Annotated in this window: 42 protein-coding genes, 1 tRNA gene and 1 pseudogene; 35 read left to right on the plus strand and 9 right to left on the minus strand. The window is 71.3% G+C overall.

What is annotated here, in order from left to right; all coding sequences use genetic code 11:
• From VH969_RS17020 to VH969_RS17030, 3 genes and pseudogenes are all read left to right on the plus strand, one after another.
• Positions 1-350: pseudogene (locus VH969_RS17020) on the plus strand (nucleoside triphosphate pyrophosphohydrolase); the annotation flags it as partial.
• 75 nt (positions 351-425) lie between these two features.
• Entirely contained in the window at positions 426-3,641 is a 3,216-nt protein-coding gene (locus VH969_RS17025; protein WP_331975236.1) for a S41 family peptidase, read from the plus strand.
• Between the two features lie 102 nt (positions 3,642-3,743).
• On the plus strand, positions 3,744-4,577 hold the full coding sequence (locus tag VH969_RS17030) for a class I SAM-dependent methyltransferase (RefSeq protein WP_331975238.1): 834 nt from the start codon (positions 3,744-3,746) through the stop codon (positions 4,575-4,577).
• Here the strand turns inward: VH969_RS17030 and efeB are convergent.
• The 3 genes from efeB to efeU are packed head-to-tail and all read right to left on the minus strand — an operon-like array spanning position 4,561 to position 7,831.
• Positions 4,561-5,826, minus strand: a complete 1,266-nt coding sequence (gene efeB / locus VH969_RS17035) for an iron uptake transporter deferrochelatase/peroxidase subunit (RefSeq protein WP_331975240.1) — start codon at positions 5,824-5,826, stop codon at positions 4,561-4,563. The two genes, VH969_RS17030 and efeB, sit on opposite strands and share 17 nt — an antisense overlap.
• A complete protein-coding gene (gene efeO, locus VH969_RS17040) occupies positions 5,823-6,962 on the minus strand; it encodes an iron uptake system protein EfeO (RefSeq protein WP_414638541.1) in 1,140 nt (379 codons plus the stop codon). Before efeO ends, efeB begins: the two co-directional genes overlap by 4 nt.
• Positions 6,962-7,831, minus strand: coding sequence for an iron uptake transporter permease EfeU (gene efeU / locus VH969_RS17045; RefSeq protein ID WP_331975242.1), 870 nt, complete (start codon positions 7,829-7,831; stop codon positions 6,962-6,964). Before efeU ends, efeO begins: the two co-directional genes overlap by 1 nt.
• A gap of 229 nt (positions 7,832-8,060) precedes the next feature.
• Between efeU and VH969_RS17050 the strand changes: the two genes are divergently transcribed.
• Positions 8,061-8,918 carry a lytic transglycosylase domain-containing protein gene (locus VH969_RS17050; RefSeq protein ID WP_331975244.1) on the plus strand — a complete coding sequence of 286 codons (858 nt, stop codon included), beginning with the start codon at positions 8,061-8,063 and terminating at the stop codon, positions 8,916-8,918.
• Here the strand turns inward: VH969_RS17050 and VH969_RS17055 are convergent.
• Positions 8,915-9,301, minus strand: a complete 387-nt coding sequence (locus VH969_RS17055; protein WP_331975313.1) for a tetratricopeptide repeat protein — start codon at positions 9,299-9,301, stop codon at positions 8,915-8,917. The genes VH969_RS17050 and VH969_RS17055 overlap by 4 nt on opposite strands.
• Before the next feature lie 134 nt (positions 9,302-9,435).
• On the opposite strand from VH969_RS17055, the gene eno reads away from it, so the two are divergent.
• The 12 genes from eno (at position 9,436) to VH969_RS17115 (ending at position 22,953) form a co-directional block, all read left to right on the plus strand.
• Complete coding sequence (gene eno, locus VH969_RS17060) at positions 9,436-10,722, plus strand: phosphopyruvate hydratase (RefSeq protein ID WP_331975246.1); 1,287 nt, start codon at positions 9,436-9,438, stop codon at positions 10,720-10,722.
• Positions 10,723-10,883: 161 nt separating this feature from the next.
• On the plus strand, positions 10,884-11,285 hold the full coding sequence (locus VH969_RS17065) for an FtsB family cell division protein (RefSeq protein WP_331975248.1): 402 nt from the start codon (positions 10,884-10,886) through the stop codon (positions 11,283-11,285).
• A complete protein-coding gene (locus VH969_RS17070) occupies positions 11,282-11,770 on the plus strand; it encodes a DUF501 domain-containing protein (protein ID WP_331975250.1) in 489 nt (162 codons plus the stop codon). The genes VH969_RS17065 and VH969_RS17070 overlap by 4 nt, the downstream gene beginning before the upstream one ends.
• A 202-nt stretch (positions 11,771-11,972) precedes the next feature.
• Complete coding sequence (locus tag VH969_RS17075; RefSeq protein WP_331975252.1) at positions 11,973-13,214, plus strand: lytic transglycosylase domain-containing protein; 1,242 nt, start codon at positions 11,973-11,975, stop codon at positions 13,212-13,214.
• 34 nt (positions 13,215-13,248) lie between these two features.
• Entirely contained in the window at positions 13,249-14,202 is a 954-nt protein-coding gene (locus VH969_RS17080) for a Ppx/GppA phosphatase family protein (RefSeq protein WP_331975254.1), read from the plus strand.
• 190 nt (positions 14,203-14,392) lie between these two features.
• Positions 14,393-16,036, plus strand: coding sequence for a peptide ABC transporter substrate-binding protein (locus VH969_RS17085; RefSeq protein ID WP_331975256.1), 1,644 nt, complete (start codon positions 14,393-14,395; stop codon positions 16,034-16,036).
• Positions 16,037-16,203: 167 nt separating this feature from the next.
• Positions 16,204-17,130, plus strand: coding sequence for an ABC transporter permease (locus VH969_RS17090; RefSeq protein ID WP_331975258.1), 927 nt, complete (start codon positions 16,204-16,206; stop codon positions 17,128-17,130).
• On the plus strand, positions 17,123-18,091 hold the full coding sequence (locus VH969_RS17095; protein ID WP_331975260.1) for an ABC transporter permease: 969 nt from the start codon (positions 17,123-17,125) through the stop codon (positions 18,089-18,091). The genes VH969_RS17090 and VH969_RS17095 overlap by 8 nt, the downstream gene beginning before the upstream one ends.
• Before the next feature lie 5 nt (positions 18,092-18,096).
• Positions 18,097-19,116, plus strand: a complete 1,020-nt coding sequence (locus VH969_RS17100) for an ABC transporter ATP-binding protein (protein WP_331975263.1) — start codon at positions 18,097-18,099, stop codon at positions 19,114-19,116.
• Positions 19,109-20,122 (plus strand): ABC transporter ATP-binding protein, encoded by a 1,014-nt coding sequence (locus VH969_RS17105; protein ID WP_331975265.1) that lies wholly within the window; start codon positions 19,109-19,111, stop codon positions 20,120-20,122. Before VH969_RS17100 ends, VH969_RS17105 begins: the two co-directional genes overlap by 8 nt.
• A gap of 107 nt (positions 20,123-20,229) precedes the next feature.
• Complete coding sequence (locus VH969_RS17110; protein ID WP_331975315.1) at positions 20,230-21,873, plus strand: S8 family peptidase; 1,644 nt, start codon at positions 20,230-20,232, stop codon at positions 21,871-21,873.
• A gap of 270 nt (positions 21,874-22,143) precedes the next feature.
• The gene (locus tag VH969_RS17115; protein ID WP_331975267.1) at positions 22,144-22,953 is read left to right on the plus strand and encodes a hypothetical protein; all 810 of its coding nucleotides are present in this window, start codon (positions 22,144-22,146) and stop codon (positions 22,951-22,953) included.
• Positions 22,954-22,956: 3 nt separating this feature from the next.
• Here VH969_RS17115 and VH969_RS17120 read toward each other — a convergent pair whose 3' ends face one another.
• Positions 22,957-24,429 carry a S10 family peptidase gene (locus tag VH969_RS17120; protein WP_331975269.1) on the minus strand — a complete coding sequence of 491 codons (1,473 nt, stop codon included), beginning with the start codon at positions 24,427-24,429 and terminating at the stop codon, positions 22,957-22,959.
• A 51-nt stretch (positions 24,430-24,480) separates the two neighbouring features.
• On the opposite strand from VH969_RS17120, the gene VH969_RS17125 reads away from it, so the two are divergent.
• The 10 genes from VH969_RS17125 to VH969_RS17170 all read left to right on the plus strand — a co-directional run bounded on the left by VH969_RS17125 (position 24,481) and on the right by VH969_RS17170 (position 32,498).
• Positions 24,481-25,203 carry a uracil-DNA glycosylase gene (locus tag VH969_RS17125; protein WP_331975271.1) on the plus strand — a complete coding sequence of 241 codons (723 nt, stop codon included), beginning with the start codon at positions 24,481-24,483 and terminating at the stop codon, positions 25,201-25,203.
• A 132-nt stretch (positions 25,204-25,335) separates the two neighbouring features.
• Complete coding sequence (locus VH969_RS17130) at positions 25,336-26,055, plus strand: DUF4129 domain-containing protein (protein ID WP_331975273.1); 720 nt, start codon at positions 25,336-25,338, stop codon at positions 26,053-26,055.
• A gap of 10 nt (positions 26,056-26,065) precedes the next feature.
• Positions 26,066-26,539, plus strand: a complete 474-nt coding sequence (locus VH969_RS17135; protein WP_331975275.1) for a hypothetical protein — start codon at positions 26,066-26,068, stop codon at positions 26,537-26,539.
• Entirely contained in the window at positions 26,536-27,540 is a 1,005-nt protein-coding gene (locus tag VH969_RS17140) for an AAA family ATPase (protein ID WP_331975277.1), read from the plus strand. The genes VH969_RS17135 and VH969_RS17140 overlap by 4 nt, the downstream gene beginning before the upstream one ends.
• Positions 27,537-28,946 carry a DUF58 domain-containing protein gene (locus tag VH969_RS17145; protein ID WP_331975279.1) on the plus strand — a complete coding sequence of 470 codons (1,410 nt, stop codon included), beginning with the start codon at positions 27,537-27,539 and terminating at the stop codon, positions 28,944-28,946. The genes VH969_RS17140 and VH969_RS17145 overlap by 4 nt, the downstream gene beginning before the upstream one ends.
• Positions 28,943-29,485 carry a hypothetical protein gene (locus VH969_RS17150; RefSeq protein WP_331975281.1) on the plus strand — a complete coding sequence of 181 codons (543 nt, stop codon included), beginning with the start codon at positions 28,943-28,945 and terminating at the stop codon, positions 29,483-29,485. The genes VH969_RS17145 and VH969_RS17150 overlap by 4 nt, the downstream gene beginning before the upstream one ends.
• 64 nt (positions 29,486-29,549) lie before the next feature.
• Entirely contained in the window at positions 29,550-30,878 is a 1,329-nt protein-coding gene (locus VH969_RS17155) for an NAD(P)/FAD-dependent oxidoreductase (protein ID WP_331975283.1), read from the plus strand.
• 155 nt (positions 30,879-31,033) lie between these two features.
• Positions 31,034-31,107 (plus strand) — tRNA-Leu (locus tag VH969_RS17160).
• A gap of 139 nt (positions 31,108-31,246) precedes the next feature.
• Entirely contained in the window at positions 31,247-32,053 is an 807-nt protein-coding gene (locus VH969_RS17165; RefSeq protein ID WP_331975285.1) for an alpha/beta fold hydrolase, read from the plus strand.
• Positions 32,054-32,087: 34 nt separating this feature from the next.
• Positions 32,088-32,498 (plus strand): PPOX class F420-dependent oxidoreductase, encoded by a 411-nt coding sequence (locus VH969_RS17170; RefSeq protein ID WP_331975287.1) that lies wholly within the window; start codon positions 32,088-32,090, stop codon positions 32,496-32,498.
• Here VH969_RS17170 and VH969_RS17175 read toward each other — a convergent pair.
• The 3 genes from VH969_RS17175 to VH969_RS17185 all read right to left on the minus strand — a co-directional run bounded on the left by VH969_RS17175 (position 32,495) and on the right by VH969_RS17185 (position 36,072).
• Positions 32,495-33,658, minus strand: coding sequence for a coiled-coil domain-containing protein (locus VH969_RS17175; RefSeq protein WP_331975289.1), 1,164 nt, complete (start codon positions 33,656-33,658; stop codon positions 32,495-32,497). The genes VH969_RS17170 and VH969_RS17175 overlap by 4 nt on opposite strands.
• A 69-nt stretch (positions 33,659-33,727) precedes the next feature.
• Entirely contained in the window at positions 33,728-34,081 is a 354-nt protein-coding gene (locus tag VH969_RS17180) for a VOC family protein (RefSeq protein ID WP_331975291.1), read from the minus strand.
• Positions 34,078-36,072: an SDR family oxidoreductase gene (locus tag VH969_RS17185; protein WP_331975293.1), complete on the minus strand. Its 1,995-nt coding sequence runs from the start codon at positions 36,070-36,072 to the stop codon at positions 34,078-34,080. The genes VH969_RS17180 and VH969_RS17185 overlap by 4 nt, the downstream gene beginning before the upstream one ends.
• 146 nt (positions 36,073-36,218) lie before the next feature.
• Here VH969_RS17185 and VH969_RS17190 point away from each other — a divergent pair, with 146 nt between their 5' ends.
• Complete coding sequence (locus VH969_RS17190) at positions 36,219-37,157, plus strand: phosphotransferase (RefSeq protein WP_331975295.1); 939 nt, start codon at positions 36,219-36,221, stop codon at positions 37,155-37,157.
• Here VH969_RS17190 and VH969_RS17195 read toward each other — a convergent pair.
• A complete protein-coding gene (locus VH969_RS17195) occupies positions 37,150-38,241 on the minus strand; it encodes a polysaccharide deacetylase family protein (RefSeq protein WP_331975297.1) in 1,092 nt (363 codons plus the stop codon). The two genes, VH969_RS17190 and VH969_RS17195, sit on opposite strands and share 8 nt — an antisense overlap.
• Before the next feature lie 296 nt (positions 38,242-38,537).
• On the opposite strand from VH969_RS17195, the gene VH969_RS17200 reads away from it, so the two are divergent.
• From VH969_RS17200 to VH969_RS17235, 8 genes are all read left to right on the plus strand, one after another.
• A complete protein-coding gene (locus VH969_RS17200) occupies positions 38,538-39,341 on the plus strand; it encodes a Bax inhibitor-1/YccA family protein (RefSeq protein WP_331975299.1) in 804 nt (267 codons plus the stop codon).
• Between the two features lie 335 nt (positions 39,342-39,676).
• A complete protein-coding gene (locus VH969_RS17205; RefSeq protein WP_331975317.1) occupies positions 39,677-40,087 on the plus strand; it encodes an NADH-quinone oxidoreductase subunit A in 411 nt (136 codons plus the stop codon).
• Positions 40,088-40,102: 15 nt separating this feature from the next.
• A complete protein-coding gene (locus VH969_RS17210; protein WP_331975301.1) occupies positions 40,103-40,651 on the plus strand; it encodes a NuoB/complex I 20 kDa subunit family protein in 549 nt (182 codons plus the stop codon).
• Positions 40,652-40,656: 5 nt separating this feature from the next.
• The gene (locus VH969_RS17215; RefSeq protein WP_331975303.1) at positions 40,657-41,463 is read left to right on the plus strand and encodes an NADH-quinone oxidoreductase subunit C; all 807 of its coding nucleotides are present in this window, start codon (positions 40,657-40,659) and stop codon (positions 41,461-41,463) included.
• A gap of 139 nt (positions 41,464-41,602) precedes the next feature.
• The gene (locus VH969_RS17220) at positions 41,603-42,967 is read left to right on the plus strand and encodes an NADH-quinone oxidoreductase subunit D (protein WP_331975305.1); all 1,365 of its coding nucleotides are present in this window, start codon (positions 41,603-41,605) and stop codon (positions 42,965-42,967) included.
• Between the two features lie 11 nt (positions 42,968-42,978).
• Positions 42,979-43,851 carry an NADH-quinone oxidoreductase subunit NuoE gene (nuoE, locus tag VH969_RS17225; RefSeq protein ID WP_331975319.1) on the plus strand — a complete coding sequence of 291 codons (873 nt, stop codon included), beginning with the start codon at positions 42,979-42,981 and terminating at the stop codon, positions 43,849-43,851.
• Positions 43,852-43,999: 148 nt separating this feature from the next.
• Positions 44,000-45,307 carry an NADH-quinone oxidoreductase subunit NuoF gene (gene nuoF, locus VH969_RS17230; protein WP_331975307.1) on the plus strand — a complete coding sequence of 436 codons (1,308 nt, stop codon included), beginning with the start codon at positions 44,000-44,002 and terminating at the stop codon, positions 45,305-45,307.
• A gap of 2 nt (positions 45,308-45,309) precedes the next feature.
• A partial coding sequence (locus VH969_RS17235; protein ID WP_331975309.1) for an NADH-quinone oxidoreductase subunit G occupies positions 45,310-46,927 on the plus strand: 1,618 nt, incomplete at its 3' end.

Genomic DNA, 46,927 nt, shown 5'->3' on the forward strand with positions numbered 1-46,927 from the left:
AGGAGAAGCGCCGGGAGTCCAGTGTGGACGGCGTGGCGATGGGCCAGCCGGCCCTGGCCCTGGCGGCGAAGCTGGCCCAGCGCACGGCGCGCGCGGGCCTCCCGGGTGATCTCCTCCCGAAGGCGTCGGACACGGGTTCGAGGCTGTTCGACGTGGCAGCCCTGGCGAAGCTCGCCGGCGCCGAGCCCGAGGGCGAACTTCGCGCGGTGGCGAGGAAGTTCGCCGAGGACGTGCGAACGGCCGAGCGGGCGGCCAGAGCCGAGGGCATCGACCCGACGGCGATGGACGCGCAGACCTGGCGCCGCTTCTGGCCGGCGAGGCTGCCGCAGGCCCACGAGACATCGCACTAGACCTTCCTCCGGTCGTGCGCCGACGCGGGCGAAATCGAGACACGGAACGTCGGCGGGCGCGGCTAACGTGGCTGCGTGACCGACTCCTACTTGCGCTACCCCCACCTCCATGACGACCTGGTGACCTTCGTCGCCGAGGACGATGTGTGGCTGGCTCCGCTGGACGGGGGCCGGGCCTGGCGGGTCTCCGCCGACCAGGCCGCCGTCAGCTCGCCGCGCTTCTCGCCCGACGGGGCGTGGCTCGCCTGGACCAGCTGGCGCGACGTGGAGCCGGAGGTGCACCTCGCGCCGGCCGAGGGCGGTCCCAGCCGGCGGCTCACCTACTGGGGCGACGTCAACACCGACGTCCTCGGCTGGTCGCGGGACGCCAGCGCGGTCGTCGCCAGCAGTACGGTCGGCCAGCACTCGATCCGGCAGACCTGGGCCTACGAGATCGCGGCCGGCGACGGCCGGGCCACCAGGCTTCCGTTCGGACCCGTCGGCGGGCTCGCGTACGGCCCGGACGGCGCGGCGCTGCTGCTGGGCGCGACGTCCCGGGAGCCCGCGTGGTGGAAGCGATACCGCGGTGGCACGGCCGGCAAGCTCTGGCTCGACGCGAACGGCGACGGCGAGTTCGAACGCTTCCAGGCGGACCTGCCCGGCAACCTCTCGTCCCCGATGTGGGTCGGCGGCCGGCTCGCGTTCCTGTCCGACCACGAGGGCGTCGGCGACCTCTACTCGTGCCTGCCCGATGGCTCGGACCTGCGCCGCCACGCGGTCGGCGCGCCCGGTGGGTTCTACGCCCGCAACGCCACCACCGACGGCACCCGGGTGATCTTCCACCGGGCCGGCCGGCTGTGGCTGGTCGACGACCTGGACGCGACGGCAGAGCCGCGCGAGCTCGACATCCGGCTGCGCGGGCCGCGTGCGGCCCGCGCGCCCTACCCGGTACGCGCCCGCGACGAGCTGTCCGACGTGGGGCCGGACCACACCGGGCGGGGCAGCGCGGTCGAGATCCGCGGCACCGTTCACTGGCTGACCCACCGCGACGGCCCGGTCCGCGCGCTGGCCGCCGAGCCCGGCGTGCGCGCCCGGCAGCCGCGCACGCTCGGCGACCAGGTCGTGTGGGTCACCGATGCCGACGGCGAGGACGCGCTGGAGATCGCGCCGGTCGACGGGCTCGCCGCCGGGTCCACGCCACGCCGGATCGGCACCGGGCGGCTCGGCCGCGTCCTCGAGGTCGCCGCCGCGCCCGACGGCCGGCGCATCGCCGTCGTCACCCACGACGGCCGGGTGCTGCTCGTCGACGCGGACACCGGCGAGCTGCGCGAGGTCGCCGGCACCGACGACAACGGCGACCCGGCCGACCTCGCGTTCTCACCCGACTCCGGCTGGCTCGCCTGGTCGCACCCGGGCCCGGTCCCGTTGCGGCACATCCGGATGGCGAGCACGACCGACCTGTCCGTAGTGGACGTCACGCCGATCCGCTTCGTCGACTACGCCCCGGTGTTCACAGTGGACGGCAAGCACCTGGCTTTCCTGTCGCAGCGCAGCTTCGACCCGGTCTACGACGTGCACGTGTTCGACATGTCGTTCACCAACGGCTCGCGCCCGCACCTGGTGCCGCTGGCCGCGACCACGCCCTCGCCGTTCTCCCCGCAGCTGCGCGGGCGGCCGGTCGAGGACGACGAGAAGGACAAGCACGACCACGAGCACGACGACGACGGCCCGCCCCGCACGGCCCTCGACATCGAGGGCCTGGCCGACCGGGTGGTCCCCGTTCCGGTGCCGGCCGCGCGGTACTCGGCCCTGCGCGCGGTCAAGGGCGGCCTGGTCTGGCTGCACGACCCGCTGTCCGGCGTGCTCGGCGAGGACGGTGACCTCGTCGACGAGGACGAGCACCGCCCGTCGCTCGAGCGGTACGACCTCGTCAAGCGCAAGCTCGAGGTCCTCGTCGACGGCGTCGACGACGTGTGGGCCACCGGCGACGGCGAGCGGCTCGTGCTGCGGGACGGCGGCACCCTGCGGGTGCTGCTGGCGGACCGCAAGTCCGACGGCGACTCGGACTCCGCCGACGACGTGAAGGTCGACCTCTCCCGCGTGCGCGTGCAGGTCGACCCGGGCGCGGAGTGGCGCCAGTCGTTCGACGAGGCGTGGCGGCTGATGCGCGACCACTTCTGGCGCGCGGACATGGGCGGCGTCGACTGGGCCGGCGTGCGCGAGAAGTACCGGCCGCTGGTCGACACGGTCGGCTCGCACGACGAGCTGGTCGACCTGCTGTGGGAGGTGCAGGGCGAGCTCGGCACCTCGCACGCGTACGTGTCCCCGCCCGGCGGCGACTACGAGTCTGCGCGGCGGATCGGCCTGCTCGGCGCCGACCTCGCGCCCGACGGCGACGGCGTCTGGCGGGTGACGCGGATCCTGCCGGGCGAGTCGTCCGACCCGCGGGCGCGCTCGCCGCTGCGCGCGCCGGGCGTCGCGGTCCGGGCCGGCGACGCGATCCTCGCGGTCGACGGCCGGCCGGTGCCGGCGGAGTCCGGGCCCGGGCCGCTGCTCGCCGGCACCGCGGACAAGCCGGTCGAGCTGCGCATCGGCCCGGCGGGCGGCGGGGCGGCCCGCAGCGTCGTCGTGGTGCCGCTGCTGGACGACATGCTGCTGCGCTACCACGACTGGGTGGCCGGGCGGCGCGCGTACGTGCACGAGGCGAGCGGCGGGCGGCTCGGCTACCTGCACGTGCCGGACATGGTGGCCAACGGCTGGGCCCAGCTGCACCGTGACCTGCGCCTGGAGGTGCAGCGCGAGGGGCTGGTCGTCGACGTCCGGGAGAACCGCGGCGGGCACCTGTCGCAGCTGGTGGTGGAGAAGATCGGGCGCACGATCATCGGCTGGCAGGTGAGCCGCAACGGCCACCGCGCGGAGAGCTACCCGAACGACGCGCCACGCGGGCCGGTCGTGGCGGTGGCGAACGAGTTCTCCGGCTCGGACGGCGACATCGTGAACGCGGCGATCAAGACGCTCGGCATCGGCCCGGTCGTCGGCGTGCGCACGTGGGGCGGCGTGATCGGCATCGACATGCGCTACCACCTGGTCGACGGCACGCTCGTCACGCAGCCGCGGTACGCGACGTGGATGCGCGGTTCGGACTGGGGCATGGAGAACCACGGCGTCGACCCGGACGTCGAGGTCGTCATGACCCCGCAGGACTACGCCGCCGGCAACGACCCGCAACTGGACACCGCGATCCGCCTCGCGATCGAGGCCCTGGCCGAGCGCCCGGCCGCGACCCCGCCCGAGCTCCCGCCGCTGCCGTAGGACCTCAGCGGCGGTGAAGCTGGGCGGTGCGGTCGGGCAGTGTTCGCCCAGCGACGGTTGCCGGGTGGACAAGAACTACCCCGTCTGGCTCCATTGGGAGCCGTGACGACCTTCGACGCCGAGACCGAGCGCATGATCGCCGCCAATCGGGCCAACTGGGACGCCCGCGCGCCCATCCACGTGGCCAGCGCGTTCTACGGGCTCGACGGCAGCCGGGCCGCGGAGAGCTGGTTCGCCGACTACGAGTGGGCCGACCTCGGCGACCTGCGCGGCAAGGACCTGCTGCACCTGCAGTGCCACCTCGGCACGGAGACCGTCGCCTTCGCGGCCAGGGGCGCGAACGTCACCGGGCTCGACTTCTCCGGTGAGTCGATCGAGCACGCCCGCCGCCTCGCCGAGCTGCGCGGCGTCGCGATCGACTACGTCCAGGCCGACGTCCACGACGCGGCGCGGGCACTCGGCAAGCGGTTCGACATCGTCTACACCGGCAAGGGATCCCTCTGCTACCTGCCGGACCTCGACCGCTGGGCCGCCGTCGTCAAGGAGCTGCTCGAGCCCGGCGGCGCGCTCTACGTCGTCGAGTTCCACCCGCTGCTCTACGCCCTCGGCGTCGTCCCCATCGGCGAGCACGAGGACCTCACGCTGCGAGCCGACTACCTCGCCGGCCGCGGGCCCGAGGAGCGCGACGCCACCCGCACCTACACCGACGGCCCGCCGCTGACGCGGGCGACCGTGTCCTACGAGTGGCGCCACGGCATCGGCGAGGTCGTCACCGCGCTGACCGGCGCCGGCCTGCGCATCGACCGCCTCCGCGAGGACGGGCGGCTGCCGTGGCCGCGCTGGCCGAGCATGCGCCCGGGCGCCGACGGCTGGTTCGCCCTGCCCCCGGACGCGCCGCGGATCCCGCTGTTCTACGCGGTCAGGGCGATCCGGTGAACAGCCCCGAGCCCCAGTAGCCGCCGCTGCCGACACCCGGCGGGACCGCGTAGAGCCCCGAACCGGTGTGCTCGACGTACTCCATCATCTCGTCCTGTGTGGACAGCGCGCGCTGCATGGGGACGAACTGCTTGTGCGCGTCGCGCATGAAGGCGACGAAGAACAGGCCGGCGTCGAGGTGGCCGAGCCCGTCCGAGCCGTCGATGAAGTTGTAGCCGCGGCGCAGGATCCGCACCCCGCCGAGCGCCTCCTTCGACGCGAGCCGGATGTGCGCGGTCGCCGGGATCTGCGGCAGCCCGCCCTCGCCGGCGACGTCGAAGTCCGGCTTGTCGAACTCCTTGACCTGGCCCAGTGGCGCGCCCTCGCCCTTGTCCCGCCCGATGATCTGCTCCTGCTCGAGCAGCGTCGTGCGGTCCCAGATCTCGATGTGCATCCGGATCCGCCGCGCGACGAGGTAGGTGCCGCCGGCGAGCCAGGCCTGGTCCTCGCCGTCCTGCACCCACACGTGCTTCTCGAGCTCGGCGGCCTCCTCGGCCTTCAGGTTGCGCGTGCCGTCCTTGAACCCGAACAGGTTGCGGGGCGTGGCCTGCGAGGTCGACGTCGACGACGTGCGCCCGAAGCCCAGCTGCGACCAGCGCACCACGACCTTGCCGAACCCGATGCGCACGAGGTTGCGGATCGCGTGCACGGCCACCTGCGGGTCGTTCGCGCACGCCTGCAGGCAGATGTCGCCGCCCGACCGGGCCGGGTCGAGGTCGTCGCCGGCGAAGTGCGGCAGCTCCTTCAGCGCGGCCGGCCGCTTGTCCGCCAGCCCGAACCGGTCGTCGAACAGGGACAGGCCGAACCCGATCGTCAGCGTCAGCGCGGACGCCGGGAGGTCGAGCGCCTCCCCGGTGTCCTTCGGCGCCGCCTCCGGCACGCCGCCGACCGCGCCGTGCTCGAACGCCTCGAGCCCGCGGGTCATCCGCTCCGCCGCCACCGTCCACTCGCGCAGCAGGTCCTGCAGCTCCTCGCGCGAGGACGTCGTGACGTCCAGTGCGACGAAGTGCATCCGGTCCTGCGCGGGTGTCACGATGCCCGCCTGGTGGGCGCCGTGGAACGGCACCGCCGCGGCGGTCTCCGCGTTCGCGACCGGCTCGGGGGACAACGTCCGCTCGCCCACGACCCCGGCCGCCGCGCCGACGCCGAGCGCAGCGGCCCCCGCGCCGGCGACCCCGAACAGCCGGCGCCGGGACAGCCGTTCGGTCACTGGCCCGCCACCACCTCGGACACCTGGCTGACCGGCTCGCCGAGCGCGTCGACCGCCTCGGACATCTCCCTGATGTCGGCCTTGGTCAGCTGGGTGTAGAGCTTGTAGCCGTCCCCGGCCTGGTGTTTCGCCAGCACCTTGTCGACCGCCGCGAACCGCTCGTCCAACGTGGTCAGCAGCGACGCGTCGCGCTCCTGGATCACCGGGCGCAGGGCCGCCACGGCCGCCTGCGAACCGTCCACATTGGAGCGGAAGTCCCACAGGTCGGTGTGCGAGTAGCGGTCCTCCTCGCCGGTGATCTTGCCGGTGGCGACCTCGTCCAGCAGCTCCTTCGCGCCGTTGGCGAGCTGCAGCGGGGTCAGCTCGAGGGTCTCCGCCCGGCTCACCAGGTCCTTGACGTCGGCGAGCAGCTGGTCCGCGATCGCGGCGGAGTCGGGCCGCAGGCCGGTGACCCACAGGTCCTTCTCCAGCCGGTGGAAGCCGGTGAACTTCTCGCCCGGCGCGACGCCGTCCTCCCGGCTGTCGATCTTCGGGTCGATGTCGCCGAAGCTCTCCGCCACGGGCTCGATGCGCTCCCAGTAGACGCGAGCCACGGGGTAGAGCGCCTTGGCCTGGTCGACCTTCTTGCTCTTGACCGCGTTGACGAACTCCGCGGTCTTGGTCTCCAGCGCGCCGGTCTGCGAGTTCACCCACCGCTGGTAGCTCTTGGTCGCGTCGGCCAGCTTCGTGTCGGTGCCGACCTGCTTGTCGGCCTGGCCGGTGACCTTGAACGCGTCCCGGATGCCCTCGCCCTGCATGCCCGGCTTGCACGCGGTCTGGTACTCGCCGGCCTCGTGGACCTCGACGATCAGCCGCCGTGTCAGGCCGGGCGTGACGTTCTCGACCTCGCCCATGATCCGGTCGCCCTCGGCGTAGAGGTAGAACTCGGTCACGCGGTCGCCCTTGTTGGTCACCTCGAAGGTGATCGTCCCGGCGTCGGCCTGGGTGCGCGCGACCTTGCACGCGTCGTCGCTGGCCTCGACGGCGATCGCGCCGCCCTTGTCCTGCTCCTGCGGCGTCTTCGTGCCGCAGGCGGCCAGCACGGCGACGGTCGCGAGGCCGATCCCGGCGACGGCGACCCGGGCGGGTGTCGAGATCACGAGTTCTCCTTGGGGGAAACGGGGCCGGCCGGCACGGGCGCCGGCCGGGGTGGCGCCGCGGACTCCCTGCGCGGCATGAGGAAGAGCGTCAGCACGACGGCCACGTAGGCGACCCAGACGACCGCCTGCAGGACCGTCGTCTGCGCCGAGTAGTTGAGCAGGCCCTTCGCCAGCGCGCCGTACCACGAGTCCTCCGGCATGGGCCCGGACAGGTCGAAGGCCAGCGTGTTCAGTCCGGGCAGGACACCTGCCTCCTGCAGGTCGTGCAGCCCGTAGGCGAGGATGCCCGCCGCCACGAACACCAGCAGCACGCCGGTGACCTTGAAGAACCTGCCGAGGTTGAACCTGAGGGCACCGCGGTAGATCAGCCAGCCGAGGACGATCGCCACGACGATGCCGACGATGAACCCGATCAGCGGCTCGGTGACACCCGACTCGGCGGTGCGGACGTTGGCGTAGAAGAACGCCATCGTCTCCAGGCCCTCACGGCCGACCGCGAGCAGCGCCATGACGACCACCGCCACCGCGCCGAGCTCGACCGCGTGCGACAGCTTGCCGCGCAGCTCGCCGGCGATCGAGCGGGCGGTGGCTCGCATCCAGAAGATCATCCAGGTCACGAACGCGACGGCGATGATCGACAGCGAGCCGCCCGCGATCTCCTGGTGCTCGAACCGCATCTCGCCGATCGTGTACGCGATGATCGTGCCGATCGCGACGCAGAGCGCGAGCGCCGCGCCCACCCCCAGCCAGACCCATTTCAGGTAGTCCCGCCTGCCGGTCTTGACCAGGAACGCGACGAGGATGCTGACGACCAGGGCGGCCTCGAGGCCCTCCCTGAGTCCGATCAGCGCGCTGCTGAACAGCACGACGGCCTCCGCATGTTGGTATGGCTAACCTTGCTAGAGATTAGGTAAGCCTCACCTGCAAAGTCCAGCCGGGGTGTTCGACTCGATCGATCTGCGAGAAAATCCATCCGATCGTAGGGAGATCTGTCCGGTTCACCCAGAGTGAACACCGGCCCGCCGGACCGGCCGTCCGGGCGGTTTCCACCCGACCCCGCCGCGAGCCGGTGTGGCGATCCGTAGCCTGGGTCGTGTGGCCGTACCTCCGACACACTCACCGACCACACTGTCCGAGTCCCCGCCGAGCCCGCCCGGCGGCCGCGGGTGGCGCCGGCTGGCCGGCCCGATCCTGCTGGTCGCGGCCATCGTCGCCGGTTCGATCGCGGTCGGCGTCGGGATGAACCGGCCGGCCGAGGAGGAGCAGCCGGACGCGGCGCCCGAGTTCGTCGTGCCGGAGCTCGCCGTCCGGCCGGGCAGCGCGGTGCCGAGCGAGGCGGCGATCGCGCCCGGCACGTCCCGGTCCGCGACCCGGCCCACGACCGCCGCGGTGCGGGACTGGGCGGACACGCTCGCGGACGAGACCCAGGTGCCGTCGCGGAGCCTGGTCGCCTACGCCGAGGCGGAGCTAGCGGTCCGGGCGAACCGGCCCGCGTGCGGGCTGAGCTGGGCGACGCTCGCCGGTGTCGGCCGGGTCGAGTCCCACCACGGCGAGTTCAACGGCTCGGACGTGGGCGAGGACGGCCGGTCGACGCCGCCGATCCTCGGTGTTCCGCTGGACGGTTCGCCGGGCGTGCGGGCGATCAAGGACACCGACGGCGGCAAGCTCGACGGCGACCCGAAGTGGGACCGTGCGGTCGGCGCGATGCAGTTCCTGCCGGAGACGTGGCGGCGGTGGGGCATGCGGGCGAGCCGTGACGGAAAGGCCCCGGACCCGCAGAACATCGACGACGCCGCCCTGACCGCGGCCCACTACCTGTGCTCGCGCGGCCGGGACCTGTCCACCGCGGCCGGCTGGTGGCAGGCGATCATGTCGTACAACAGCTCGGTCAGCTACGGCCAGAAGGTCTTCAGCGGCGCCGACGCCTACGCGAAGGCCGCGGCGAAGCTCTAACGGCTCTCCTCGACGGCGATGCGGGCGCTGACCTCGCCGAGCGCCTCCTGGTACTCCGGCGCCGGGTGCATGGCGACCGCGAGCCGCAGCTGCGTCTGCGCCTCGGTCAGCCTGCTCTGCCGCTGCAACGCCTTGCCCAGCGCGAAGCGCGCGTAGTGGTCGGTGGGGTCCAGCTCGAGCACCCGCTGGAACGCCTGCTCGGCGCGGCGCAGCTGGGCGGAGCCGAGGTAGGCGCGGCCGGCGAGCAGGTGCACGGACGACGAGTCCGGCTCTGCCTCCAGCACGGGCGCGAGCGCCGCGAGGGCATCAAGAGGCCGGCGTTGCGCCACCAACGACTCCGCGCGGCGGAACGCCTCGAACGTGCCCTGGCCGTCCTCAGTCATGGTCACCGACAACGCTACCCGGACCCGGCCTGTTCCAGAAAGCATCACACCGCGAGCCTCCACCGGGTGACGAAACCGCCCCGCTACGCTCGAAGCTGCTCGTTTGTACCCGTCGCCGGTTGAGGAGCATGCACGTGGCGGTTATCGATCAGGTTGGCGCGCGCGAAATCCTGGACTCGCGCGGTAACCCCACCGTCGAGGTGGAGGTCGCCCTGGACGACGGCACGCTCGCCCGCGCGGCGGTGCCGTCCGGCGCGTCGACGGGCGAGCACGAGGCGGTCGAGCTCCGCGACAAGGACGTGAACCGCTACAACGGCAAGGGCGTGGAGAAGGCCGTCAACGCCGTGATCGACGAGATCGGCCCGGAGCTCACCGGCACCGACGCCGTCGACCAGCGCATCGTGGACCAGAAGCTCGTCGACCTCGACGGCACCCCGGACAAGTCCCGGCTCGGCGCGAACGCCGTCCTCGGGGTCTCGCTCGCGGTGGCCAAGGCGGCGGCCGAGTCGAGCGGGCTGGAGCTGTTCCGCTACGTCGGCGGGCCGAACGCGCACGTGCTGCCGGTGCCGATGCTCAACATCCTCAACGGCGGCGCGCACGCCGACACCGACGTCGACATCCAGGAGTTCATGATCGCGCCGATCGGCGCGGAGTCCTACCGCGAGGCGCTGCGCTGGGGCGTCGAGGTCTACCACTCGCTCAAGTCCGTGCTGAAGGGCCGCGGCCTGGCCACGGGGCTGGGCGACGAGGGCGGCTTCGCGCCGAGCCTGGCGAGCAACCGCGACGCGCTCGACCTGATCGCCACCGCGGTCGAGAAGGCCGGCTTCGCGCTCGGCTCGCAGATCGCGCTCGCCCTGGATGTCGCCGCGACCGAGTTCTACACCGACGGCGCCTACGCGTTCGAGGGCAGCAAGCGCAGCGCCGAGCAGATGCTCGCGTACTACGCCGAGCTGCTCGACCACTACCCGCTCGTGTCGATCGAGGACCCGCTGGCCGAGGACGACTGGGACGGCTGGGTGCGGCTGACCGACGAGATCGGCGAGAAGGTGCAGCTGGTCGGCGACGACCTGTTCGTCACCAACCCGGACCGGCTCGAGGAGGGCATAGCCCGCCGCGCCGCGAACGCGCTGCTGGTCAAGGTCAACCAGATCGGCACCCTGTCGGAGACGCTCGACGCGGTCTCGCTGGCCACGTCCTACGGCTACCGCAGCATGATGAGCCACCGGTCCGGCGAGACCGAGGACACGACGATCGCCGACCTCGCCGTGGCCACCGGCGTCGGCCAGATCAAGTCCGGCGCGCCGGCCCGCGGCGAGCGCACGGCGAAGTACAACCAGCTGCTGCGCATCGAGGAGACCCTGGGCGACGCCGCCCGCTACGCCGGCGACCTCGCCTTCCCCCGGTTCAACCCGGACGCCTGAGGATGGCCGGGCGCGAGTCCGACCGGTCGCGGCGGCGCGGTGACACCCTTGGGGACGTCCGTGCACGCCGCACCGGACGCCGCCCGCAGAGCTCCCGGCGCGACCGTCCGGCCGACCGCCGTCCGGCCCGACCGGTCACCGCCGACCAGGAGCGCGAAACGGTGCCCAGCCGGACCGTCCGCGCCGCGGCGGCGGTCGGCCTCTCGACCACCCGGCGCGCGGCCGTGCTCGCGATCGTCGTGTGCGCCCTCGCGCTGTCCATCGCCGTGCCGCTGCGGACCTACCTCTCGCAGCGCGACGAGGTGCAGATCCAGGAGCAGCGGCAGGCGGACCTGCGCGCGCAGGTCGAGGCGCTCGAGAAGCGCAGGGCACAGCTGGAGGACCCCGCGCAGGTCGAGGCCGAGGCGCGGCGGCGGCTGCGCTACGTGATGCCCGGGGAGACGCCGTACATGGTCGAGCTGCCCGGCGACGCGCCCGCACAGGGCGGCGACGGCAGCGACCGGAAGCAGCCGCTCGACCGGTCCTGGTACCTGACGTTGTGGAACGCGGTGTCCGGCGAGTGAACCTGACCCCTGTCACCGACGAGGACCGGGCGATCGTGGCCGAGCAGCTCGGCCGCCCGCCGCGGGCGATCCGCGCGGTCGCCGCGCGGTGTCCGAGCGGGCACCCGGCCGTCGTGCAGACCAGTCCCCGGCTCGAGGACGGCACGCCGTTCCCCACGCTGTACTACCTGACCTGCCCGCGGCTGACGTCGCTCGTCAGCACGCTCGAGGCGAGCGGGCTGATGCGCGAGATGACCGAGCGGCTCGGCACCGACCCGGACCTCGCCGCCGCGTACCTCGCCGCGCACCGCGCCTATCTCGCCGAACGAGACTCGCTCGAGCCGCTGGGCACGGATGTCAGCGCCGGTGGCATGCCCGGGCGCGTGAAATGCCTGCACGTCCACGTCGCCCACGCACTCGCGGTCGGCCCGGGGGTGAACCCGTTCGGGGACGAGACATTGCTCCGTTTGGCGGACAACTGGCCCAGCGGCGGCTGCGAAGCCTAGACACGGGATGTTCCCGCCAGGGCAACCTCCCAGGCGGTGGGATACGTCCGTCAGGCGTAGAACGATCGTCTTGACTCGTTGCTGACGTCTTTATTGTCAGCATGCTTCGTGAAATGGTGGCAGGCGGCGAACAGAGAGCGACATACAGCGATTGAGTACTAGGGTCGGGTGTCGCTCGAGTCGGCGAAGGGGATCGGTAGCGGTGAGCACGGCGGAGAACAGATCGACCGGCAAGGACGCGCGCCGGGCGAGAAGGCGTCGCCGGAACGTCGCGACGGCGACCGGGACGGCGCTGCTCGTCGCGGCCGCGGTCGCGGGCGAACCGGCGACTGTCGGTGCCGTCGTCGCCGGCAGTGCCGGCGGTGGCCTGTACGGCCTGACCGACCCCGACTCGGTCGGCGCGAACGGCGAGGCCAACCAGGACTCCCGTGTCGGCAACGAGGTGCTCGACAACGCCGGCGACATCGACAAGCTGCGCCAGCTCAGCTCCGGCGACCTGCCGAGCGGTCCGCTGATGATTCCCGGCGCCCTGTTCCAGGCGTACCAGAACGCGGCGCAGATACTCGCCACCGAGATCCCCTCCTGCCGGATCCACTGGTCGCTGCTCGCCAGCATCGGCCGCATCGAGTCGAACCACGCCCGCGGCGGCCAGGTCGACGCGAAGGGCAACACGGTTCCCCACATCCTCGGCCCGGTCCTCAACGGCGGTGGCTTCGCGGCCATCCGCGACACCGACGGTGGCGACCTGGACGACGACCCGCGGTGGGACCGCGCGGTCGGCAACATGCAGTTCATCCCGTCGACGTGGCAGCGCTACGCGGCGGACGGCAACCACGACGGCGTCTCGAGCCCGCACAACATCTACGACGCGAGCCTGGCCGCCGGCCGGTACCTGTGTTCGGGCGGCCTGGACCTGTCGAAGCCGAAGGACCAGGCGGTCGCGGTCTTCCGGTACAACCACTCCGACAGCTACGTCACGACCGTGCTGATCTGGGCGGACGCCTACAAGAACGGGACCCATCCGCTGCCGACGACCCCGGTCAACCCGGCCGAGCTGGCCGCCTTGCGGCCGCCGCTGGCGCCGGGGCACGGCACCGGCGGTTCCGGTGCCGGTGCGCACAAGCCCAAGCCGAAGCCCGGCACGGCCACGTCGTCGGCCAGCAAGCCGCCCTCGAGCAGCTCGGTACCGCCGTCGTCCAGCTCGTCCAGCTCTTCGAGCTCCTCCAGCGCGACCAGCACCCCGCCGTCGTGCGGCACGCCGACGTCGACGACCACCACGACGACCACGCCGCCGCCGACGACGACCTCGACGAACCCGTCGTGCCCGCCGTCGTCGACACCGCCGCCGTCGTCCTCGTCGGCCTCGCAGGACTCGTCGTCGGTGACGCCGACCAGCTCGGCCCCGGCCGGCGCGGCAGGCTCGTCGGTGGTGCCCTCGCCGTGACCCGTCGCGCGGCCGCGGCAATAGGCTCACGGCCATGGCGCGACTAGCTGCGATCGACTGCGGGACGAACTCCATCCGCCTGCTGGTGGCCGACGTCACGAGGCACGACGACGGCACCACGAGCCTTCGCGACGTCCACCGGGAGATGCGCGTCGTCCGCCTGGGCCAGGGGGTCGACGCCACCGGCCGGCTCCACCCCGACGCCATCAAGCGCACCCGGGACGCCCTCGCCGACTACACGACGATCTGCCGGCGCAAGGGCGCCGAGCGCGTGCGCATGGTCGCCACCTCCGCCACCCGCGACGCGAGCAACCGCGACGAGTTCTTCGCCATGACCCGCGACGTGCTCGGCGTCGAGGCCGAGGTGATCTCCGGCGACGAGGAGGCGCGGCTCAGCTTCACCGGCGCGGTCGGCGATCTCGAGCCCGACGACGGGCCGTTCGTCGTGACCGACATCGGCGGCGGGTCCACCGAGGTCGTCGTCGGGACGTGGGACGGGGTGCGGGCCGACGTCATCGGCGCGCGGTCGGTCGACGTCGGCTGCGTGCGGATCACCGAGCGGTGCCTGAAGTCCGACCCGCCGACCGAGGCCGAGATCGCCGCCGCCCGCGAGCTCGCCGACGGCGTGCTCGGGCAGGCGTTCGCGACCGTACCGGTCGACAGGGCACGCACCTGGGTCGGCGTCGCCGGCACGATCACCACGCTGTCGGCCGTCTTCCAGGGCCTCGACGAGTACGACTCGGCGGCGACCCACCTCTCCCGCCTCTCCGACGACGAGCTCGCACGCACCGCGCGGAAGCTGCTCGGCGCCACGCACGACGAGCGCGCCGCGATCGGCTGCATTCATCCCGGCCGCGTCGACGTGATCGGTGGCGGCTCGTTGATAACGCAGGTGCTCGCCGAGCGGTTCGCCGCGGCCGCGGGCATCACGGAACTGCTCGTGAGCGAGCACGACATTCTCGACGGCATAGTGCTTTCCCTTCTCTGAAGCCAAAGCGCACACGGGCGCACTCGCGCCGCATATTCGCCGGCACATCGAATGTGCGACCGGATATGCATTCGAGAAAATGCGGTGAATGTGCCCGATCGGCACTTCTTCGTGACGGCCGCGAATGCGCTTCGAGTCAATTTCGCCGTTAACGTCCTCCCACATTATTGATTCCCGGGAGGAGAGACGGATGCGTGCACCGCGCTGGACGGCGGCGGTGATCCCACTGTCGATCGCGCTCGTCGTCGCCGGCTGTGGCGGCGGGGACGGCGAGAGCGGCGGCGGTGCGGGAGACCCGCAGAAGAACGAGAACACCGAGATCACGGTGTTCGGCACCGAGCCGGAACGCCCGCTCGTACCGGGCGACACCAACGAGTCCGGCGGCAGCAAGATCATCGACGCCCTGTTCACCGGGCTCATGGACTACGACCCGGGCACCGGCGAACCGCGGCTCGCCAACGCGGAGTCGTTCGAGCTGACCAAGCCCAACGAGTACACGGTCAAGCTCAAGAAGGACTGGAAGTTCCACGACGGCACCCCGGTGCTCGCGAAGAACTACGTCGACGCCTGGAACTACACCGCCTACAGCCCCAACGGCCAGCAGCAGGCCAGCTTCTTCGCGCAGATCCAGGGCTTCGACGACGTCTTCACCGAGGACCCCGACCAGGACGGCCCGAAGAAGCCGCCGACACCGCCGAAGAAGACCATGTCCGGCCTGAAGGTGATCGACGACTACACGTTCACCATCACGTTCACCAAGCCGCACGCGATCTTCAAGACGAAGACCGGCTACACGGCCTACATGCCGATGCCCGACGTGTTCTTCACCGACAAGGAGTCCTACCTCGAGCACCCGGTGGGCAACGGCGGCTTCGAGTACGTCGACCGCGTGCCCGACCAGGAGCTGCGCATCCAGCGGTTCGACGGGTACCGGGGTGCCGACAAGCCCAAGATCAACCACGTCAAGTTCCGGTTCATGGACTCCGACGCGGCCTACGTCGACATCAAGGGCAACCAGCTCGACTTCCTGGACACGCTGCCGCCGCAGGCGATCGCCGGCAACGTCTGGCAGCAGGACCTGCCCGGCCGCGCCGACATCGCGGACGTGCTGGCCAACCAGACGATCTCGTTCCCCTTGTACGACAAGAAGTACCAGAGCGTCGACTTCCGGCACGCGGTCTCGATGGCCATCAACCGGCAGGAGGTCATCGACGCGATCTACGAGGGCACCCGCAAGCCCGCCACCGGCTACGGCGTGCCGAAGCTGCCGGGCTGGGAGCCGGGCGCCTGCGGGAAGTGGTGCGAGTACAACCCGGAGGAGGCGAAGAAGCTCTTCGACAAGTCCGGCTGGCAGGGTGGCATCGAGATCACCAGCAACGCCGACGGCGGCCACAAGGAATGGGTCGAGGCGGTGTGCGGGCAGATCGAGAACACCCTCGGCGTCGACTGCACCTTCGTGCCGGTGCAGGAGTTCGGCGAGGTTCGTGAGGCGATCAACGCGCACACGATGACCCAGATCTACCGCTCCGGCTGGCTCGCGGACTACGCGCTGGTGGAGAACTTCCTCAACCCGATCTACCGCACCGGCGGCTCCTCGAACGACAACGGCTACTCCAACCCCGAGGTGGACGCCAAGCTCGAGGCGGCCGACAGCGCGCCGACCGAGGAGGAGGCCTTCGCGCTCTACCACGAGGCCGAGGAGATGATCGCGGAGGACATGCCGTCCGTGCCGCTGTGGAACAACCCGTCGATCTACGCCTGGTCCGACCGGCTCACCCACGTGCGGATGACTCCGAAGCGCGAGCTCGACCTGTCGACGGTCGAGGTCAAGTAGCCGGTACCAACCGACGCTGGCAACCCGGCGAAGGCCGGCCCGCGAGTGGACCCGCGGGCCGGCTGACGCCTGTGACTCCGAGGAGTGCATGTCATGAGTGAGCTTGCGAACGGGTCGATGTCACCGGGTCGCCGCGAGTGGCGGCACCGAGCCTGCGAGGGGTCGTCGTGAGTCGCTACGTCCTACGGCGCCTGCTCCAGCTCGTCCCCGTGTTCATCGGCACCACGTTCCTGATCTACCTGCTCGTGTGGTCGATCCCGGGCAACCCGTTCGCCGGCATGTGCGGCGAGCGGCCATGCCCGGACTCGTTCATCGCGATGATGACCGACAAGTACAACCTCGACGACAGCATCTTCGTCCAATACTTCAAGTACATGGGCAACCTGCTCACCGGCGACTTCGGGGAGACGTTCTCCGGCCTCGACGTCGGCGAGCTGATCTCCCTGCGGTACCCCGTCTCGGTCCGGCTGGCGCTCGTCGCCGTCGCGATCGAGGCCGTCATCGGGCTCGTCGCCGGCATCGTGACCGGGCTGCGCGGGCGCGGGTTCCTCGACAACCTCGTGCTCGTCTCCACGCTGTTCCTGATCGCGCTCCCGACGTTCGTCACCGGCTTCGTCATCCAGATCCTGCTGGGCTTCCAGTGGGAGATCATGACGCCGACGGTGTCGTCCGAGGCGACCTGGTCGGAGCTGATCATTCCCGGCTTCGTCCTCGGCAGCCTGTCGATGGCCTACGTGTCGCGGCTGACGCGGACCTCGATCGCGGAGAACAAGCGGTCCGACTTCATCCGCACCGCGCGCGCGAAAGGGCTGCCGCCGAGCCGGATCACGTGGGTGCACCTGCTGCGCAACTCGCTGATCCCGGTGATCACGTTCCTCGGCACGGACATCGGCACGCTCATGGGCGGCGCGATCGTCACCGAGGGCATCTTCGGCATCAACGGCATCGGCCGCCTCGTCTACGACGGGATCCTCTCCAAGGAGGGCGTCGTCGTCACCGGTGTGGTCGTCCTGCTGGTGCTCGTGTTCCTGGTGGTCAACCTGATCATCGACCTGCTCTACGCCGTACTCGACCCGAGGATCCGCTATGACTGATCCCACCACGGCCGCGGCCGGCACGACCGCGACCCAGGACTCACAGTCCTATGTGGTCGTCCCCGAGCACATCGAGGACGCCGTCAAGACCGGCAGGCCACGCAGCCTCGCCTCGGACGCGTGGCGCGACCTGCGCCGCCGCCCGCTGTTCATCATCGCCGGCGTGGTGATCCTGCTGCTGGTGGTAGTGGCGGTGTTCCCCGGCTGGTTCACCTCGGCTGACCCCAACCTCAAGGACCTCGCCCACACCCGCGAACCACCGTCGGCCGACGCGTGGTTCGGCTACGACCTGCAGGGCCGCGACGTGTACGCCCGCGTCATCTACGGCACCCGCTGGTCGCTGCTCGTCGGCGTCGGCGCGGCGGTGCTGACCGTGCTGCTCGGCAGCGTGCTCGGCATCCTCGCCGGGTTCGCCGGCGGGTGGGTCGACGGGCTGCTGTCCCGCGTCGGCGAGATCTTCTTCGGGCTGCCGTTCGTGCTCGGCGCGATCGTCATCCTCACGCTGTTCCGCAACGCCGGGGTCGGCGGCGCGGTGCCGATCGTCGGGGTCGTGGTGCTCTCGCTCGCGGTGCTGTCGTGGCCGGTCGCCATGCGGATCATGCGGTCGGCGGCGATCGCGGCGAAGCAGCAGGACTACGTGAAGGCCGCCCGGGCACTCGGCGCGCGGCCGGCCCGGATCGTGTTCCGCCACCTGCTCCCGAACTGCCTCGCCCCGGTGCTCGTCTACGCGACCATCGCGCTCGGCGCGTTCATCGGGGCCGAGGCGACCCTGTCGTTCCTCGGCATCGGCCTGCGCGACCCGGCCGTGTCGTGGGGGGTGATGATCGCCGACTCGCGCAACTTCGTCCGGGTGGCGCCGCACATGCTGCTGTTCCCGGCGGGGTTCCTGACCGTGACCGTGCTGGCCTTCGTGATGCTCGGCGACGCCGTGCGCGAGGCACTGGACCCGAAACTGAGGTGAGATCGATGACGATGAGTTCCGGGGAGGCGGGACTGCTGTCGGAGCCGCCCCTGCTCGAGGTCGACGGGCTGTTCGTCGAGTTCCGCACCCGCGACGGGGTCGCGCGGGTGCTCAACGGTGTCAGCTACACCGTCGACGCGGGGGAGACGCTGGCCGTGCTCGGCGAGTCCGGGTCCGGCAAGAGCGTCACCGCCCAGGCGATCATGGGGATCCTGGACGTGCCGCCCGCCGTGGTGACCGGCGGCGAGATCCGCTACCGCGGCGAGAACCTGCTCGCGGCGAGCGAGGAGCGGCGCACCGAGGTCCGCGCCCAGGGGATCGCGATGATCTTCCAGGACGCGCTGTCCGCGCTGAACCCCGTGTTCACCGTGGGCTTCCAGATCGAGGAGCAGCTGCGGGTGCGGCTCGGCATGACCCGCAAGGAGGCGCGCGCCCGCGCGGTGGAGCTGCTCGACCTGGTGCGCATCCCCCACGCGACGCGGCGGGTGCGCCAGTACCCGCACGAGTTCTCCGGCGGCATGCGCCAGCGCGCGATGATCGCGATGTCGCTCGCGCTCGACCCGGACGTGCTGATCGCCGACGAGCCGACCACCGCGCTCGACGTCACCGTGCAGGCCCAGATCATGGACCTGCTCGCCGAGATCCAGGCCGAGCGGCGGATGGGGCTGATCCTCATCACGCACGACCTGGGCGTGGTCGCCGAGGTCGCGGACCGCATCTCGGTCATGTACGCCGGCCGGATCGTGGAGCACGCCGACGCGCCGTCGCTCTACCGCCGGCCGGGCCATCCGTACACGGCGGCGTTGATGGATTCGCTCCCGCGGCTCGACCTGAAAGGAGCAGAACTGAACACGATCAAGGGATTACCGCCCAGTTTGCTCAACATTCCTCCCGGTTGCCCCTTCCATCCGAGGTGTCTGATGGCGCAGGATCTGTGCCGCACGGACGTGCCGACGGGGCACCGGCTCGGTCTCGGGCGAACTAGCGCGTGTCATTTCGCGGAGGAGCTGGTGCGCAGTGTCTGAGTCACTGGCCACCGAACCGATCCTCCAAGTCCGTGACCTGGTCAAACACTTCCCCGTGCGGGTCGGCGTCCTGTTCAAGCACACGATCGGCCACGTCCGCGCGGTCGACGGCGTGTCGTTCGACCTGCACCGCGGCGAGACGCTGGGCGTGGTCGGCGAGTCCGGCTGCGGAAAGTCCACACTCGCCCAGGTGCTGATGCGCCTCGAGCCGCCGACCAGCGGTTCCGCGCGGTTCCAGGGCCGGGACATGTTCGCCATGCGCGGGGCCGAGCTGCGCAGGCTGCGGCGGAGCATCCAAATTGTGCTGCAGGATCCGTACACGTCGCTGAATCCCCGGATGACGGTCGGCGACATTGTCGGCGAGCCGTTCGAAATTCACCCGGAAGTGGCACCAAAAGGTTCACGATCGGCGAAGGTGCGCGACCTGCTGGACGTGGTCGGGCTCAATCCCGAGCACCTCAACAGGTACCCGCACCAGTTCTCCGGCGGGCAGCGCCAGCGCATCGGCATCGCCCGCGCGCTCGCGCTGCGCCCGGACGTGATCATCTGCGACGAACCGGTCTCCGCGCTGGACGTGTCGATCCAGGCGCAGGTGATGAACCTGCTGGCGGAACTGCAGTCCGACTTCGGACTGTCCTATGTGTTCATCGCGCACGATCTCTCCGTGGTGCGCCACCTGTCCGACCGGGTGGCGGTCATGTACCTCGGCAAGATCGCCGAGATCGGCACCGAGGACGAGATCTACGACCACCCCACGCATCCCTACACCCAGGCGTTGCTCTCCGCGGTCCCGGTGGCCGATCCCACCGTGCGCGGGCAGCGCCAGGTCATCCGCCTGGAAGGTGACGTGCCGAGCCCGGTCGATCCACCGTCCGGGTGCCGGTTCCGCACGAGGTGCTGGAAGGCGCAGGAGATCTGTGCCGAATCCGAACCGGAGCTGGCGACGCGCGGAGCGGGGCATCCCAGCGCGTGCCACTTCGCTGAGGAAAGATCAGTCGTGCCCTAACAAGGGCAGTCGGGGCGGTAGCAATAGCGAGGAGGAGTTGCGTGAAACGCAAGACATGGACGGCATTGCTGGCGGTACCGGTGTGCGCCGGGCTGTCGGTCGTGGCGATGCCGAATGCCGCCGCGCAGCCGGAGCTGTCCGGCAAGACGGTCGAGTTCAGCGTGCTCGCCCGGGACGGGGTCTCGGTGAAGACGGCGGAAGCCGCGGTCAAGGCGGCCGGCGGCAAGGTCGAGCGCAGCAACGCGGCGGTCGGTCTCATCACCGCGTCCGCGCCCGAGAACGGCTTCACCCAGCGGCTCGCGTCGTCGCCCGACGTGCTGCTCGCGAGCAAGGTCCGCACGATCGGCCACAGCCCCAGGACCGACAAGCGGGCCGTCAAGGAAGCGGCGGCCGAGCACGGCAAGTCGCGCAAGAGCTCCGCGCGCGCCGCGGTGGGCATGGACCCGCTCGACGGCCAGCTGTGGGGCCTGAACATGGTGCGCTCGAACCTCTCGCGCACCGTGCAGCCCGGTGACAAGCGGGTCAAGGTCGGCGTTCTCGACACCGGTGTGGACGGCAACCACCCCGACATCAAGCCGAACTTCGACCTCGCGGACTCCCGCAACTTCACGCACGACATCCCGACCGACGAGCTCGGCCAGGTCGTCGACGGCCCGTGCGAGTTCCGCGGCTGCGTCGACCCGGCGGACTGGGACGACGGCGGGCACGGCACGCACGTGGCCGGCACCATCGCCGCCGCCGCCAACGGCTTCGGCGTCTCCGGTGTCGCGCCGAACGTGACGATCGTGAACATCCGTGGTGGCCAGGACTCCGGCTTCTTCTTCCTGCAGCCGGTCGTCGACGCGCTCACCTACGCCGGTGACGCGGGGATCGACGTGGTCAACATGTCGTTCTTCGTGGACCCGTGGCTGTACAACTGCCAGAACAACCCGGCCGACTCGCCGGAGGAGCAGGCCCAGCAGCGGACGATCGTCACCGCGGTGACCCGCGCGCTGAACTACGCGCACCGCCACGGTGTCAGCAACGTCGTGTCGCTGGGCAACCAGCACGAGAACACCGCGCAGCCGCAGCCGGACGCCACCAGCCCGGACTTCCCGGACGGCACCGCCAAGACGCGGACCATCGACCGGTCGACCTGCGCCGTCATGCCGATCGGCGGCCCGCACGTCATCGGCGTCTCCGCGCTCGGCCCGTCGGGCGCCAAGGCGGACTACTCGAGCTACGGCCTCGACCTGATCTCGGTGTCCGCGCCGGGCGGGTGGTTCCGTGACTACTTCGGCACCCCGCAGTTCCGCACCAACGAGAACCAGATCCTCTCGACGTACCCGAAGAACGTGGGCATCGACGAGGGCAACATCGACGCGGCCGGCAACATCACGCCGCAGGGTCAGGCGCTCGGGGTGCAGAAGGCGTGCAAGGCCAACGGCGAGTGCGGGTACTACCAGTTCCTGCAGGGCACCTCGATGGCCGCGCCGCACGCGTCCGGCGTGTCCGCGCTGATCGTGAGCGAGTTCGGCAAGTTCAAGGGCGGCAACGCCACGATGAACCCGGACAAGGTGCAGCGCGTGCTCGAGGGCACCGCGTTCGCGACCCCGTGCCCGATCCCGCGCACGGTCGACTACCTCGACGAGGGCCGCGACGCCTCCTACACGGCGACCTGTGAGGGCGGCACGCAGTTCAACGGCTTCTACGGCAACGGCATCGTGGACGCCTGGGCGGCCGTGACGCAGGGCAAGAAGTTCCTCAAGTAAGCAAGTCCTGAGCCGAGCGCCCCGGGCCGTGCGGCCCGGGGCGCTCGCTTTGTGCACACTGTGGACGGCCGGTGTGGACAGCCCGCGTGCTCAGGCCGGCTTCCACTGTGGACGTGTCCGGTCGGGTGGGCCATGTGGGTGAGCCCGAATGGCGGGCACGATAGCGACGATCGGCGGGTAGCTCGCGAACCGGACACGACGGAGCATAGTGACTTAGTGTCAGTACGCGACCGCGACGCGCGATCATCACCGGGCCCGGGAGGTCGGCCGATGCCCCGCACCATGTACGACTCGGTCACGCCGAGCGCCATCCCGAGGGGTGCGCGGATGGTGGCCGGGTACCTGCCGCCGAGCCGGTACGCCTGGTCAAAGGCCGAATGGGCGATGTTCCCGAACGCGGTCAAGGTGCGCATCGCGATCTTCGCCTCGGTCAACGACGGGCACGTGCTCGACGTCGAGCCCGGCGACGCCACGCCCGCGCAGGCGCCCGGCTGGGTGGTGATGCGCCGCCGCGCCGGGGTGGACCCGAGCGTCTACTGCAACGCCAGCACCTGGCCGACCGTGCGCGCCGAGTTCCGCCGGCGGGGGATCCGCGAGCCGCACTACTGGATCGCCAAGTACGACAACGTGGCCCGGCTGCCGGCCGGCGCCGTCGCGAAGCAGTACGCCAACCCGCCGCTGCACGGCCGCGGGCACTTCGACCTGTCGATCGTGGCCAACCACTGGCCCGGCGTCGATAAGGAGGACGACATGCAACCGAGCGACCCGGCCAGCGACCCCGGCGGCGGCCGGTGGGGCCACGTGTGGCTCAACACCAACATGCTGGTCAACAACCGCTCGTTCGGGCTGGCCGCACTGGGCCGCAAGATCGACGCCCTCGCCGCGGTCGCCGCCGCCGGCCGGGAGATGGCGCCGGACGAGCTCAACGCGCTCATCGACGAGTCGGTCGCCAAGCACACCCCGACCGAGGCCGACGTCGTGGCCGAGCACCGAGCCATCCTGGAGGAGATCGTCCGCGACGTCGCCCCGGACCAGGCCGACGCGATCATCGCCAAGCTGGACGACCGCCTGGGCAACTGACGCTCAGCGGTTCGACGCGGAGGCGATGAACTCCGCCAGGTCCCGGGACTGCCGCACGCGCGATGGCTCATGCACGTACATCATGTGGCCCGCCTCGTAGTAGGCCGTCGAGATGTTCTCGCGCAGCTCGGCCGGGATGTTGAGGTGTGCGAGCACGTGCTCCGACGCGTAGTAGGGCGTCGCGCCGTCCAGGTAGCCGAAGGCCACGTGCACCTTCAGGTGCGGGTTCGCGCGCATGGCGCCCGACAGCTTGTCGGTGACCGTCACGTGGGCGTTCTCGAACTCCTTGTACGACCAGGTCTCGTTCACGCCCATCGAGAGCACCTCGTACGGCAGGTCGTTCGGGTAGTCCAGCTCCGCGTGCAGGTAGTGGTTCAGCGCGGCCGCGTACGCTCCCATGACCGCCGAGCTCGACGGGTCGTCGTCGAAGTGCTCGCGGCCGTAGTCCGGCGCCCAGCCGGTGAACCGCGCGTCCAGGCGGCCGACCGTCAACCGCTTGTGCCGCAACAGTTCGGTGAAGAACCGGACGTGCTCGATGCGCAGGTCCACCCGGTCGACGTAGTCCTCGGACAGCCCGGTGAGGGCCGCCAGCCGGGACACCGCGTCCGCACGCTCCTCAGTGGACAGACGGTTGCCGCGGGACAGTGCCCACGGGTAGTCGCGCGCCGCGAACTCCTCGGCCTCGGACAGCACCTCCTCGAGCGGCCGGTCGCCGTGCAGGCCGTGATAGTGGGCGATCGCCGCGTAGGTCGGCAGGAAGAGCACGTACGGCACGTCGTTGCCGACGGTGAAGTCGAGCGTGGCGAAGTCCAGCACGGCCGAGATCAGGATCAGGCCGTTGAGGTACATGCCGTACCGGGTCTGCAGGTGGTGCGCGAGCCCGCCCGCGCGCGTCGTGCCGTAGGACTCGCCGGCGACGAACTTCGGCGACATCCACCGGTCGTTGCGCGACGTCCACAGGCGGATGACCTCCGCGACGGACTCGATGTCGCCCTGGAAACCGTGGTAGTCGCCAGGCTTCTCGCCCTTGACCGCGCGCGAGTACCCGGTCGACACCGGATCGATGAACACCAGGTCGCTGTGCGCGAGCAGCGTCTCGGCGTTGTCGGCGAGCTCGTAGGGCGGCGGCGCGATGTCGCCGACGTCGCCGGAGACGACCCGGCGCGGGCCGAGCAGCCCTAGATGCAGCCACACGCTCGACGACCCCGGCCCGCCGTTGAACGCGAACGTCACCGGGCGCTTGCCCGGGTCGGCACCGTCCAGTGTGTACGCGGTGAGGAACACCTCGGCCTTGGGCTGGTAGCCGTCGAACTTCCCGTCGGTGACGATCTCCTTGCGGAGCACGACGCGGCCGGCGGTGGCCGTGTAGTTGAGCTTGCGGCGCTTGACCGTGAGCGAGTGGGAGGTCGTGACGAGGTCGTCGGCGGGCTCGGCCGGCTTCTCCTCGGTGGTCGTCTCGGGCGCCGCGTCTGTCATGATCCGCACCCTACGTGGTGGCTTCGGCGTGGCGCCAAGGACAATCGTGCCGTGTCCGCCCTCGACGACCTCCACGACCTCGGCGTACTCGACCGGCAGGTGAGCGAGTGCCGTGCCTGCCCGCGGCTGGTGGCGTGGCGCGAGGAGGTGGCCCGCGTCAAGCGGGCGGCGTTCGCGGACGAGACCTACTGGGGCCGCCCGGTGCCCGGCTTCGGCCCGCCGGACGCGCCGATCGCGATCGTGGGCCTCGCGCCCGCCGCGCATGGCGCGAACCGGACGGGCCGGATGTTCACCGGTGACCGGTCGGGTGACGTGCTGTACGCCGCCCTGCACGCGGTTGGCCTGGCCTCACAGCCGACCTCCACGCACATCGGCGACGGCCTGGAGCTGTACGGGGTGCGCATCACCGCCCCGGTGCGCTGCGCGCCGCCGGCGAACAAGCCGACCCCGCAGGAGCGCGACAACTGCCGCCCGTGGCTCGCGAAGGAGCTGTCGCTGCTGCCGGTGCGGGTGATCGTCGTGCTGGGCGCGTTCGGCTGGCAGGCGCTGCTGCCGGTGCTGTCGGCCGCGGGCTGGTCCGTGCCCACGCCGCGCCCCCGCTTCGGGCACGGCGCGCAGGTCACGCTCGCCGCGCCGCGGCAGCAGGACCGGCCGCTGCACCTGCTGGGCTGCTACCACGTGAGCCAGCAGAACACGTTCACCGGCAAGCTCACCCCGGCCATGGTCGAGGCGGTCCTCACCCGGGCCAAGGACCTGGCCGGCCTCGGCGGATGACCAGGTGCTTGGTACGAACGGGCGACAGGGAACCGGATAGGTGCACATAACGTGCACAATCTCCCGCAGCGGCAGATATCGACTGGATAAATTCTCTTCACTTTGCGTGGCCGTAGGGCATGCTCCCGGGACATGAGGAGCTCCCGGATTGCCGCGCTCTGTGCGGTCGCGGCGTTGCTCCTGTTCGCGGTGGTGTCCGCGCGAGGGAAGTCGGCCGTGCCGGGGCACCTGCGGGACGTGCCGCTCGAGCGGGGGACCGGTGGCGGCGTCTCCGGCGGCGGGGTGGCGCCCGACGAGAACGCCTTCAAGGTCGACATCGTCGACGAGCTGCAGCTGGTGCAGACCTCGTTCGTCGTCGGGGCGATGATCCTGCTGCTGATCGCCTTCGCGTTGTTCGTGCGGCGGTTGCAGCAGCTGCGCAAGCGCAAGCTCCGCCTGGGCGTGGGCGTGCAGATCGAGGAGGAGGAGGTCGGCGCGCTCGAGTCCTCGCTGCCGATGCGGCTGCGCAGGGCGGCCGCGCAGGCCCGCACCGAGCTCGCCGCCCGCGCCGGCGGGCCACCGGGCGACGCGGTCATCGCTGCGTGGCTGCGGCTGGAGGAGGCGGCCGAGCGGGAGGGCGCGGGCCGCGAGCCGCACCAGACGGCCACCGAGTTCACCGCCGCGCTGCTCGAGCGCCACACCACCAGCGAGCCGGCCCTGGACGAGCTGCGCGAGCTCTACCAGCGCGCCCGCTTCGGCCCGCCGGACGAGGTCACCGAGACCGACGCGGACGCCGCGGTCGCCGCGCTCGACCGCATCCTCGTCGCCCTCGGCGAGCCCGCGGTCGCGACCACGGCGGTAGCCGAGACATGAGCCCAGAGACATGAGCCCCGTCCGCGCCATCCTGCTCGCCGCCCTCGCCGGCGTGGCGGTCCAGCTCACCGCGATGAAGGCCATGGACACGCCCTTCTGGTGGGCTCTGCTCGTCGCGCTCCCGATCGCCACGGTCGTGCTGCTCACCGCACTCTTCGTCGGCGCCTTCGACCAGGACTGGACCCCCGAGCCGGACCTGCCGATCGCGAGCGTCTGCCTGCACGCCACCCAGCTCTCCGACCGGCTCGGCCAGGCCGCGACCGATCCCTACCGCTTCACCTCGCGGGTCCAGCCGCGGCTGCGCCGGCTCGCGCTGACGACGCTGCGCCGCGACCCGGACACCGCCGACATCGCCGACCTGCACGATCCGCGGGCCCGCGAGAAGCTCGGCCCCGCGCTGCACGACCTGCTCACCGCACAGAGTGCGCGCCTGCCCAAGCCCGATGAGTTCGCCGCGATGGTGCGGCATCTGGAGGAACGATGAGCTCACCGTCCACAGCGGACCAGGTGACGAACCTGCCCGGTCCCGAGGAGATCCGCCGGGACGCGGGCGCGGTGCTCGACGCAGTCGCTTCGGTGGTCGTCGGCCGGGAGCGGTCCGTGCGGCTGGCGATGGCCGGCGTGCTCGCCGGCGGCCACGTCATGTTCGAGGACGTCCCCGGGCTCGGCAAGACGCTGATGGCCCGCGCCCTCGCCCAGTCGCTGGGCCTGGAGTTCCGCCGCGTGCAGTGCACCCCGGACCTGCAACCGGCCGACATCACCGGCTCGTTCATCTACGACCCGGCCGAGCGGGACTTCAGCTTCCGCCAGGGCCCGGTCTTCGCCGGCCTGCTGCTCGCCGACGAGATCAACCGCACGCCGCCGAAGACGCAGGCCGCCCTGCTCGAGGCCATGCAGGAACGCCAGGTCACCGTGGAGGGCCGGACGTTCCCGCTGGCCCGGCCGTTCCACGTGCTGGCCACGGCGAACCCCATCGAGTACGAGGGCACCTACCCCCTCCCCGAGGCCCAGCTCGACCGCTTCCTGCTCCGCCTGGACATCGGCTACCCACCGCCGGAGGAGGAGGCCGAGGTCCTGCGCCGCCGGGTCGCGCGGCGCCAGGAGGAGGTCGTGCTCGACCCGGTCATCGACGCGCAGCGGCTCGCCGCGCTGCAGGCCGGCCTGGAACGGGTCGACATCGACGACGACGTGCTGCGCTACTGCGTGGACCTCGCGAACGCGACCCGCGGCCACCGCTCGGTCGAGATCGGCGCGTCACCGCGTGGCTCGCAGGCGCTGCTGCTGGTCTCCCGCGCGCTGGCGGTGCTCGCCGGCCGGGACTTCGTGGTGCCCGAGGACATCAAGGAGTGCGCGGTGCCGGCACTCGCGCACCGCCTCACGATGCGCGCGGAGACCTGGAGCACGGGCGTCACCGCCGAGCAGGTGGTGAACGAGATGCTCGGTGCCGTGCCCACACCGAGCAGCACCCGTCCGGTCCGTCGGTGAGCAGCCCCGAGCAGGTCGCCGCCGACATCAAGGGCGGTGCGGACCACGGGCTCGGCCACCGGGCCCGCCGCTGGTTCCTCGGCCGGCGGTTCGTCCGCACGCTCGGCTGGCGGCGCACCGACGCGCTGACCCGGGCGGTGGCGTGCGGGTTCGGGCTCGCCGTGTTCGGCGTCGTGCTGCACCGGCTGGAGCTGCTGCTCGTCGGAGCTCCGCTGCTGGTCAGCGCGCTGCTCGTGACCCCGCCGTCCGGGCGGCCGAAGGTCCGCGCGGTGCAGCTGCTGGACACCGTCGAGGCCGGGCGCACCAACGACGTCACCGTGCTGATGGAACCGGGACAGGGTGCGGTGTTCGCCGGGCTGCGGATGCCGGTGGCGTCCCGGTCCGGGGTCGGGCCGGTGCACCTGCTGCCCGCGGTCGACGGCCGGATCCACGCGCAGATCCGGTGGAGCACCTGGGGCCAGTCGGACTACCTGCGCCCGGATCACCTGTTCGCGAGCCACGACGGGCTCTACGTGTTCGGCCCGATCGTGGGCCGCACGGCCAGCCACACCGTGCTGCCGCCGATCGAGCCGCTGCCCGCCGCGCCGCTCCTGCCGCGCGCGGCCGGCCTGGTCGGCGCGCACCGCTCCGCCCGCCCCGGCGACGGCATGGAGCTGCGCGACATCCGGCCGTTCCAGATGGGCGACCGGCTGCGCCGCGTCGACTGGCCGATCTCGCTGCGGTCCGCTGCGGCGAGCGGCGGCGCGCTCGTGCCGAGCACGTTGCACGTCCGCGAGCGGCACGCCGAGTCCGACGCCGACCTCGTGCTCGCGCTCGACACCACGCTCGACGTCGGCCCGGAGATCGCCGACTGGTCCGAGATGGCTAAGGGCGCCGAGGCCCGTCGCGGCGGCAGCCTCGACACGGGCGTGCGCGCGGTGTGCGCGCTCGCCGCGGCGTTCCTGCGCCAGGGCGACCGGGTCGGCGTGATCGACCTCGGCCACCCGCGCGGCGGCGCCCGGGTCGGCACGGGACCGCGGCAGCTGCAGCGGATCCGGCACTCGCTGGTGCTCGCCGCGCAGCGGGTGTCCGGCGCGGGCGAGCCGGTGCTGCGGGCGTCGCAGTACCCGTCGGGCGCCACGATCGTGGTGCTCTCGCCGTTCCTCGACGACAAGCTCGTCGACCTGACCGTGCGGGCCGCACGGCGGGGGAACGTGGTGGTGGCCGTGGACCTGCTGCCGGCGAAGCTGGTGCCGGACAAGGAGACCGCGTGGGGCGAGGCGGTGCGCGGCATCATCGTGGCCGAGCAGAAGATCCGGCTCGCGGTGCTGGCCGAGCACGGCGTGCCGGTGGCGCGGTGGGACGACGGGACCGCGGTCGGCACGCTGCTGCGGGCCTCGCGCCGGCGGCCGAGGGTGGTCCGGTGAGCCGCGCGGCGGCGGTCGACGTGCCCCGGCTGGGGCGCGGCGTGCCCGCCTGGACGCTGCGCGCGGCGGTGCTGGTGGCGGGCGCGCTCGTGATCGCCATCCCGTCGACCGAGGGCGCGATGTGGGGCGGGCTGTTCATCCTCACGCCGACGATTCTCGCGTCGGTGTACGCGCCCGCCTCGCCCGCGCCGATCGCGGTCGTCATCGGCGCCGGCGTGCTGGTGGCGCTGACCGGCGACGACCCGCTGCGGCCGACCGTGCTGGCGATGATCCCCACGGTGCACCTGTTCCACGTCTGCTGCGGGCTCGCCGGGCTCATCCCGGTACGGGGCCGGGTGCACCCGCGCGCGTTCGCGCGGCCGGCCCTGCGGTTCGTGGTGGTCCAGGCCATTGTGTTCGCGTTCGTCGGCGTGGCCGCGCTGCAGCCGGTGACCCGGATCCCGGCCGGGATCGAGATCACGGCGCTGGCCGGCCTGCTGGTGATCGCGCTGATCGTGCTGCTGTGGCACCGGCAGTCGAAGCGGCAGGCGGACGAGTAGGGCCGCGACGACTCTCACACCTCACGGGCGGGCATCGGAAAGGTAAAGGTGCCACCATGGACTCATGGGGAGAGGAAAGTCCGCACGGGCAAGGATCTTGATACTCGGCGGCGGTTACGTCGGGTTGTACACCGCGCTCGGCCTGCAGCGGAAGCTGCGTGGCGGCGAGGCCTCCGTCACCGTCGTCGACCCGCAGCCGCACATGACCTACCAGCCGTTCCTGCCGGAGGCGGCGGCGGGCGCGATCGAGCCGCGGCACGTGGTGGTGCCGCTGCGCCGCGCGCTCAAGCGCTGCCACGTGCTGACCGCGCGGGTCACGAAGATCTCCCACGGCGAGAAGAAGGTCACGGTCGAGGCGCCGGACGGGCACGTCGAGGACATCGAGTACGACGTGCTCGTCGTCGCGCTCGGCTCGGTGGCGCGGCTCATGCCGATCCCCGGCCTGGCCGAGCAGGGCATCTCGTTCAAGACCATCGGCGAGGCGATCTACCTGCGCAACCACGTGATGTCCAAGCTGGATGCCGCGAGCAGCACGGTCGAGGAGGAGCTGCGCCGCAAGCTGCTGACGTTCACGTTCGTCGGCGGCGGGTTCGCCGGCATCGAGGCGCTGGCCGAACTCGAGGACATGGCCCGCTACGCCACGCGGTACTACGAGAACATCGAGCCGTCGGACCTGCGCTGGGTGCTCGTCGAGGCGGCCGGGCGGATCCTGCCCGAGGTGCGGGAGAGCCTGGGCGTCTACACGGTCCTGCAGCTGGAGCGGCGCGGCATCGAGGTCTATCTGTCCACTCTGGCCAAGTCGTTCGAGGGCGGGCACGTGATCCTCTCCGACGGCACGGAGTTCGACAGCGACACGATCGTGTGGACCGCCGGTGTGAAGGCCAACCCGGTGCTCGCGAGCTCGGACCTGCCGATCGACGACCGCGGCCGGGTGCGGGCCGAGGCGACGTTGCAGGTGGACGGTGTGGCCGACGCGTGGACCGCGGGCGACAACGCCGCGGTGCCGGACCTGTCCCGCATCGAGGAGGACCCGGCCGCGCTGTGCGCGCCGAACGCGCAACACGCGGTGCGCCAGGCCAACCGGATGGCCAACAACATCGTCGCGGTGCTGCGCGGCCGCGAGCCGAAGCCCTACCGGCACCGCAACGTCGGCTCGGTCGCGAGCCTGGGACTCCACAAGGGAGTCGCGGACGTCTACAACGTCAAGGCCAAGGGCTTCGTCGCCTGGGCCATGCACCGCGGCTACCACGTCGCGCGGGTGCCCACGTTCAACCGGAAATTCCGTGTGGTAGCCGACTGGTTACTGAGTGGACTGTTGCGACGCGAGGTCATCTCCATGGGACAGATCAACAATCCGCGAGCCGAGTTCGACCGCGTGTCCCGGGCGGCCTGACCGGCTGTTATTTCAGATGCGAGCCGGTGTTGCCCCGGCCAGCCTTACCATGCCTTCTCGTGGTACAGCTAAATGGCGTATCCGGGGTTGGGCCAGCGGACCCAAGTTCCGGACAACGCGTCCGTAGCCTGGTGATCACGGCCTAGGCTGCGGCTGCCCCCGTAGCCCAACTGGCAGAGGCAGCCCCCTTAAAAGGGGTGGAGTGCCGGTTCGAATCCGGTCGGGGGCACGGCGACGAGCACATTTCCTCGCCTTCCCGCCGCGACTGTTCGCAATTGTTGTACCACTCAGCGTCGCGCCTTTCCGTACCGGGGTTCGTGCCGACCGCGGCCTGGAAGTTACTGTAAATCGCGGTAACATGTTCGACCATGACGCGTCAGCCGATCGAGATAGCGTTCGAGCGGCGGGGTGAGGGCGACCCGCTGGTCCTGCTGCACGGCATCGGTCACCGCTGGCAGGCGTGGGAGCCGGTGCTGGACCGGCTGGCCGCGGCCCACGACGTGATCGCCGTCGACCTGCCCGGTTTCGGCCGCTCGCCGCTGCTGCCCGAGGGGCGCGGCTACGACATGCGAAACGCCGTCGAGGCATGCGCGGACATCTTCGCGGACCTGGGCCTGGACCGGCCGCACGTGGCGGGGAACTCGCTGGGCGGCGTACTCGGCCTGGAGCTCGCCTCGCGCGGACTGGTCTCGTCCGCGACCGCGCTGGCGCCGGCCGGTTTCTGGACGCCGCGGGACCGGGCGTGGGCGCTCTGGATCCTGCGGATGATCCGCCTGTCCGGCCGGCTGCCCGGCGGCACGCGGCTGCTGAGGTGGCGGTACTTCCGGCTGGTCGCGGGCAGCGTGCTGTACGGCCACCCGTCGCGGATGACGGCCGAGATCATGCTCGCGGATTTGGCCTCGATGGTCGGCTCGCCGGCGTTCGACCTGGTCGCCGCGGCCGGGCGGGAGTACACGTACGCGGCGTCCGCGCCCGCCGTGCCGGTGACCGTGGCGTGGGGGACCCGCGACCGGATCCTGTGGCCGCGCCAGGCCCGGCGGGCGGCTGAGCTGCTGCCGCGGGCCCGGCACGTGTGGCTGCACCGCTGCGGGCACGTCCCCATGGTCGACGAACCGGAGCAGGTGGCCGCGCTCATCCTCGAGACCTGCGCGGCGTCGGCCGCCGAGGCGGCTTGACCGCGCGCCGGGCCGAGGTTGGAGAATCGGCCGCATGGAAGATCGCCTGCGAGCCATGCTGAGCGGCGCCCACCGGGGCACGCTGTCGACCATCAAGCGGGACGGCCACCCGCAGCTGTCCAACGTCCTCTACGTCCTCACCGACGACATAATTCGCATCTCGACGACCGCGAAGACGGCCAAGATCGCGAACATGCGCCGCGACCCGCGGGTGAGCCTGCTCGTCGCGCCGGAGTTCTGGAGCTTCGTCGTGGCCGAGGGCCGGGCCGAGCTGTCGCCGGTCGCGCAGGACCCGCACGACGCGACGGTCGAGGAGCTGGTCGACGTCTACCGCGGCGCGTCAGGGAGCGAGCACCCCGACTGGGACGAGTACCGGCGGGCCATGGTCGACGAGGGTCGCCTCGTCGTCCGCATCCCGGTCGACCGGGTCTACGGCCACATCTAACGTTTCGCGGGCTGGGAGCGGCGCGCCCGCTGGGGCGGGACGCGCCTGCCGTTCCCCCTCCCGGGGGGCTTGCCGCCGGTGTCGGACTCGGCCTGGCCGCCGGACGCGGCCGGTTTCTCGGCCGGTTCGGTCGCCGGGACCGTCGGCGGCTCCCCGGCGGGCCCTGACGATGACGCGGCCGATGACGCGGCCGATGACGTCGCCGATGACGCGGCCGGCGGCTCGACCGCCGCCATCACCTTCGTCGCCGGGTTGACCGCGGGCATGCGGAGCTGGGTCGGCGGATCCACCGGCGGCTCGGACGGCCCCGGGGTGTGCTCGGCCGGCGGGTCCGGCATGGGGAGGGGGTTCGCCTTCGCCACCTCCTCCTCGGACGCGTCCGGCTTGAGCAGGTCGACGCTGCGGGCCAGCAGCTCCTGCGTGCCGCGCAGCCGCTCCGACAGCTGCGTCCGCACCTCGGTCAGCCGCGTGACCTGCTCCTTCACCGTGGAGATGCGGCGTTCCGCCTCCTCGTCCGCCGCGCGCAGCTTCGCCTCGACGTCCGACATGACCGACTCGCGCCGCTGGGTCAGCTCCCGCTCGAGCGACGCGCGCTTGGCGTTCATCGACTCGGAGAACTCCCGGTCGATGCGCACCCGGTCGCGCTCGGCGGCCGCGTCCAGCTCGCGGCGGCGGCGCTCGGCGACGGTGGTCAGCTCCTCCGCCTGCGTGCGGGCCGCGTTGATGATCGACTCGTGCATGGCGTGGATCTCCGCGTGCTGGGCGTCCAGCTCGGCGAGCATCTTGCGGTATTTCTCCCGCAGCTCGCTCGACGCCTTCTCCGCCACGGCCCACGAGTCCTCGGCCGCGGCCTTCGCTCGCGAGGTGATCTCCTCGGCCTGCGCCTTCGCGACCTGCACCAGCCGTTCGGAGCTGTCGCCGCTGTCCGAGTCGGGTGTGCCGATCGCGTCGAGCCGTTCGGACAGCGCGGCGACCTCGCGGCGCGCGATCTCCAGCTCACCCTGCAGCTCGGCGACCTGCTGGCGCGCCTCGGCGATGTCGGCGTCGGCACGCAGTGCCCGCTCGTTCAGCTCGCGCACGTGCGCCTTGACCTGGTTGCGGTCGAAACCGTGGCGAGTCACGGTGAAGCTGACTTCCGGCACGGAGGGGTCATCCACCATGACGTGACCGTACCGGCCCTGACGCCGACCGCAACAGGATCAAAGGTCTTTGTCTACAATGGACAGACGTCACGGCAGGTCGTAGGCGGTCGGGTGGCGCGGCTCGTAGAGGCCCATGGACCCGGCGCCGGGCACGTCGAACGAGGTCAGGCGGCCCCAGCCCTGGTCGGAGACCTCGCTGGTGAACCGCACGCCCTTGGCCTCGAGCTCGGCCACCGTCTTGTCGATGTCGTCGCACATCAGGTACAGCTCGTGCTTCGGCACCTCGCCCGCCGGGTGCACGGCCACCTCGGCGGGCGGCGAGCGGAAGATCAGCCAGCCGCCCCCGGCGTCCACATTGGACAAGCCGAGGACGTCGCGGAGGAAGGTCCGCGCGGCGTCCGGGTCGGTGGCGTAGAGAATCGTGTGCGCGCCGGTGATCACCAGTGGAAACCCCTTGTCAGCCGGGCAAGGGCGATGGCCGCGGCACCCAGGTGCCGGTCGCCCTTGCCGATCTTGATGCGGCCGGAGCCCCCGGCCGCGGTGGAGTCGGGGAAGATCCGGTAGCCCTGGTACGCGATCGCGTCGACCAGCCCCGGGGCGACCGAGTACGCGGCCGAGATGGCCCGGCCGGTCGGCGTGCCGATGTGCTTGGGCCGCTTGACCAGGGCGTCCAGCACCATGTCCGCCGCCTGCTCGGGCGACTTCGTGGGGAACGCGTCGTAGATCTTGGTCGGCCGGATCATCGGCGTGCGGACCAGCGGCATGTGCACCGTGGTGAACGTGATGCCGGCGCCGTGGGTCTCGGTGGCGACGATCTTGGAGAAGTAGTCCAGCGCCGCCTTGGACGCCACGTACGCGGAGAACCGCGGCGCGATGCCCTGCACGCCGATCGACGACACGTTCACGATGTGCCCGAACCGCCGCTCGATCATGTGCGGCAGCAGGGCGAGGATCAGCCGGACCGCGCCGAAGTAGTTGATGGCCATCGCGCGCTCGTAGTCGTGCATGCGGTCGTAGGACAGCTGCACGGACCGGCGGATCGACCGCCCGGCGTTGTTGACCAGCATGTCGATGCCCGGCTGCTCGCCCAGCATCTGCTCGACGGTCTTCGCCACCGACTCGTCGTCGGTCAGGTCGCACGGGTAGACGTACGCCTGCCCGCCCGCCGCCGCGATCTCGGCCTGGACCTCCTCGAGCTCCGGCTGCCGGCGCGCGACCAGCAGCGGGACCCCGCCCGCCTCGGCCACCTTCAGCGCGGTGGCCCGGCCGATGCCCGACGACGCGCCGGTGATCACCACGCGCCGGCCGTCGAGCTCGCCGCGCTGGCCGTGGCGGCGCGCGCGGAACGGGTCGAGGTGCTCGCGCCAGTACCGCCACAGCACATCGGCGTAGTTCTCCAGCGGCGGCACGTCGACGCCGGTCCCGGCCAGCTCCCTGCGGGTCTCGGTGGAGTCGAACACCGGGTTGAACGTCAGCGTGGAAAGCAGCACCGGCGGGATGCCGAGCCGGTCCAGCACCGCGTCGCGGGCGATGGTCACGCCCGGCACGTGCTCGGCCATCCTGACCAGGCCGATCAGCGGGCTGGACAGCCGCCGGTCGAGCTCGGCGGTCGCGACCGGGGCGCCGGCCGCGCGGGCGAACGCGTTGTAGACGCTGCGCGCGGCCTGCGGCTCGGGGTTGACCAGGTGGAACGCGCGCCCGTCGAGGCCCGGCTTGGTGACCAGCGCCGCCATCGCCTTCGCCACATAGTCGACCGGCACGATGTTGGTGTCCCCGATGTCCGGGAAGACCAGCGGCACGCTCGGCACGGAGCTCAGCCGGGACAGCGCGGCGAAGAAGTAGTACGGGCCGTCGATCTTGTCCATCTCGCCGGTCTCCGAGCTGCCGACGACGATCGCCGGCCGGTACACCCGCCACGGCACGAGGTCCTGCGTGCGGACGAGCCGCTCGGACTCGAACTTCGTCCGGTGGTAGGCGGTGACCAGGCGCTGGCCCGCGTCGAACATCTCCTCGGTGAACCTGCCGCGGTAGTCCCCCGCGACCGCGACCGACGAGACGTGGTGCAGGCAGCCGGCGCGGATCGCGGCGGCGAGCTCGATGACGTGCCTGGTGCCGTCGACGTTCGCGGCGATGCTGGCGTCGTCGTCGGCGGCGATGTCGTACAGGGCGGCCAGGTGCACGAGGTGCTCGACCTCGCCGGTGAGCTCGGCGAGCGCGTCCTCGCGGACGCCGAGTCCGGACTCGCGCACGTCGCCGAGCACCGGCCGGATCTTCTCGACGTTCGGCCAGTCGCGGGCGGCCGCGGCCAGCTTGTCCTGGGAGCGCTCGCGGACGAGCAGCCAGACCCGCTCGGTGTCCGGCCGCGCGAGCAGCTCGGCGACGAAGTGCCTGCCGATCAGGCCGGTCGCCCCGGTAACCAGGTAGGTCGCCATCGCCTCGTCCCTTCAGCTGGGGTTGCTGCCGGTGGACAGCATTCCACCGCCGGCGGGCGCTCGCCTCACCCGGCGCGGGTCAGGTGATCTGCGCCTCTTTGCGAAAACGGGATGAACGCGCGGGCCGCGGCGGCGATCATGGCGGGATGGTGTGGGACGGGGTGGGTGGCGGCCGGCTCGGCTGGGCGGAGCTGCCCGACACGGTGCGCGAGTCGATCGAGGTCGCGCTGGGCTCGGCGGTCGTCGACGCGGCCAGCCAGCCGGGCGGGTTCTCGCCCGGGCTCGCGGCGCGGCTGCGGCTCGCGGACGGCAGGCGGGTGTTCGCGAAGGCCGGCAGCGCGACGAACAGCCCGCACGTGGTGGGGTTCCACCGGCGCGAGGCCGGCATCGCGGGGCGGCTGCCCGCGCACGTCGCGGCGCCGCGGCTGCTCTGGAGCGGCGGTGGGGACGACTGGGCCGCGCTGGTGTTCGCCGACGTCGACGGGCACCCACCGCCGCTGCCGTGGCGCGCGGCGGACTGGACGCGCGTGCACGACGCCGTCGTCAGGCTCGCCCGCGACCTCACGCCGAGCCCGGTGGAGCTGCCGCCGGTCGGCGCCGACCCGGACTCGTTCTCCGGCTGGCGCTCGCTCGCGGCCGACCCCGCGCTCGCCACGGAGCTCGACCCGTGGGTGTCCGGGAACCTCGACCGCCTGGCCACGCTGGAGGCCGGCTGGCCCGCGGCGGCCGCCGGCGAAACGTTGGTGCACGGCGATCTCCGGGCGGACAACATCCTGCTGACCGCCGACCGCGTGCTGTTCGTCGACTGGCCGCACGCGGCGGTCGGCGCGCCCTGGTTCGACCTGCTCGGCATGCTGCCGAGCGTGGCCATGCAGGGCGGCCCGGCGCCGGCGGACGTCTGGCGCGACTCACCGCTCGCGGCCGGCGCGGACCCGGACGCGGTCGACTCCGTGCTGGCCGCCGTGGCCGGGTTCTTCCTGCACTCGTCGCTGCTGCCCGCGCCGCCGGGCCTGCCGACCCTGCGGCGGTTCCAGCGGCTGCAGGGCGAGCCCGCGCTCGACTGGCTGCGGTCGCGGCTTACGTGACGTGCGCGTTGGGCATCGTGCGGAACGTGTCCAGCACCTCGGGGTCCTGCAGCTTCATCCACCGGATGACCTGTGAGTAGGTCGTGCAGACGGTGTGCTCGCGGACGCAGACCTCGCCCATGAACCGCTCGGTGGCCGCGCTGAACGCGCCGCCGGACCAGTCGTTGAAGTGCGTGGCGATGGTCAGCGGCGCGCGGTTCGTGTTCAGCGCCGCCTGGTACGCGGCGCGGTAGGCGTCCAGCGTGACCTCGGTGAACTCCTTGTCCCGGGACGGGTCCTCGCGCGCGCCGTTGAGCGCGTACCAGAGGTTGTAGTCGGCCAGGACGACCTTGCGGCCCAGCGCCGGCACCTTGACCACCGGCACGGCGAACTCCCAGATGCCGTCCCGCAGCCGGGGCCAGGCGATGCCGGCGGAGGTGAGGCTGGAGTCGTAGGTCATGTCGTGCTCGGTCAGCGCGGGGGCCAGGCGGGCGAATTTCGCCTCCTGACACGGGGCGCGCCCGCCCTTGATCTCGTTCGCGTCCAGCTGCAGGCCGTGGGTCACGCCGTCCTGCACGAAGCGGAAGAACTGGTCGAGCTCGGAGTTCCAGTCCGCGGTGGTCCACTGCTTGCCGCCCGGCTCGTTGCCGGTGCAGAAGTGGCCGTTGTAGTGGGTGCCGATCTCGTGCCCGCGCTCGAGCGCGTCGTTGAGGTCGGCGATGCGGGTGTCGACCTCCTGCTCCGAGCCGCCGAAGCTGATCGCCGCGTGGCCGGGCTGGTGGCCGGGGCCGGTGTAGGCGCCGCGGCGGGAGTCGGGGAGCAGGTAGACGCCGGAGAGGAAGCCGGTGACGTGCGCGTGGACCTTGTCCGCGATCGGCAGGATGCGCCGCCAGTGGTCGTGCGAGCCGGCGCCGTCGAAGGAGAACAGGACGAACTGGGGCGGCTTCTCGCCGGGCTCCAGCTTGCGCATCCACGAGGGTGCCTCGGCGCCGTCTGCGCCGTCGGCGTCCTTCGCGGACGGGTTCAGCGTGCCAAGGGCCACCAGGACCGCGAACGTCAGCGCCAGAGCGACGCCGGTGACGATCGGTCCCCAGCGACGCGTCATGACACCTCCCGACTCTGCTGTTCACTCTGCTGCTTTCCGTAGAAGGCTAGGGAGACTAGTAGCCGGGGTGGGGGACGCGGGGCCGGGTAGCAGGTCACCAATCGATGCCGACCGGTCACCGCGGTGTCATCCGCACGGGCGCGGGGGAGGGTCTACTGTGATCGCGCGATCCAGCCGACGGGTTCCTTGGCATCGACCACGCAGGGACGGGTAAAGTCACCTTTACCAATCGGGAACTAGCCGACGCGGTTGGTCGTTGAGTTCGGTGCAGGAGCCATCAGGCCCAGGAGGAACAGGTGCGTTCAACCAGTAATCCCGCGTTCCGCAACCTGCCGACGAGTGGGTTCGGCGGCGGCTACGCGGGCTTCCAGACCCAGCCCCAGGCCAGCGCGCCGGGATACGGCGGCTACCAGGCGCCGCCGACGACGGGTGACCGCCCCATGACGGTCGACGACGTGGTCACCAAGACCGCGATGACGATCGGCCTCGCCCTGATCACCGGCGTCCTGACCGTCGTGGCCGTGAAGAGCGGCGCGCTGCCCCCGGTCCCGCCGATGATCATCGGGCTGCTCGTCGGCCTGGTGCTCTCGCTGATCATCATCTTCAGGCGGACGCCGAACCCGGCGCTGGTGCTCACGTACTCGGCGGCCGAGGGTGTGTTCCTCGGTGCGATCACCGGAGTATTCGACATCTACTTCCCGGGCATCGCGATCCAGGCCGTGCTCGGCACCACGCTCGTGTTCATCACGATGCTCGTGGTGTACAAGACGGGTGCGGTCCGCGTCACGCCCAGGCTGACCAAGTGGATCATCGGTGCGACGGTCGGCGCGGCCGGCCTGATGCTGGTCAACCTGCTGCTCGGCCTGTTCGGCGTGAACATGGGCCTGCGGGACGGCAGCACGACCGCGATCATCTTCAGCATCATCGTGATCGGCATCGCGGCGTTCAACTTCCTGCTCGACTTCGACATGGCGGACCAGATGATCCGCGCCGGCATGCCGTCGAGGTGGGCCTGGTACGCGGCGTTCGGCCTGATGACCACGCTCGTCTGGCTGTACCTGGAGATCCTGCGCCTGCTGTCGTACCTGCAAAGCGACTAGAAGAGCTCTTTCCGGGGGAGGGGGCGTCCGGCTACGAGGCCGGGCGCCCCTTCTGTCATTCCCGGCGAGTTTGCAGCGCTTTCACGACGCTGTCACGAACCTGCCCGCGCGCTCGTCAAAGGCATGGTCCGCAAGGGGATCTGCTTTCACGGGCCGAAGAGCCGGGTCCTACACTTCTTCGGGGCGTCTCGTGAAGACCTTCACAACCTACTTTGTGAATGTTTTCACAAGCTCGGCAGCTGGTCAGGTTAGGTCTGCCTAACCGCCGGCCGCCGCATCACCACCCCATAGGGTGCCCGGCGAGGGAGCGGGAAAGGACGGCGACGGTGTCAGCAATCGCAGTCAGCACATCTGTAGCACAAGGCGCGAACGTTTCGGCAGGGCTCGGTAGCTACCTGCCCCTGGTCCTGCTCTTCGTGCTCGCGGCCGCCTTCGCGTTGTTCTCCGCGTTGCTCGGTCCGCTCATGGGACCCCGGCGCTACAACCGGGCGAAGTTCGAGGCCTACGAGTGCGGCATCGAGCCCTCCCCGCAGCCGGTGATCGGCGGCGGCCGCGTGCCGGTCGCGTACTACCTCACCGCGATGCTGTTCATCATCTTCGACATCGAGATGGTGTTCCTCTACCCGTTCGCCGTGTCCGCCGACGCGCTCGGTTTCTTCGGGCTGGTGGAGATCGTCCTGTTCATCGCGACGCTCGGCTTCGCGTACGCCTACGTGTGGCGGCGCGGCGGCCTCGACTGGAACTGACGGGAGGGGGACGGCATGGGTCTCGAGGAGAAGCTCCCCAACGGAATCCTGTTGGCCAGCCTGGAGAAACTGGTCAACTGGGGCCGCAAGAACTCGCTCTGGCCGGCCACGTTCGGCCTCGCCTGCTGCGCCATCGAGATGATGACGACCGGCGGCCCGCGCTACGACATCGCCCGCTTCGGCATGGAGCGGTTCAGCGCGACCCCGCGGCAGGCGGACCTGATGATCGTCGCCGGCCGGGTCACCAACAAGATGGCCCCGGTGCTGCGCCAGATCTACGACCAGATGGCCGAGCCCAAGTGGGTGCTCGCCATGGGGGTCTGCGCCTCGTCCGGCGGCATGTTCAACAACTACGCGGTGGTGCAGGGCGTCGACCACGTCGTGCCGGTCGACATGTACCTGCCCGGCTGCCCGCCCCGCCCGGAGATGCTGCTCGACGCGATCCTCAAGCTGCACGCCAAGATCCAGGACGAGCCGATCAACGCCCGCCGCGCCCAGCTCAAGGCCGAGCGGGGCGACCGGACGCCGATGATCGCGTCCTCCGTCAAGTACGCGAAGAAGTGAACGACATGGCGAGCGACGACAAGCCCGAGAACACCCCACCCGTGCCGGGCGGCGAGCAGTCCAGCGCCGAGCGGCCCGGCGAGGTGGAGCAGCGGCCGGCCGGTGAGACCGCCCAGCCGGCCGCGCCGCTCGTGGCCGGCAAGGCCCGCCGCGGCATGTTCAACGTCTCCGGCAGCGGCGACACGTCCGGCTTCGGCGGCCTGCGGCTGCCGGCCCACGTGGCCGCGCCGGCCGAGCGGCCCTACGGCGGCTGGTTCGACGAGTTCACCGACCAGATGCTCGCGGCCATGCGTGGCCGCGGCATCCCGGCCGAGGCGATCCTGCAGGTGACCGTCGACCGCGGCGAGATCACCTACTACGTGCAGCCCGAGCACCTCGTCGCGCTGTGCAAGATGTTGCGTGACGAGGCGACGCTGCGCTTCGAGCTGTGCAGCTCGGTGTCCGGAGTGGACTACGGGATCGGCGTCCCGCAGCGGATCCACTCCGTCTACCACCTGCTGTCGATGACGTTCCGCCGCCGGATCCGCCTGGAGGTGGCCATCGAGTGGTCGCCCGAGGACTCGCCCCACCCCGACGGCAACCCGCACTGCCCGTCGATCGTCGAGGTCTACCCGACCGCCGACTGGCACGAGCGCGAGACGTGGGACATGTTCGGCATCGTCTACGACGGCCACCCCGCGCTCACCCGGATCCTCATGCCGGACGACTGGGACGGCTTCCCACAGCGCAAGGACTACCCGCTCGGCGGCATCCCCGTGGAGTACAAGGGCGCCGAGATTCCTCCCCCGGACCAGCGGAGGTCCTACTCGTGACCGTGCCGCCTCTCCGGAATTCGAAGTGTGGGTCACCACGCGCGGGGAAACTCCCGGCGACCACGTACTTGTGGCCGGTTTGCGTCCCGTTCCCCTCGGGTGCGGTCGGGCCGCACGCGGCTCTGGCAAAGGGGGTCTCATGACCGAGAACCTTTCCGACGTTACGACCGGTACGGACACCGGCGCCGGCCGGGTCGACGACCCGTACGCCACCGAGCGCCAGACCACCGAGGGCCGGATCTACACGGTCACCGGCGGCGACTGGGACTCCGCGCTCGAGGACGCGATCACCGACGAGCGCATCGTCATCAACATGGGCCCGCAGCACCCGTCCACGCACGGCGTGCTCCGGCTGGTGCTCGAGCTCGAGGGCGAGACCGTGACGCAGGCCCGGTCGGTCATCGGCTACCTGCACACCGGCATCGAGAAGAACTGCGAGTACCGGACCTGGACCCAGGGCGTCACGTTCGTGACGCGCATGGACTACCTCTCCCCGCTGTTCAACGAGGCCGCCTACTGCCTCGGCGTGGAGAAGCTGCTCGGCGTCACCGCGCCGCCGCGCGCGCAGATCATCCGCGTGCTGCTGATGGAGATCAACCGCATCGCATCGCACCTCGTGGCGATCGCCACCGGCGGCATGGAGCTCGGCGCGATGACCGCCATGACCATGGGGTTCCGCGAGCGCGAGGAATGCCTGCACCTGCTGGAGTTCCTGACCGGCCTGCGGATGAACCACGCGTTCATCCGGCCGGGCGGCCTCGCGCAGGACCTGCCCGAGGGCTACGAGCACGCCGTCGCCGAGTTCATCAAGGTCATGAACAAGCGGCTGCCGGAGTACGACCGGCTGCTCACCGGCCAGCCGATCTGGAAGAACCGGCTGATCGGCGTCGGCTACCTGCCGGTCGACGCGTGCCTCGCGCTCGGCGTGACCGGGCCGATCCTGCGCTCCGCGGGCCTGCCGTGGGACATGCGCAAGGTCGAGCCGTACCTGGGCTACGAGGACTACAACTTCGAGGTGCCGACCTCGACCGCGGCCGACTCCTACGCGCGCTACGTGCTGCGCGTCGAGGAGATGCACCAGAGCCTGCGGATCATCAGCCAGGCGCTCAAGAAGCTCGAGCCCGGGCCGGTGATGGTCGAGGACGGCAAGATCGCCTGGCCGGCGAAGCTCGCGATCGGCTCGGACGGCATGGGCAACTCGCTCGACCACGTCCGCAAGATCATGGGCCAGTCGATGGAGGCGCTCATCCACCACTTCAAGCTGGTCACCGAGGGCTTCCAGGTGCCGGCCGGGCAGGTCTACACCGCGGTCGAGTCACCGCGCGGCGAGCTCGGCTACCACATGGTGTCCGACGGCGGCACCAGGCCGATGCGCGTCCACGTCCGGGAGCCGAGCTTCGTGAACCTGCAGTCCATGCCGGCGATGTCGGAGGGCGGCCTGGTCGCCGACGTCATCGCGGCCATCGCCTCGATCGACCCGGTGATGGGAGGAGTCGACCGGTGACGAACGAACCACTGTCCACCGGCGCCACCTACGGCGGCTCGAGCGTCGGCGCGGGGGAGACCCACGTCGCGGCCGGCCCGGACGTCGACGTGGTCGCCGCGTCGGCGGTCAGCCCCGAGGAGACCGAGCGGCTGGTCACACCGGCCACGCCGGACCTGTCGGTGTTCGGCCCGGACATCGTGGCCAAGGCTGGCGAGCTGATCGCGCGCTACCCGGAGTCGCGCTCCGCGCTGCTGCCGATGCTGCACCTCGTCCAGTCGGTGGAGGGGCACGTCAGCCAGGCCGGCATCCAGTTCTGCGCCCAGCAGCTGAGCCTCTCCAGCGCCGAGGTCAGCGCGGTCGTCACGTTCTACACGATGTACAAGCGCAAGCCGTGCGGCGAGCACCTGGTGAGCGTCTGCACCAACACGCTGTGCGCGGTGCTGGGCGGTGACGCGATCTACCAGCGGCTCCAGGAACACCTCGGCGAGGACGGCGAGCCGCTCAAGCACGAGGACACCGCCGGCGAGCCCGGCACGCCCGGCTCGATCACGCTCGAGCACGCCGAGTGCCTCGCCGCCTGCGACCTCGGCCCGGTGCTGCAGGTCAACTACGAGTACTACGACAACCAGACGCCCGAGTCGGCGGTCGCGCTCGTCGACGCGCTGCGCCGTGGCGAGCGGCCCGCGCCCACCCGCGGCGCGCCGCTGACCAGCCTGCGCGACGTCGAGCTGCAGCTGGCGGGCTTCTTCCCCGTGGACGAGGAGACGTACCGCTCCGAAGTGGACGGTCCGTCGGCGGCGGTGGAGACCCTGCGCGGCGCGCGGCTCGCCAACGAGCGCGGGTGGACCGCCCCGACGATGCCGGAGAAAGCCCCGGCACTCCCGGAGGTCGAGAAGAAATGACCACTGCGGAACTGGGCCTGCACGGCCCGCGTGGTCGCCAACCGCATCCAAGGGGAACGGGACGTAACCCGGCCACCGGTACGTACCGAACCGGACGGCACCTGAGCACGGTGACCACAAGGGTTAATTCCGGGGAGGCGGAGCAGTAATGACCACAGGCCAGAGGGCTACCCCCGACCCGGTGACCCCGGTGCTGACCAAGCGCTGGCTCTCGCCGGACTCCTGGCGCCTGTCGACCTACGAGCGGCTCGAGGGCTACACGGCGCTGCGCACCGCGCTCGCGGGCACGCCCGAGCAGCTGGTCCAGCTGGTCAAGGACTCCGGCCTGCGCGGCCGCGGCGGTGCGGGCTTCCCGGCCGGCGTGAAGTGGTCCTTCATGCCGCCCAACGAGGACAAGCCGCACTACCTCGTGATCAACGCCGACGAGGGCGAGCCGGGCACCTGCAAGGACATCCCGCTGATGATGGCGGACCCGCACTCGCTGATCGAGGGCTGCATCATCGCGGCCTACGCGATGCGCTCGCACCACTGCTTCATCTACGTGCGCGGCGAGGCGCTGCACTGCATCCGCCGGCTCAACGCCGCGGTGCGCGAGGCCTACGACGCCGGCTACCTCGGTGCGGACATCCTCGACTCCGGCTTCGGCCTGGACATCACCGTGCACGCCGGCGCGGGCGCGTACATCTGCGGCGAGGAGACCGCGCTGCTCGACTCGCTCGAGGGCCGCCGCGGCCAGCCCCGGCTCAAGCCGCCGTTCCCCGCGGCCGCCGGCGTGTACGGCATGCCGACCACGGTCAACAACGTCGAGACGATCGCGAGCGTGCCGTTCATCGTCAACGGCGGCGCCGACTGGTTCCGCACGATGGGCAGCGAGCGCTCGCCCGGGCCGAAGATCTTCTCGATCTCCGGCCACGTCGAGAAGCCCGGCCAGTACGAGGCGCCGCTCGGCACCACGCTGCGCCAGCTGCTCGAGCTCGCCGGCGGCATGAAGGACGGCATCCCGCTGAAGTTCTGGACGCCGGGCGGCTCGTCGACGCCGCTGTTCACCGCCGAGCACCTCGACGTCCCGCTGGACTTCGAGGGCGCGGCCGAGGCCGGCTCGATGCTCGGCACCACCGCGATCATGGTCTTCAACGAGACGGTGTCCGTGCCGTGGGCCGTGATGAAGTGGACCGAGTTCTACGAGCACGAGTCGTGCGGCAAGTGCACGCCGTGCCGCGAGGGCACCTACTGGCTCGCCGGCATCCTGCAGCGGATGGTGGCCGGGCACGGCACCGAGACCGACATCGAGACGCTGCTCGACATCTGCGACAACGTGCTCGGCCGGTCGTTCTGCGCGCTCGGCGACGGCGCGGTCAGCCCGATCCAGAGCGGCATCAAGTACTTCCGGGACGAGTTCCTCGCGCTCTGCGAGGACAACAAGAAGGCCAGCCCGGCCCTTGTGGGAGCTCACTAGAAATGACTGTCACCAACGACACTGCGGAAAAGCCGGCGGGGACGCCCGTGCCCGAGGGGCACGTGAAGCTCACCATCGACGGCGTCGAGGTGATCGCGCCCAAGGGTGAGCTGCTGATCCGCACGGCCGAGCGGCTCGGCACGGTCATTCCGCGGTTCTGCGACCACCCGCTGCTCGACCCGGCCGGCGCCTGCCGCCAGTGCCTCGTCGAGGTGGAGATGGGCGGGCGGCCGATGCCCAAGCCGCAGGCGTCCTGCACGCTCACGGTCGCCGACGGCATGGTCGTCAGGACGCAGAAGACCTCGCCCGTCGCCGACAAGGCCCAGCAGGGCGTGATGGAGCTGCTGCTCATCAACCACCCGCTGGACTGCCCGGTCTGCGACAAGGGCGGCGAGTGCCCGCTGCAGAACCAGGCCATGCGCCACGGCCGCGCGGACTCGCGGTTCGTCGAACAGAAGCGGACCTTCGCCAAGCCGATCCCGGTGTCCACGCAGGTGCTGCTGGACCGCGAGCGGTGCGTGCTCTGCCAGCGCTGTACCCGCTTCTCCGACCAGATCGCCGGCGACCCGTTCATCGAGCTGCTCGAGCGCGGCGCGCACCAGCAGGTCGGCATCGCGGAGAACAAGCCGTTCCAGTCCTACTTCTCCGGCAACACGATTCAGATCTGCCCGGTCGGCGCGCTCACCAGCGCCGCCTACCGGTTCCGCTCACGGCCGTTCGACCTGGTGTCCACGCCGAGCATCTGCGAGCACTGCTCGTCCGGCTGCGCGGAGCGCACGGACTGGCGGCGCGGCAAGGTGATGCGCAAGCTCGCCGGCGACGACCCCGAGGTCAACGAGGAGTGGATCTGCGACAAGGGTCGGTTCGCGTTCCGGTACCTGACCGCCGACGACCGGATCACCCGGCCGATGGTGCGCGACGCGCAGACCGGTGAGCTGGTCGAGGCGTCGTGGACCGACGCGCTGCGGGTGGCCGCCGAGGGCCTGGCCAAGGCACGCGAGGGCAGGGGCGTCGGCGTGCTGGCCGGCGGCCGGCTGACCGTCGAGGACGCCTACGCCTACGCCAAGTTCGCCCGGGTGGCGTTGCACACCAACGACGTCGACTTCCGGGCCCGCCCGCACTCGGCCGAGGAGCTGGACTTCCTCTCCTCGCACGTGGTCGGCACGACGCCGGAGACCGGCGTGACCTTCCGGGCCGTCGAGGCGGCGCCGGCGGTGCTGTGCGTCGCGCTGGACCCGGAGGAGGAGGCGCCGATCGTCTTCCTGCGGCTGCGCAAGGCGGCCCGCACGGGCCGTACCAAGGTGTTCCACATCGGACAGTGGACGACCCCGGCCGTGACCAAGACGATCCGCCCGCACGGCCCGGACAAGGCCGTCGTCGGGTCGCTGCTCGCCTGCGCGCCCGGCGCGGAGGCGGCCGCCGTGGCGGGACTGTCCGACCACGCCCCGGACGTCACCGAGGCGCTGGGCGGCGCCGGCTCGGTCATCCTCGTCGGCGAGCGTGCCGCGCAGGTGCCGGGCCTTTTCACCGCCGTGGTCAGGCTCGCGGAGTCGACCGGGGCGCGGATCGCCTGGATCCCGCGGCGGGCCGGCGAGCGCGGCGCGCTCGACGCCGGCGCGG

It is taken from the genome of Actinophytocola sp., assembly GCF_036555685.1.
In the GTDB taxonomy this organism is placed as follows: domain Bacteria; phylum Actinomycetota; class Actinomycetes; order Mycobacteriales; family Pseudonocardiaceae; genus Actinophytocola.

Excerpts from the sequence above, each read along its gene's own strand:
- VH969_RS17195 (WP_331975297.1), bottom strand. The coding sequence starts at position 38,241 with ATGACGCGTCGCTGGGGACCGATCGTCACCGGCGTCGCTCTGGCGCTG.
- VH969_RS17135 (WP_331975275.1), top strand. The coding sequence starts at position 26,066 with ATGAGCCCCGTCCGCGCCATCCTGCTCGCCGCCCTCGCCGGCGTGGCG.
- VH969_RS17085 (WP_331975256.1), top strand. The coding sequence starts at position 14,393 with ATGCGTGCACCGCGCTGGACGGCGGCGGTGATCCCACTGTCGATCGCG.
- VH969_RS17215 (WP_331975303.1), top strand. The coding sequence starts at position 40,657 with ATGGCGAGCGACGACAAGCCCGAGAACACCCCACCCGTGCCGGGCGGC.
- VH969_RS17100 (WP_331975263.1), top strand. The coding sequence starts at position 18,097 with ATGACGATGAGTTCCGGGGAGGCGGGACTGCTGTCGGAGCCGCCCCTG.
- VH969_RS17095 (WP_331975260.1), top strand. The coding sequence starts at position 17,123 with ATGACTGATCCCACCACGGCCGCGGCCGGCACGACCGCGACCCAGGAC.
- VH969_RS17120 (WP_331975269.1), bottom strand. The coding sequence starts at position 24,429 with ATGACAGACGCGGCGCCCGAGACGACCACCGAGGAGAAGCCGGCCGAG.
- VH969_RS17110 (WP_331975315.1), top strand. The coding sequence starts at position 20,230 with ATGCCGAATGCCGCCGCGCAGCCGGAGCTGTCCGGCAAGACGGTCGAG.
- nuoF (WP_331975307.1), top strand. The coding sequence starts at position 44,000 with ATGACCACAGGCCAGAGGGCTACCCCCGACCCGGTGACCCCGGTGCTG.
- VH969_RS17115 (WP_331975267.1), top strand. The coding sequence starts at position 22,144 with ATGCCCCGCACCATGTACGACTCGGTCACGCCGAGCGCCATCCCGAGG.
- VH969_RS17210 (WP_331975301.1), top strand. The coding sequence starts at position 40,103 with ATGGGTCTCGAGGAGAAGCTCCCCAACGGAATCCTGTTGGCCAGCCTG.
- VH969_RS17185 (WP_331975293.1), bottom strand. The coding sequence starts at position 36,072 with ATGGCGACCTACCTGGTTACCGGGGCGACCGGCCTGATCGGCAGGCAC.
- VH969_RS17080 (WP_331975254.1), top strand. The coding sequence starts at position 13,249 with ATGGCGCGACTAGCTGCGATCGACTGCGGGACGAACTCCATCCGCCTG.
- VH969_RS17155 (WP_331975283.1), top strand. The coding sequence starts at position 29,550 with ATGGGGAGAGGAAAGTCCGCACGGGCAAGGATCTTGATACTCGGCGGC.
- VH969_RS17175 (WP_331975289.1), bottom strand. The coding sequence starts at position 33,658 with ATGGTGGATGACCCCTCCGTGCCGGAAGTCAGCTTCACCGTGACTCGC.
- VH969_RS17130 (WP_331975273.1), top strand. The coding sequence starts at position 25,336 with ATGAGGAGCTCCCGGATTGCCGCGCTCTGTGCGGTCGCGGCGTTGCTC.
- VH969_RS17220 (WP_331975305.1), top strand. The coding sequence starts at position 41,603 with ATGACCGAGAACCTTTCCGACGTTACGACCGGTACGGACACCGGCGCC.
- VH969_RS17165 (WP_331975285.1), top strand. The coding sequence starts at position 31,247 with ATGACGCGTCAGCCGATCGAGATAGCGTTCGAGCGGCGGGGTGAGGGC.
- VH969_RS17190 (WP_331975295.1), top strand. The coding sequence starts at position 36,219 with ATGGTGTGGGACGGGGTGGGTGGCGGCCGGCTCGGCTGGGCGGAGCTG.
- VH969_RS17140 (WP_331975277.1), top strand. The coding sequence starts at position 26,536 with ATGAGCTCACCGTCCACAGCGGACCAGGTGACGAACCTGCCCGGTCCC.
- VH969_RS17055 (WP_331975313.1), bottom strand. The coding sequence starts at position 9,301 with ATGACTGAGGACGGCCAGGGCACGTTCGAGGCGTTCCGCCGCGCGGAG.
- VH969_RS17170 (WP_331975287.1), top strand. The coding sequence starts at position 32,088 with ATGGAAGATCGCCTGCGAGCCATGCTGAGCGGCGCCCACCGGGGCACG.